Source organism: Chitinophagales bacterium (assembly GCA_020635995.1).
Lineage (GTDB): Bacteria > Bacteroidota > Bacteroidia > Chitinophagales > UBA8649 > JAFMKE01.
In genome coordinates, this window is record JACJYS010000003.1 from 155,001 (window position 1) to 212,671 (window position 57,671).

A 57,671-nucleotide genomic window follows, 5' to 3' on the forward strand; every position below is an offset into this window, starting at 1 on the left:
TAAGAATGAATCCATAATGAAAGAATTACCATTTAATTCTATTGCCAAATCAAAATCTTTAAAGCATCTTTATATGATTTCATAAAAATACATTTCATAAATGCTCTATAAGCTATATATTGACTATCATTGCCACTGCATTATCTAAAATATGGTAAACCTATTTCATACTTTCTTAGTTTAAATAAGGGCATTGCTTTTGCTGCCAAAAGTATGCGTTATATGGTTGAATTGTTAATGCACTATCTAAATAGCATTGACGTTTCATAGATAATAAATCAGAGTTATCTATGCTATCTAAATAAATAGACAGCTTGACTGAATCTTCATGCGTTAAAATACTATTATAATCATTCGAGAGCTATTTTGAGAATTAGAGCACGAGAATAATATAACAGCTAAACCAAAACAGAAAATTTAAACATTGTTTATTTTTATACAAAGTATTTTATTGTAATTGTCAAATCTACTCAAATTTTATTTGACCATTTATTATATCATTCACTTGTTTTATGTATTTCTTACTCACCAACTTCTATTATACCTTTCACCTTTTATTCAAAAGTATGAATAAGGAACTACTCCAACGAATAGCTCTTTTCTTTTTGTCGGTTAGTAGTGATAGATATATTTATCGTTCCGCCATAAACCTAATTATTTACTATTTAAGAGGTGCAGTAATTCATCTATCAATTGGTCATCTTCAACTTGAAAATGTGTTTTGATAAAAAACTTGCATTATACCTTATCTTCTGTGCACAAAAACTCTTTAAGTAAAACTAAGCCATTTTTCTCATACAACTTTCCGCTATCAAAGCTCCTATTCCATATGAAGTTGATGTAGAAAAGTAGATTCAATGTATAATTTTTTATCCCGAAAAAAGCAAATCTTCAGCTCCATTAATACTATTTTTATTTAATTCTACATCTTTCTTAATTGATTTATACACTATTATAGGATTTATCACTACTTCCACAAAATAGGTTGCTATACCTTCAACTGCCAATATAGTTGATTTTTTCACAACGATACTTATCCAAAAATAATGAACAAACTCATGTTTATATATCTCTTTAGAATTTCCGGAATATATAATATTCCTATAGTTTTACCACCCACTTTATTCAATCCACCACTTGTAGAATAGTACATCTGTGGAAGATAATCATATCCTAAAATTTTAAAAAACCTCAACTGGTTCTCACATGATATATACAAAAATTGCCATCCAATTTTGTTTCAAACACACGCTCCATATCTTCAATAAATTGATATTGTTCTTAGCTTGTCTTTTATTAAAATCATCGTTTCTTTTTATTGCATACGTTATGTTTTTATAAGGAATCCTCCTCCAATTTTGTAAATAATATAAAGTAGCTTTATCAAAAAAAACTTCATCGTTTTTCATATTATAAGTGCCTATGACATTATAAATAGAAACCACAGAATTATTAACACTATCAGAATTCATAGTGATTGAAAACTTCAATTCATATACCTTCAATTCTTCATTTTCTGACTTCAATGACACTAAATTTAGCACCGTAACTGGAAAATAATCCGGATATTGGAAAGCCCACTTTATTTCTTCATCAAAACCATCGGCAAAAAAATTAATGGTTTGTTCACTCCATAGTTCACTTACTCCGGTACCTGACTCAAATAGCAAAGTGTCAAAATGAACCAATATACTTCTCTCAACCTCATTTTTTAAAGTAAAATTTTGAGTAGTAAAAACCTGCTGAGGGAAAATAAAACAAACAATTCCCAAAAAAATGATTAACAAATATATTTTCATACATCTAATATAAAAAAATGTGGACAATTTCTGCTTCTCTTTATATATAAATATAGGCACTTTGAGATGAAATGTATTTATAGTTGGGCATTATACCAAGTTAAAGAAAAGTTAACTGATTAAAAACAAAAAAGCCATTCCAATTTTTTGGAATGGCTTTTCTTATTATGAAAACTATATCTTATTTAGAAATAATTCTAAATTCTGTTCTTCTGTTTTGTTGGTGTTGAGCTTCTGTACAGCTAACTCCGTCAGAACATCCGTTTACTAAACGAGTTTCGCCATAACCTTTAGCTACTAATCTACTTTTGCTAATACCTTTAGCTACTAAATAGTCAACTACTGCTTGAGCTCTTCTTTGAGATAAATCTAAGTTTGAAGATGCAGAACCTCTTGAATCTGTATGAGAGTTTAACTCTATAGAGATATTTGGTTTTTCAGTCATTAAAGCGTATAATTTGTTGTCAATTACTCTTTTAGAATCTGCTGTTAAACGAGCACTACCTAATTCATAATAAATTGGAATTAAGTTGAACTCTGTTAATTTACAATCCACTTCTTCCCAAACTGTTACACCACCTTTTTTAACTAATACTTGTTTAGCTACATCTTCGTAAGTAGCTGCCACAGTTTCTTCTGTAGTGTAAGCATCTTTTACTAATACTGTTTTAGTAATAGTAGTATATTCAGCAGGAATTTCAATAGTTTCAGTGTAAGCTTCTTTTGTTATTCTTTCTTTTTTAATTTTTGCCATTTTATTAGGAATAGCAACTGAAGTAGTTGTTGCATCGGTATCTAATTTTTTTGTAGGTATTGTTTTTGTTACCTCAGGGTATTTTACATAACAAATAACTCTACAATCTTCAGGGTTTGGAGAAGCACAATCAGGAGATTTTGCTCCATATTCCCATCCTGCACTTTCTTCTTCTACAACAATAGTTTCAGAGTTAGCACCTAATTTAGCCGGCACTACTGTTAATGTAGTAGCTGCTTGTTTAGATTCGTAATCTTCGTAGTAAGTTTCAAAAACTGCCGGATGATAAACATACTTTTTAGAAGCCGGTTTAATCATTACTCTTTCTTCTACTGTTTTGTATTCAGCAGGAACTACTTTTAACACTTTGTATGCCGGTGTTTTTAGTATTTTTACTGTTTCAGTTCTAAATTCGTCAGGAGTAGTACATTTAACGTAACATTTTCCTGTTTCAGGGTTTGTAGGCAAATCTTGAGCTAATAAGCTAGATACTGCCATGAACGCTGGGGCTAATAGAATAAATAATTTTTTCATTTGATTTATTGTTTTTTTTAGTTAAAAAATTTAAAACACCTTTAACAAACACTATGCCAAACAAGACAAAACAATGCAGAAGTGCAAATTATACACACTAAAGGTGTATAACTTCTCCATAAGCATCGGCTGTTGCCTCCATTATAGCTTCGCTTATTGTAGGGTGTGGATGTATTGATTTTAAAATTTCGTGTCCCGTTGTTTCCAATTTTCTGGCTACAACTATTTCTGCTATCATTTCTGTAACATTGTAGCCTATCATGTGTGCTCCTAACAATTCTCCATACTTTGCATCGTATATCACTTTTACAAAACCCCCTTTTGCTCCTGCGGCACTGGCTTTCCCCGATGCCGAAAATGGGAATTTACCTACTTTTATTTCATAACCGGCTTCCTTAGCGGCATCTTCGGTATATCCTACTGAGGCTATTTCCGGTACGCAATAGGTACAAGAAGGGATATTATTGTAGTCTATAGGACTTACATGCTCTCCTGCTATTTTTTCTACACATAAAATACCCTCTGCACTAGCTACATGAGCCAAGGCTGCTCCCGGCACTATATCGCCTATGGCATAATAGCCATCTACATTGGTTTTGTAATATTCATCTACTTGTACTAAACCTCTATCTGTTTTAATACCTACTTCTTCTAATCCTATATTCTCGGTATTTGGTGTAACACCCACAGCACTCAGCACAATATCACATCCTATAATGGTTTCTTTATCGCTATTATTATCTTTTACGGTTACTTTACAGCCTTCTCCGCTGGTATCTACAAATTCTACTGCCGATTTTGTAATAATATTAATTCCTTTCTTTTTTAATACTTTAGCCAATTCTTTAGAAACATCTTTATCTTCTCTTGGTACTATACTATCCATATATTCTACCACGGTAACTTCTGTTCCTATAGCATTATAAAAATAAGCAAACTCAATACCTATAGCTCCAGAACCTACTATCAGCATTTTTTTAGGAGCATCTTTTAAAGATAAAGCTTCTCTATATCCTATTACTTTTTTGCCGTCTTGCTCTAATCCTTTAAGCACCCGACTTCTACCGCCTGTGGCAATAATAATATGATTAGCTTCTAAAGTTTTTGTTCCTTCTTCTGTGCTAACTTCTATTTTTTTACCCGGTTTTACTTTTCCGTAGCCCATTATTACGTCAATTTTATTTTTTCGCATTAAAAATTGAACGCCTTTACTCATTCCTTCGGCTACATTTCTGCTTCTTTTTACTATTTTATCAAAATCAGTGCTGGCATCGCTTACATTTATACCATAGTCTTCTGCATGATTAATATACTCAAAAACTTGTGCACTTTTAAGCAAAGCTTTAGTAGGAATACAACCCCAATTTAAACAAACACCGCCCATTGATTCTTTTTCTACAATGGCAGTTTTAAAGCCTAATTGCGAAGCTCTAATAGCCGCTACATATCCACCCGGACCACTTCCTAAAACAATAATATCGTATTTCATTTCTTATAGTTTGTTTTGATGGCACAAAGGTAAGTATTAATAATTAGCTGTAAAAAAGAAAGTTTACTAAACCATCAACGCATCCAAACTCTCTCCACTTATTACTATTACGCCCGATTTAGGTATTGCATCTCCTCCGTCTGGCCAGTGGCTGGTAAGTTCATCTATACTTTTTGATTTTTCGCCAGGGTGTTGTACACTTAAAAATAAATATTTGCCACTTGGATGAAAAAATGGCCCTGTAAACTCAGCATCATGCGGAGCTGTAGCTACTCGCAATATTTGCCCTGCTTTTTCTCCCGTTCTTGGAATTAAAAACAAACCATTACTTAGCATAAATTCATATTCTCCTTTCCCGATAGATGAGCCACTTACATCTGTTGTAAACCAAAAATTGCCTTTAGGGTCAAATGCCATATTATCGGGGCAGGAAAAACCATGCTCTTTTCCTCCCACTTGAAAAACTTCGCTTTTAAATGTTGTTCCTGTTTTATCTGCACTATCTTCTATTATTTTTACTATAGAACCATGATAATCTCCTTTAGGAATATTGTTAGTTAATGCTACTAAAACATCGCCTGTTACCGGGTCTATTTCTATATCTTCCGGGCGGTTTAGTTTTGAACCACCAACTAAATAAGCCGCTTCTCTCAATCGCACTAAAACTTCTGTTTGGTTTTTAAAATGCTGTTGTAATACTTCATTTTCATTATAATTTAGAGTAAGCCATTTTCCTTCTTCTAAATTGGCTACATACAAAGTGCCGTCTTTTAAATCATTGGCTTTATTGGATACATATTTATACAAACATCTATCGTTAGAATCATCTCCAGAATATACTACTACTCTACCGTCTTCTAATTGATGAACTGTAGCACACTCATGAGCACATTTTCCCATGGCTACTATCTTTTGATTTTCGCCCGTTTTAGGATTGCACTCCACTACCCACCCAAAATGAGCCGTTGGATAATCATAAAATTTATCCCAATGATAATCACTTGGCGTTTTATCTACTATTGTTCCGTTTTCATCGTATATATCTTCGCCATAAAACATATCTGTGTTTTCTTCGCAAGTTAAAATAGTACCCCACGGAGTAATACCTCCGGCACAATTTCCCATAGTACCAATAGCACTATTAGTGTCGCCCACTTTTTCATCCCACAAAAAGGGAATTTCAGTATTTCCGTTTACTCTAATATTGTACTCGCTGTCTTGCACTACACTCCACAAGCCATTTTGACTAAGTTTAATATGAACAAAACTTCCGCCTACTACATATCTTTCTTTATCCACCTGCTCTTTTGTTTTTTCTTCGTACGGAGCATAAGTTCCCATAAGTACAGGATCTAAATATTCATGATTATTCCATAAAATTCCTTCAGAAGCATCTTCATTTAAAGGTATAAAAGCTATATAATCGCTATGTGTACCAAAAAAATCTTTTGCACTTATTTTATCGCCAAAAGTTATTAATACTTCATCTTTAAATCCCTGTGCTAAAGTAACGGCATCATTGCTGTTAGGCACAACACTTTCAAAGAGGATTTTGGCAGCGTATTCTGCTGTTTCAGTAGCTTCAGTTGGTTCTGTTTTGCAGGCTTTAAGCAGGGGTGCTAAAGCTATACTTGACACACCTAATACACTTCCTTTGCCTAAAAATTCTATAAAAGTTCTTCTTGAGTAGTTCATTTTATTATGCTTTACAAGCAAATTTACTCATTGTTTATTAAAGATTTTGTATTAAGTGTATTATCTTAAAGTTATAAACCCTAATTTATGTATAAACATTCCATACCAATTTTATTGCTTTTAATAAGTACTTCTTCTTGCTCAAAAAAATGTAAGTACTGCGAAATTGACCATGTAACGCACTATAATTATAAAAGTGATATTGATTCGGCTTTTATAGAAAAAGAGTACTGCGGCAAGGAGTTAGATGAAGTAGAAGGTGCTAATAATTCGGTAAGATTATACTATAAAGGCGATTCTTTAACTACAGTTTATATTTATTCAGAATGTAGATAAGCTTAAAACACGGGTGTATCTATAAAAATACGCACATTTCCGTCTTTATCCTTAGATGTTTCTTTTAATTTTTGATATAATTCCGGTCGGTCATAAATTACAAAATAGTTAAACGGATCGTTTATAATACTCTTTTTTATATCAGTATAAGGGTCGCCATCATAGTAATTGTACAATCCCATTTTAACTTTATGTTCTTTCAAATATTTTTGAGCTATACCTCTATACATTTTTTCTACCCACGCAGGCTCGCCTATTGTTTGCCAAAAATATAATAGCTGTTCTGTAATTTTCAATTTTGCTAAAAGCTTAAATATCCCCTTAGGATTATCAAATAGAAAAGCAAAATAATCGCCCCAATTTACCGCTACACAGGCTGCTTTCATATTTCCTTCCTTGTCGGTTAGCATATACGCTCCCGTACTTTTAGAATAGTCTATTACCCTTCTATATTGATGATAAAACTCTTCAAAAGTGGGATATTGATTAAACATATAATTTCCTCTATGTTCTTTACTTTTATAATAAAGTTCTTCTATTCTTGCTTTATCGTGGGTTATATCAATAAGTTGTTTTCTGTATTTTTCTCTTCCGTAAAGTAATGATAAATGAGAATTGCTGGTCATAGAAAGTATATCCCATTTTTTATCGTAAAATTCGGCAAGTTTAATTAAAGAGTTATTGATACTTTTATTTTCTTTGCCCATAGTGGCATATACAAAATGTACATCATTTTGGTTAACTAAGTCTAACAAAATACCAAAAACAGTAGAGAAAACGCCTGTTCTTCTGTATAATTTTTTGCCATTTTTTTCAGCTTCGCTAATTCTTAGCATATTGTAATAATAAGAATTATGGCGTTCTGTTCCATTCACTCCGTCTGTAAACTGAAATTGATTGGCATGAATATATCCTGCTAATTTATATGCTTTTCTGCCTTGTGCATCTACGTCATCTTGCATAACATCTAATGCTACTACTACAATAGCTTTATCGTTTATGGATTCTAAAGAATTAGGCACATCATGAAAATAGGCTTGAAAATTCATTTTGCCTACATTGCCCTTCTCATCTTGATGTTTTTCCGGTACAGCAATTACATCTCTACATTCTTCAAAAAAATCATCTATATTTCCTTGCAATCCAAAAAGATTGAAAATTTTATCGGCATGGTGTAAATAAGCTATAGGGAAAGCAAACATGGCTAATTCTCCATCAAACCGGTCTAAACATTCAAACTCTATAGTTTTGTAGTATAAATCATCTTTGCCTTCTATTTTTAGGTATTTGTCTGATTTATGTTCGTCTTTTGCGAAAAAATAATGGTAGGTTCTACTTTTCATAAGGAGCAAATCTACACTTTTTTATAAAAAAAAGCTACCTTAAAAAAGATAGCTTTCTTTACACACACATCACAAAAAGTTTAAAAATCGTCAAATGGTTCAACGGTTTTTTTAGTATTTGGTTGGCTATCGCCCAATTTATACCATGTCCATTCCGCTAAAAATCTATCTTCTATAATGTTTAAGTCTTTAGCCGCAGCTTTAGAAATTTTAATAGAAATATTATTATCTGCATCTTTAGCAGAAATAGGTCCTACTACTTTTAAATATATCACTTTATTGTTCATTAAATTTCTCACTTTAGCTATTTGCCCCGAAGGAACATTATTTGCCATCATTAAATAAACATTACTGTTATTATTTTCCAAATAATTACCTATTCCTTTATCTTTCATTAAAGTGTTATTTCCTTTTCCGTAGCTTTCAAAAAGTTGTTTGTAAAGCGAAGCATCTTCACTGTTTAATACTTCATTTTCAAAACTTGGTTTAGCTACTTCTTTTTCTTTAACCACTTCTTTAACTTCTTTTATCGGTTTCTCTGGTTTTTTATCGCCATTAACTGTATTTTTTATTTCTTCTACAGCTATTTCTTTTTCCACTTTATCTGTCAGCGGTTTAATTCTCAATGTTTGACCTATACTAATATTAGCATTTTCTAAATTGTTTAATTGTATTAAATCATTAACTGTAACACCATATTCTTTAGAAATAGAATACAAAGTTTCCTTAGTTTTTACCGTATGTACTTGAAAACGGTTAATTTCTTGTTTTACCGGAACATTTTTTACGGGTATATTTAAAACTTGCTCAGGCTTTATTATTAAATCGTCTGCAATGGCAGGATTATTTTTTCTTAATTCGTCCACACTAATATTATACTTCTTAGAAATAAAATATAAAGTCTGCCCAGGCTCTACGGTGTGTTTTATTGAATTTTCAGTTGTTTGGGCTATTGAGGTTATTCCTAAAAAACTCAAAACAATTAAATAAACTAACTTTGCTCTCATAATTTCAATTTTACGTAATTTTGGTAAATATATTCCAATATTGTACCAAATGGCAAAAAACAACTGTTTGAAATATCCACTTTACATAACATTAACGTTCATTTTTGTATGCATAAGTATAATTAATGCTCAAAATAACAGCGATAATAAGAAAGTGTACATCTATAAAATACACGATGAAATAGCTCCCGGAGCTACACGAGTAACAGAACAAGCTGTAGCCGAAGCTGAAAAAATGAATGCCGATTTTATTATACTTGACCTAAATACTTTTGGTGGTTTAGTAGATGATGCCGATAAAATAAGAACGGCACTTTTAGAAACGGATATACCTACCATGGTTTTTATAAGAAACAATGCTGCAAGTGCCGGAGCATTAATTTCTATAGCTTGCGATAGCATTTTTATGAAAACAGGAAGTAGCATAGGTGCTGCTGCCGTAGTAAAACAAGACGGTTCTTATGCAGAAGAAAAATACCAAAGCTATATGCGTAGCAAAATGCGAGCAACCGCAGAAGCTACCAACAGAAACCCCGATATAGCAGAAGGAATGGTAAACCCAAAAGTAGTTATAAAAGGACTAAGCAATGATGATGAAATAATAACTTTAAGTGTAGATGAAGCTTTAGAATACGGATATTGTAATGCTAAAGCCGAAAGTATAGATGAAGTGCTAAAAATAACAGGCTTAGAAAATGCTACACGCATTGAACAAAAAATTTCTTTTACCGAAAAATTAATACAGTTTTTGGTAAAACCCTATGTGGCAGGAGTATTGTTAATGATTTTAGTAGCCGGTATTTATTTTGAATTACAATCTCCCGGAATAGGTTTTCCTTTAGCGGCTTCAGTTATTGCTGCCATTTTATATTTTGCTCCTTATTATTTAGAAGGTTTAGCCGCCAACTGGGAAATAGCATTATTTATAGTAGGTGTTATTTTGCTAATAGCCGAAATATTTTTTATTCCGGGCTTTGGCGTAGCTGGCGTTAGTGGATTATTTGCCATTATTGTTAGTTTATCATTAGCTTTAATAAACAATATTAACGGTTTTGATTTTTCTTTTGTACCTTTTGATAAAATGGCAGGAGCTTTTTTAATGGTAACAGCCATAATGACTTTTGGCGTTTTACTGCTTCTTTTTGCCAGTGGCAATTTGGCTAACACAAAAGCTTTTAAACGCTTAGCTTTAGATACTATTGAAAATAAAAACGAAGGTTTTATTATTAGTGCTTCAAAAGAAAAAGAACTAATAGGAAAAGAGGGAGTGGTAACAATGGACTTGCGACCAGCAGGAAAAATAGAGATAGAAAATGAAATATATGATGCTCAAAGTGATGCTGAATATATAGAAAAAGGCAAAAAAGTGTTGGTTAAAAAACAACAAGGAGCATATTTAATGGTAATAGAAAAACGAAGCTAAATGAAAATATTAGCAATTATCCCTGCAAGAATGGCATCTACGCGTTTTCCTAATAAGCCACTGGTAAATATAGGAGGCAAAACCATGATAAGAAGAGTATATGAACAAGCTGAAAAAAGCACCTTACTCTCAAAAATTATAGTGGCTACCGATAGTAATGAAATAGAAAAAGAAGTGAAATCTTTTGGTGGCAATGTAATAATGACTGCTACAAATCATCAAAATGGCACTTCACGCTGTGCCGAAGTGGTAGAAAAACTTAACGAAACTTTTGATGTGGTTATAAACATACAAGGCGATGAGCCGTTTTTTGAACCTGAAAGCCTTAATAGTTTAGTGGCGTGTTTTAAAAACTCAGAAGTTGAAGTGGCTACTTTATGCAAAAAAATAGAACATAAAGAGGATTTAGCAAATCCAAGTGTTATTAAAGTAGTGAAATCTCAACAAAACAGAGCTTTATATTTTTCAAGAACTGCCATTCCTTTTGTAAGAGAAGAAAACAATGACACCGTTTTTTACAAACACATAGGTATTTATGCGTACAAACCTAATTTGCTTTTAAAATTAGTGCAATTAGAAGAAACACCTTTAGAAAAAGCAGAGAAATTAGAGCAGCTACGCTGGCTTGAAAACGATTGTGATATTTACTTAGGCGAAACCACTCACGATAGCAATTCGGTAGATACACCCGAAGATTTAACAGCCCTTAAAAAACAGTTTAATATAATAGATTAATGAATTTAAAACCATGGATTGAAGCTGCAAGACTGCGAACTTTGCCTTTAGCACTATCAAGTATTATAATGGGTACAGCCACGGCTATACATTTTGGATATTTTAGCTGGGCGGTTTTTCTATTAGCAGTTTTAACTACCGTTTTTTTGCAAGTGTTATCTAATTTTGCCAATGATTATGGTGATGCCGTTTCGGGAAAAGATAATGCAGAAAGAATAGGACCGCAACGAGCTGTTGCCAGCGGAGCAATTAATGCTGAAAGCATGAAAAAAGCAGTAATACTTTTTGCCGGTTTATCCTTTTTATCTGGTTTGGCTTTATTATTTGTTGCCTTCCAAAATTGGTTAATGATTTTGGTGTTTGTCCTTTTAGGTTTAGCCGCTATAGCTGCTGCCATAAAATATACCGTGGGCAAAAATCCTTATGGCTATAATGGCTTAGGCGATATATTTGTTTTCATTTTTTTTGGTTTAGTAGGCGTTTTAGGAAGTTACTTTTTATACGGCAAAAGTTTTGAAGTTATGGCTATATTGCCTGCCAGCACCATTGGTTTGTTGTCTGTAGCGGTGCTTAATCTTAACAATATGAGGGATATTGTAAACGATGAAAAAACGGGAAAACACACGCTTGCCGTTAAATTAGGATTAAAAAAAGCAAAGCAGTATGAATATCTTGTTATTGTTTTTGCCTTTTTGTTTTTAATAGCCTTTGCTTTGTTGCAAAATTTTGAGTTAAAGCAATATTTATTCTTAGTTATAGCACCATTTTTTGCTCAAATGATAAAGAAGTTTTTATCCATATTTGAACCACAAAAGTTTGATGCGTATTTAAAAAATGTTGCCTTAGGCACTTTTGTGCTCAGTATTTTATTTTTAGTAGGAATAATTTTAGTGTAAATGCTTACCGCAAGTTTTGAAAAATATGTTTTGCAGTTTAAAAGTCCAAGTGGGACATCAAGAGGCATTTTACGTACAAAAGATACTTATTTTATTACCTTAAATAATGGCAAAAACACAGCCATAGGCGAAGCGGCTTTGTTTAGAGGTTTAAGTGCCGATGATGTGCCAAATTATGAAGAAAAATTAGCAACAGTTTGCAATGAAATAGCTTTTTATAAAGACAATTATCATGAAACTTTAAAGCAATTTCCGAGTATAGTTTTTGGATTAGAACAAGCTTTTTTAAAACTAAAAAACAAAGCTGATTTTTGTTTTGATAATGATTTTACTGTAGGCAAAAAAGGTATTCCTATTAATGGTTTAATATGGATGGGTACGGAAACGTTTATGCAAAAACAGATTGAAGATAAACTAAAGCAAGGTTTCCATTGTATAAAAATGAAAATAGGAGCTATAGGTTTTGATAAAGAAATAGCTTTATTAAAAAATTTAAGAGAGAAATTTTCAGCCAAAAAATTAGAACTTAGAGTAGATGCTAATGGAGCTTTTGCTCCTAATGAAGCTATGGAAAAACTACAAGAATTGGCTCAGTTACAGCTTCATTCTATAGAGCAGCCGATAAAGCAAGGTCAACAAAATGAAATGGAAAAACTGTGTGCCAGTACACCGCTGCCTATTGCTTTAGATGAAGAACTGATAGGCATTTTTGAGCTAAAAGAAAAACAAGCTCTGCTGGACAAAATAAAACCACAGTACATTATTTTAAAACCTGCATTGGTGGGTGGCTTTATAAGCTGTGATGAATGGATAAAATTAGCAGAAGAACGCAATATTGGCTGGTGGATAACTTCTGCATTAGAAAGCAATATAGGTTTAGATGCCATTGCACAATACACGGCAAGTAAAAGCACTTCTATGTACCAAGGTTTGGGAACAGGGCAGTTGTTTACTAATAATACTCCAAGTACACTTAGTATTATAGATGCAAGATTGTGGAGATTAATCTAATAAAAAAGACAAATCTCTATACATAGCGGTTAAAGGTTTGTTATGCAGAATGATAAAGTCAGCTTGCTCGTAAAAAACTTTTCTTTCGTTGTATTTAGTTATTACAAATTGGTCTAATTCCGCTTGTTCTAAGTTTTTAAGAAGTGGGCGTTCGTCTTTATTTTGGCGTAGCCTGCCTATCAATATTTCTAACGGAACTAAAAGATACGCAACGGCACCTACGCTTTTCATAAAATTAATATTATCATTATAGCATGCTGTGCCACCGCCCGTAGCTACTACAGCATTTGAAAAATCCTCTTCTCTCAATATTTTAGCTTCCAATTCTCTAAAATAGTTTTCGCCTTTTTCTTCAAATATTTCATTTATAGTTTTTCCTTCTCTTTGTTCAATAAGTGCATCTAAATCAATAAAGTTCATATTAAAACGCTGGGCTATTTTCTTCCCTAAAGAAGTTTTGCCCGAGCCCATAAACCCTACTAAAAATAATATTCTATTCACAAGTTATTCTTTAAAAAGGTAAAAATAATGAAAACATATCTTTCCTTATTGTTTAGTTTTAAGGGATTCCCAAATAATTTCTCCGTTTTACTGCGAAATTTTTGAGAATGACGATTTTGATTTTGTTTATTCGTTCAAAACTATTCTTGGATCTAATTTGGTGTACAATACATCTACAATAATATTTACCAAAACAAAAAATGAGGCAATTAACAAAACAGCTCCCATTATTACAGGAAAATCAAACATGGTAAGGGCATAAACGGTTTCGTAGCCTAAGCCTTTAAAATCAAAAATGTACTCAACAAAAAAAGCTCCTGCCAATAATGCCGCAAACCAACCTGTAATGGACGTTACCACAGGATTTAGTGCATTTCTTAAAGCGTGTTTTACTATAACCACACTATTTTTTAATCCTTTAGATTTTGCTGTGCGTATATAATCTTCTCTAAGCACGTCAAGCATACTGTTTCTTGTAAGCTGCAAAATTATAGCCACAGGACGAATACCTAAAGCTATTGTTGGTAAAATCAAATTTTTCCAGTTTATAAAATGTTCGCCATAGTCATTAATATCAAACAAGGACCCTGTTATATTTAAGTGGGTATAATTGCCCAAATAATAACCAAAAAATATAGCCAACAATAATGCTGAAAAATAGCTTGGAATAGAAATGCCCAACACAGAAATTGACAATAAAAAATTATCTATCCATTTATTGTGATTTAAAGCGGCTATTAAACCAAAAGCTATTCCAATTAAAGATGCTAAAGTAATGGCAGTAATAGCCAAAATAAGCGTAGGAAGTATTTTTTTAGCAAGAATTTGTAAAACAGGTTTATCGGTTTGATACGACCTACCAAAATATGGCTGTTTCAGTACTAAACTTTTCTCTTTGCCTTTTATAATGTTTATATAATTATAATTGCCACTCAGCAAACTCAGCGGAGCTTTTTTATCTGTATGGCTTTGAATAGAAACAGGAGATAAATCGGATAAATAAAACCAAAAGCGGACAATGGGAGAATGGTTTAACCTCAATTTCTCTTTAGTAGCCTGCAAAGTTGCTTCATCGGTATTTTGCCCTACGCTTAGTTGCTCTGCACTTACCGGAATAACATTAAGTAATAAAAAAATAATAACAATAACACCCAATAAAACTAAAGCTCCGGCAATGCTTCTTTGAAATAAGAACTTTAGCATAAATGTGTTGTTATTGGTTAATTAGCTTTACTAATTCTTCAGTACTTGGCAGGTGATTATGATGCCATTTGCCTTTAACCACACCATTTTTAAGCAATACTAAACCGGGGTTAGCTCGCACTACGGTTTTAATAAAAGTTTCATCTGCCTGATACATAGGGTAGCTAATTTGATACTCGTGTCTAAATTCTTCTGCTTTTTCAAAATCCTCTGCCATAAAAGCATACATCTGTAGTCCTTTCTCGTCTGCTAATTTTGAAATCTCATTAAGTCTTTTCCACGATTTCTTTTTGCTTTTATCTAAACTTTTAGAAAGCACCCAAAAGCTATAATCTTCATTAAGCAATACATCGTCAGTTACTTCAAAATCTTCTGCATCAAAAGCGGCAAAGTTGGATATTTTAGCCGGTACACCTGCTTCTAATACTTTGTTATCTTGTTCATTGGTAAATACCCACGTGCTATCGGCTTTGTATTTTGCGTATTCATCCATAGTAACACGCTTAGTTTCTCCCGTGGCTTTATTTTCAAAAATAAAACCATAATCTAATTTATCGGGTATTTCTATTCGCAATTCATTAATATCATTGCCTATTTTATAGGGTCTAAAATCTACCATTGGCAGTCCCCATAAATAATTGCTAAAGCAAAATAATAGGAAAATTATAGCTGTTCCGGAAATTTTTATCCAACCGAAAAATTTGCCAAAAAACGGCTGAATATTTTTGCTTAATAGAAACAACGCTGCCAATACAAACAATAAAAAAACATCTTTTATAAAAGTAACTTTAGGTTCTAATTTTAAGAAATCGCCAAAACAACCACAGTCGGTTACTTTCATTTGTAGTTTGTCATACTCTACAAATACAGGTATTTGCTCGCCTGCGGCTTTTAGTGTAGCTCTTGTAGCAGAATCGTAAAAATCCGGATTAATATACCCTGTTAAATAAGTGAAACCTGTAAGCACGGTAAAGAAAACCATCATGGCGGCAGTTAGCCCAAGTGTCCATTTCTTTTTAAAACCAATAATTAAAGCAACGCCTAAAACTATTTCAAGCACTATCATAACTACGGCTAAGAAAGTACTCATGTTGGCTAACCAATCAAAACTAAACCCTGCAAACTGGGTAAAAGCATTAAAATAGTCTTTCATTTTGTATGAAGTACCAAGGGGGTCTATTGCTTTAACCACACCAGAGAAAATGAACAAACAGCCTAATGAGTTAACTAAAATTTCAGTAATCCAGCTTTTAGGTTTTAAGAAAAAAGATTTAAAGTAAGACATAACAATGCCTGCTACTAAAGAACCACCAAAAACTTTTAAAACGGGTAAATAAATTTCCATAATGTTTATTTTGCTAACAAATATATTGATAAAATAGACACCCTAAAAATAGCAAGATAAATTAACAGCAAATTAACTAAAATGAATAGTAGTTGGAGTTGAACGTTTTGAATAAACGCAGGTAGTGGTTTCTTACATAAAAATAAATATAAAAAATTAAATTATAAAATCACGACAGAAATAAACCTTTCTCCGCTATTGCATTTATTTGTTGTTAGCTATAGATTTTAATATTTAATAATCTTCAAGTTTTCAATGCAATTATTTGGAAAAGAAATAATGTAAGTGCCACTAGCCAAATTGCTTATATCAATTTCATTTTCTATATAGTCGCTTATAACTAATCTACCCAAACCATCATACAAATTATATTTTAATTTTGAAGTTACAGTTCTGTTAACAAATAAAATATCAGTTGTTGGATTAGGATACAGAGTCAAATTATCGTTTTCGTTTAAAACCGTAAATTCTCTTTGTTCTTTACACTGATTATTTACAACTTCTAAACTATATGACCCAAATTCACTTATTACTATTTGTTCTCCGTTAAAAACATTGTTATTTAACTTAAGAACATTATTAGAATGATATGGAATATCTATATCAATCGTAATTGGTAAGTCATCTTTGCCACATAATAGAATAGATTGAATTTTGTTTATAGTGTCAAGTTTATACAAATAAAACGAATCTCTAACTGAGCATTGCTCGTCAAAATATTCAATAGAATAATCTCCAGAGTTTTTGAAGGTTTTGATTTTATTAGTATCATTGTCAAACCATTTAAATGAATAAGGGTAATCTGATAGATTAATATTTAAAGTGTCACTACTACAAATTACCAATGAATCATTTTGGAAACTAAAACTGTTTATTTGGCATTTATCAATAGTAACTAAATCAATATAAATAAGTGCTCCTGGTCTACAGGCATTACAATTTTGAATTTGAATTTTCTCAGTATTGTTATCTGATTTAAAGTTACCAATGATTAAATCTTTCTCATTTCCACTAGCTTCATAATAAAATTCTACTTTCTTCCATCCATCTATATGGTCTAAATTCTCACCATCATACATTTTGTATGGAAAAGAATAAAAATTATATGGTTTAGGATTGTTGGGGTCAAACGGATTATTAAGTAGTTGATCTTCTAGCTCATAAGGGCTAAAACCTATTCCAAAATCATTTGAGATAAAATTTTCTGTAGCAGAAATTTTAACATAAAAAGATATTTTATATAATGAGCCATTTTCTAAATTATTTTGCAAACGAGTATATATAAATTCTCTCCATTCTTCTATCTCATTGTCAAACAACCTTATTGCTGCCAAATAATCTCCAGAGAATGGTTTAACAGGCTCCAATTCAAAGTTACTTAATGCATTACTGACAATTGTTCCTAAATAAAGAGAACTTCCTAAGCACTCATTCTCTTTAAATAACTGACAAGTTCCAAATCCTCCCCAAGTATTTGAAAGAGTATGTAGTCCATAATCACAATCTTCTCCTGTTTTATTATTTTCAAAATCACCATCCAATATTAAATTTTGAGAAAAAATTAAAAATGGCAAATAAAATGAAAGCATTAAAATTATCAATCTCATTTTTCTTTCTTTAATTTATGCACAACTATTAGCTAAAAAGTCGTTTTAATGCTTTTTAGCGTTTGTTTCTACCTTTTATCGGTAAACAAGTAGCTAAGTTAGCGAATTCTCATTAGAATGTAAATTATTTTTACCATATATTATTAACAAGATGTAAACCTGCAAAAAACAAAATCTTTTTCGCATGGTCTATAGGGGTGACGTACCATTTTTATGTAAAGTTTAGAACCTTCAAAAGGTTCTGAACTTTGTGTTTTTTTTACCTCTTATAAACCTGAGTTCGGTTAATATTTATGGAACAGAACGCTTGATGGTAGTGAGATACAACTAAAAATACTGCACACATAGCGGGCTATATGCCATAGGCAGACAAGTTCTGAAAGTATTTTTAGGAAGTAGATTGCTACCATGAAGCGTTAATGAATAAAAAAATAGCATAAAAAGACTTTTTTTTATGCTATTGCTCATTGCTAAAATAAAAAATGCTTCGTTGTGAAATCTTGATTTATCCCGATAAATCTTCACTTCCACGCCTTGCCTTTTTCATTTTATTCAATGCCTGTTCGTATAAATATTAATCTAACTCAGGTTTTAAGCTAAAAGTGGAATCGGCAGGGATGCCGACCACAAGGGGAAAAATCTGTTTCGCTTAGTAAATACCTCTCACATTTTTAATGAAACACCACTAAAACGCCTGTAAATAAAGCATTTATAAGCATGTACCCCTTTTTGTACCCCCTTCATTTTTAGTTAATTACATCATGCTAATTAAGTTTGCGTCTGCTTGATTGATTAATAACCTTTAAAATAAATAAACATGAAAAAAACAATACTTAGCACCCTTATTTTAGCAATAGCAAGTTTAACAAGCTTTGCTCAAATTGTAAACATCCCCGATGCCAATTTTAAAGCCTATTTGGTAGGTAACTCAAGTATCAATACAAACAGTGATACAGAAATACAAGTAAGTGAAGCTACTGCTTATACAGGTGCAATTGATTGTAATTCTCTAAGTATTTCAGACTTAACCGGAATAGAATCTTTTATTAATATAAGTGAACTATACTGCGTTGGCAACAATTTATCTACTCTAAATGTTAGCCAAAACGTTAACTTAACTATGTTATATTGTAATAGTAATAATTTAACTTCCCTTGATTTAAGTCAGAATACTTCTTTAACTGAGCTAAGTATTGCATTCAACAGCTTTACCGCAGTTGATATAAGTAATAACACACTTTTATCTAAATTTTATTGTAGCCATAACAATCTTTCAGGTCTTGATGTGAGTCAAAATATAAATTTAACAGAACTTGGATGTGAGTATAACGCTATAAACACACTTGATCTGAGTCAAAATACAAATTTAATACAGCTAACGTGCCACTACAACAGTATTATTAGTTTAGATGTAAGCCAAAATACAAATTTGGGTAATCTAACATGCCATCACAATAACATAAGTTCCTTAGATGTAAGTCAGAATACGGCTTTATATACACTGCGTTGCCAAAATAACGATTTAACTATGCTAAAAAGTATAAACACTTCCACATTAGTAAATTTAAATGCTACTGTCAATCCCAATCTAACTTGTGTTGAAGTGGATGATGTTGCCGCAGCAAATGCTAATTTAAACTACGTTATTGATGCCACAGCAAGTTACAGCACCAACTGTGTAATATTGGTAAGCTCAATAACTGTACAAGGTCAAGGTGGAGCAAGCACTATTACTACCAATGGCGGTACACTACAAATGGAAGCTACAGTATTGCCTACAAATGCTACCGATGCCACTTATACTTGGAGTATAACTAATGGAACAGGCTCGGCTTCTATAGATGCTAATGGTTTACTTACTGCTTTAACTAACGGAACGGTAACTGTAACAGCTACTGCAAATGACGGTTCGGGAGTTACGGGCGATGCAGTTATTACTATTTCTAACCAAATTGTATTGGTAAATTCCATTTCTGTACAAGGTCAAGGTGGAGCAAGCACTATTACTACCAATGGCGGTACACTACAAATGGAAGCTACCGTTTTGCCCGCTAATGCCTCTGATGATACTTACACTTGGAGTGTAGCTAACGGAACAGGCTCTGCCACAATAGATGCTAATGGTTTATTAACTGCTTTAACTAACGGTACGGTAACGGTAACAGCTACTGCAAATGACGGTTCGGGAGTAAGCGGAACTAAAGACATTACTATTAGCAACCAAGGAACAGCTATTAAAGATATAGCTTTTAAAGGATTAAGCCTATATCCTAATCCTACAAATGACGTAGTAAACCTAAAAGTGGATGAAAAATTAACTTCATTACTATTGTATGATTTAACAGGAAAAACAGTTAAAACTTTTAGTGCAAATAACACGCAATTAAACGTATCAGACATTCAACAAGGCATTTATTTCTTAGAGCTTAAAAATGAAGAAAAACGCTCTGTAGTTAAACTAATAATAGACTAAACAATTACTAACCAAAATAACCTGACTTGAATGCAACCTGTCAGTTATACTATCAGTTTAGACTATTTTAAACTACCAATTTGTATAAAATTAAGCAATACAAACACAATTTTAAAAACTAAGAGTCCGTTTTTTGATTATGAAAATTAGCAAAACCTTTTTAATACTACTCACGTTTCTCCTTATTGTATTATTTGAAAGCAAGGTTAAGGCATGTAGTATGTATAAAATTACAGCAGATGGCAAAACAATGGTTGGTTGCAATGAAGATGCCTGGAGAACTACTTCTAAAATTTGGTTTGAAAATGCAAAAAATAAAAATGAATTTGGTGCTGCTTTTACCGGGTCAAGACAAGTATCTAACAGTAGAACTGCTCCACAATCGGGAATGAATGAAATGGGGCTCACGTTTTCGCGTTTAGGTGCATATTACCCTAAACAAGATAATCCATTTTTAAGTAGAAATAAAATTACAGATGAAGTAAATTACTTAACAGATATACTGCATAAATGTGCAACAGTTGAAGAAGTGAAAGACTACATTGACCAATACGACCATAGTTTTTTTTACGACCATGTTTTTATATATATTGATAGCACAGGAAAATATATAGTTGTTGAGCCGTACAAGATTATAGAAGGTAATGATGAAAATTATGTGTTATCTAATTTTTGTCCTTCCATAACAGATAATAAACAAGCAAGAAAATTTAATAGATATAAAAATGGAGAAGATTTTCTAAATACCCATCAAGTAGTTCCTACATTAGATTATTGCACAGCCCTTTCAGACACCATGCACGTGTGTAGAAGTAGAAATGGAGACGGTACGCTACTTACTTCTATTTGGGATTTAAAAGACGGATTAGTCAATCTATATTTTTATCACAATTACCAATCCACTATTCAATACAATTTAGCCGAAGAATTAGCAAAAGGCAATCATACTTTAAGTATTCCGGAATTATTTCCAACAAACAAAGAATTTGAAAGGCTACAAAATTATAAGACTCCACTAACTACTCCTCTGCTTAGAGTTTCGCTTGTAATATTGGGTGGTTTTTTAACTTTTTTTGCTTTGCTCATAGGTGTTCACATCATCAAAAATAAAAATAAGGATATTTCTACAAAGGCTTTAATCTTTTTATCTGCAATGAATTTATTATTAACGGCTTATCTGTTTGTTTTAGCTACCAATTTGTACATCTACTATTTTGATGCTCCATACAAACATTACAGTTCAAATTTAATTAGTGCTTCATCATACACTCCCTTTTTGCTACTCTTAATTATTGTTCCCGTTATTTTATATACAATAAAACAGTTAAAATCAGCCAAAACAAAAAGATGGATAAAAGCCCTATTAATTTCTAACAATCTAATATATATAATGCTTATTGTCAGCTTTGCTTATTGGGGATTATACAGTTTTTGGAATTATACCGTTTAGGAATATATAATATTCTAATATCGGATTCGCATTGAAAAAGAGGGATAGCCACTCAAGGAAATGAGATTGCTACAAAAATTACTCCTCCGTCATAATTTTTTCGCAATAACGTACGGAAGTTGATTGTATTCGTGCCACGACTTGAAGTCATGGCACGAGTATAACCAATGCACGTCTTTGCGAGTGAGGCACGAGCGAAGCAATCTAAACCTGAGTTCGGTTAATGGATACCCCGCTTACAAACTTAAGGTGCACTTTTAACTGATCTTAATCAAAAATAAATTGGTAAATAATTTAATACAAATATCCGAAATGAACGGAATTATAGAAATATAAACAGATAGTTATTAATAATTAAATTAACAGTAGTTTAACATATCTCTAATATTTTCTTATTTTAGCACCTCTTTAATAAAACACCTTATGAAAAAACTAATTACTTTAATTTTTACTCTAAGTATTTTTACCCTAAATTTTGCACAAGAACACGTAGGTTTAGACAGCAAAATAGATGAACTTTTTGGAATAGCTACGGGGTGGTTTGTCAAATTTATTTTTTGGCAAATTCCTATTAGCGAAGGTGTAGGTTTAAACTGGGTTTTAATTCCATTAATAGTGGGAGCTTTATTTTTTACTTTATACTTTGGGTTTCCCAATATCAGATTTCTTCCTTTGGCTATAAAAACCATTAGAGGAGATTTTGAACATGTAGAAACAGACCCTAATCAGCCCAATATTTCTGAAAGAGACAACCCTGATACGATAAGAATAGAAGGAACACATGGCGAAGTAACTCATTTTCAAGCCTTAACGGCAGCTTTGAGTGCCACGGTAGGCTTAGGAAACATTGCAGGAGTGGCGGTAGCCGTGGTGGTAGGTGGAGCCGGAGCCACTTTTTGGATGATAATTGCCGGATTGCTGGGTATGTCTTCAAAATTTGTGGAGTGTACTTTAGGGGTAAAATATAGAGAACGCAACCACCATACAGGCACTATTTATGGCGGACCTATGTATTATTTAAGCAAAGGAATGTCGGATAAAGGCTTTAAAAGTTTTGGTAAAGTTTTAGCAGTTGCTTTTGCCATTTTGTGTATAGGTGGTTCGTTTGGTGGGGGCAATATGTTTCAAGCTAATCAAGCTTTTGAAATATTTAGAAACGTAACAGGCGGACATGAAAGTTTTATAGCCGGTAAAGGGTGGATTTTTGGTATAGCTATGGCATTACTTGTAGGAGCTGTTATTATTGGAGGTATTAGAAGAATAGCCCAAGTTACAGAAAAAATAGTTCCTTTTATGGCGGTAATTTATGTAGGTGCAGCCTTAGTTATTATTTTTATGAATATTAAATTAGTTCCAGAAGCTGTGAGTGCCATAGTAACAAAAGCTTTCTCTCCTACAGCCATTACAGGTGGTTTTTTAGGCGTATTAATTCAAGGATTTAGAAGAGCAGCATTCTCAAACGAAGCAGGTGTAGGAAGTGCGGCTATTGCCCACTCTGCTGTAAAAACAAAATTTCCCGCCAGCGAAGGATTAGTAGCTTTGCTTGAGCCATTTATTGATACCGTAGTAATTTGTACTATTACCGCTTTAGTAATTGTAATAGGAAATTTAGAAGGATTTTATCAGTTTGGCGGTTCAGACGGTGGCACTTTAATAGCAGGAACAGAAAAAGTTTTATCGGGTGTAGAATTAACCAACTATGTTTTTGAAACCAATATTCCAAATTTCCAGTACATTCTTACGGGTGCCGTAGTTTTATTTGCGTTTAGCACCATGATTAGCTGGTCGTACTACGGACTACAGTCGTGGACATATTTGTTTGGTAAAACAAAAAATACCGAATTGACTTATAAAATTCTTTTTTGCGTATTTGTAGTTATAGGTGCCGCTGCAAAAATGGGAAATGTATTGGATTTTTCCGATGCTATGATTTTTGGAATGATGGTACCCAATATGATTGGATTGTTATTTTTATATCCTAAAGTGAAAGAAGAATTGGAACTTTATATTAAAAAAATAAAAGAAAAACGTGTTTAAATTCTTTAAAGAATATTTTAATTTAAGTAATAATGAGCAGCGAGGCGTTATAGCTTTACTGCTCATTATTATTTTAGTGTTTATTGCACCTAAATTATTCACACTTTTCAAACCTGCCGAAGAAATACCTGCTGATAACACCAAAATTTTAGCACAGTTTAATACTCCGCAAGACAGTACAGAAATAGATGCTTTTAATGAAGAAATAGAATCATCTGCCTCATCTCAAAAGCTCTTTCCTTTTAACCCAAATACTGTTAGTAAAAATCAATTAATAGAACTTGGTTTTACAGAAAAAACAGCTTCTACCCTGCTTAATTATAGAAACAAAGGCGGAAAATTTTATAAAAAAGAAGACTTAAAAAAGGTGTATGGCGTTTCGGATAATTTATATAATGACCTTAAAGATTATATTGTTTTAGACAATAAAAAAGTAGAAAAAATCACCGCTGCAACAGAGCATAAAAACGAAACCACAGCAGAAAAAACCAAGGAAAAAGAAACTTTAGAAAGTAGCAATGAAAAAATATACGTAAACATAAATACTGCCGATTCTACAGAATTAAGGAAAATAAAAGGTATAGGAGCTGTTTTTGCCGGCAGAATAATAAAATACAGAGATTTGCTGGGTGGATTTAATAATAAAGAGCAACTTTTAGAAGTTTATGGAATGAAGCCGGAAATGTATGAAAACATTGCTCCACAGGTTTATACCAATGGCAAAATAAAAACAATAAATATTAATAAAGCAGATTGGAAAACATTGAAAAACCATCCTTATCTTAGTACCGAAAAAGCAAGTATTATTAGCAAATATGTTAAAACCCACGGAGCTGTAAAAAACATTAATGAAATAATAAATACTTCTATTTTTTCGCAAAGTGAAATAGATAAAATAACACCTTATTTAAGTATAGAATAATGACCTTAGAAAAAAAATTAAAAAGCATAATCAGAGATGTTCCCAATTTCCCAAAAGAAGGAATAGTTTTTAAAGATTTAACTACCGTTTTATTAAATCCCGAGCTAACAAATGAAGTGGTAGATGCTTTAGCCAATGCTATAGAAGAAAAACCCGATGCTATTACGGCAATTGAAAGCCGAGGTTTTTGGTTTGGTACATTGATAGCTCAAAAGCTGGGTGTGCCGTTTATTCCTTTAAGAAAAAAAGGAAAGTTGCCTGCCGAAACTGAAAGAATAGAATATAATTTGGAATATGGCTCAGCAGTAATTGAAATACACAAAGGACATATACAAAAAGGCTGGAAAGTGATGATACACGATGACTTGTTAGCCACGGGCGGAACCGCCATAGCTGCTGCCAAGCTTATAGAAAAAGAAGGAGGCATAGTGCACTCCTTCAATTTCCTAGTAAACCTTAGTTTTTTGGGTGCATCTGCTGTTATTAACAAAGAATACCCAAAAGTACCTGTTAGTAGTATAGTTACGTTTTAGTTTACTATTGTACTACTACATTAAAAGTAACTTCAATATCTGAAGCTCCTCCTGCATTAGTAATATCTCCTGCCGAAACACCGGAAGCACCTTTGTCTGGTTGATGTCTAAGTGTTACCGTTAAAGTACCATTGCTTGCTACTCCTGTTGTAGCTGTATTAGATAAACCTATTGGTTTCCCATTTTCATCTGCATCATTATAGCTAAAATTTAAGTTTAAACCACTGCTTTTTTCAAAGAAAAACTGGTGGTCTACAGCTTCTTCCTGTATCTCCGCAGTAATATTATCGGCTGGCGATTCACTTTCATTTAAAACGCTAAGTGCTACGGTGTAAGATGCATTAGCTGCTAAATTATCTGCTGTAATTACAGGTGCATCTCCCCCATCTCCATCTAAATCTTGAAACAATAATGTACTAACTGCTCCACTTTGCGTATTAGTAAAATCAACTTTCAGTGTTGTTATTAGTTCTTCATCATTGTGTTCATGTGGGTCTTTTTCGCACGAAGCCAATAAGACTAAAAAAACGGTTGCTGTAATAAAAAATTTTTTCATGTTATTTATATTTATTTGGTTAAAAATCAATTTTAGTTCTAAGTACCAGTTGTGTACCTATTTCATCGGCATAATATCTCCAGCGGTTTAAATAATTTCTGTATGATGTATTTAAAATATTATCGGCTTCAAGTTGCCACATTAATGAGGTTTTTTTCATTCTTATTTTACCTCCTACAGCTGCGTTTAATAAGGTATATCCTTTAGGAGCATCTACAAAATCAAACTGTGGTGTTCTAATTTGCTGCCAAACATTTTTAACGCCCACCTCTACTTGCATTTCATGTTTTTTTATAGGAAAACTATACTGCAAAGCATTTTCTAAATAATCGGCAGGCATAAAGGATAAGTTGTTATCGTTATCTAAATTTTTGCCTCTAACAATAGCACTTTTCAATTTCCACACTAAATTTTGATAAACATGAGTTTGCATACCTATATCAAAACCCCATATTTGAGCTCTTGAAGCTTTAAAATTATAGACGGGAAAAGCTCCTCTTATGGTTAATTCTACATTTTGCTGCAATACCAAATCTATATAATTAAAGAAATATTGATAATATGGACTTAATTCTATACTAACTCTATTGGGTTTTGAATAAGTAAAACTTGTAGAAAAAGATAAAAGTTGCTCATTTTGTATAGTGCTATCTCCTCTTTCTATTGCTGCTGCTCCGTGGTGCAATCCATTGCTATATAGTTCGTTAATTTCTGGAGAACGCTTAACATAAGCTAAGTTTAACCGCCATTGTGTATTTTTAAAAACAGAATAATTAAAGCCTACATTTGTAGAAATATTATTAAAAGTATGTTTAGGATTTTTTACTACTTTATTATCGTAATATTTAGCAGATAAAAACTCTAATTCATATCTTAACCCTAAATCAAAAGTAATTTTATTAAGCTCATAACTATTAATAAAGTATGGTGCTATTTTGTTTCTTAAATAATTAGGTATAAGAGGCTTAACATTCAATTCAGGACTATTAAAATTGGAAGTATTTTCGTATTGCATACCAATATTATATTTCCATTTTTTTATTTCATTTTCATAATCGGCAGAAAAATTATTGCTCATCATATTTAAAAACAAAGAAGGTTTTTCTGAGCTTCTACGCACGTCATATTCTTTCCTTTTGTTGTATTGAAAATTGTAGGTTAAAGTCAACTCCCCTTTTTCAAGAAACTGTTTATGAGATAAATTAAGCGTATGGTGCATTACATTTTGATACGGTTTATTAATTTTATAGCTGAAATTGGGCTGTGTAGCAAAAGGCTCGTTTCTATGAAATGCTTCTTGCAAATCTGTAGTGTTGCCTATATGCGAACCGGCTAAAATCCCTGTGTTTAAGTAATAAAATTTATAGCTTAATTCCGTTATAAATTTACTTTTAGTAATACCTAACTGTACCGATGTCCCTCCCGATTCCATACCTGTGTTGGTTAAATAATAGTTGGGCGTTTTAGTATCGCCAGCCCTTGTATAGCTCCCTTGAACTCGCCACTTAAAAATATCCGATTTTTTTATTCCTCCTTCTAAAGTAAGGCTGTTAGACAGTTTTAAACCATTTAAAAATCCGGCAAAATTATAATTGCCATGCACGTGCTTATCTGTAGGTAGGTGCTTATCATTTAAAAGTATAGCTCCTGCCATTGCTCTGGTAGAATATTTTAAAGCCGAAGCTCCTTTAATTATGGTAATATCATTAACAGAAAAAGGATCAATTTCCGGAGCGTGTTCTATCCCCCAATTTTGCCCTTTTACGGCAAAACCATTGTTTATAATATCTATTCTATTGCCAAACAAACCATGAATCATAGGTTTGCTTATTCCGTTTCCTGTTTCTACATTATTTACGCCAGTTACACCTTCTATTACTTTTCCTAATGATTCGCCCGATTTTCTATCTATTAATTCCTTTTTCAACTGAACATTTGAAGTACTGTTGGCAGCATTTGAATTTCTCTTTTTAGATACGGTTATTGTTTCAAGCAGTTCTGCATGATGCTCCATTTTTATGGTAATAAATGTATCTTTTTTTATGGTTGTGTAAAATTGCAACTGCTCGCATCCCAAATGATTAACCGTAATATGGTACGAACCTTCGCATACGTTTTCTAACTGAAAAAACCCATTTTCATCAGAATAAGTAAAATTATTTCCTTCGCCCAAAACTATAGATGCAAATTCAAGATTTTCATTGTCATGATTATCTATAACCTTGCCTTTTACAACTATATTACAGTTTTGGCTTACTAAAGAAAATGGCAATATTACTAAAATGAAAAGGTATTTCACTTTGCAAATGTAATAATTAATGCAACAATGTTGCATTAAAGAGTGTTTATTTTTTCAAAAAGTTCTGAATATTGCGGTTTAAGTTCTGCACACGCTGTTTTCTTTGATAAATTGAAGCGGTGGCGGCACGCTGTTTACAGTCTGCAATAGCACACATTTCACAGTTTTCATTAACTTTTTTAATTTTTATGTCTTTATCCTGTGCAAAAGCAATTTTTGGGTTGAAAATTTTATCTATATAAATTCCTACGCTAACACTGGTGCTAAATCCACTAACAGGGTACATAGGACGAGCCACCGAAATAATAAAATACTTATCTCTGCTATCGTAATAATCTGATATTTGAGCATCAATTACTACGGTATCTACATCGTTTGTTTTTTCCATTTTAGCTTCTAATTCTTTAATAGATTGTACGCTAACCCACCTTCTGCAATAGTGTAGCTCTTTGCTTATAGCATGCGGATTGTGCAGTCTGCCCAAATGCAATTCTTTTGTTATATTAAAACTATCTCTTTCTTTTGGCTTAGAAAGACGGAGGAAAAACAAGGATTTTAGATTGAAAAAAGTAGGTAAAATATTCGTCAAACGGTGCATATACATTTCGGCAGAAACACCTAAACTATCTATCATTTTTTCAAATAATGCAGCATCCCATTTAGTTTTGCTAAAAAAAACTTTTAAATCTTCAACCATTTTTTCTTCTGGTAATAACAAAGCTGTAGCAAAATATGAAGCTTGAAAATTATTAAATATTTCAGAAAAACCTGCACCGTTAAAAAAAGTAGTAACTAAAGGTCGTGGCTTCAATTTCATAAAATTAAAAGCAATTTCTCTTCCCAATACAAACAATAATTGATGCTCGTTTAAATCTTTATTCAAATAGAGAGTATTTCCTTTACATACCGAACGAACATTTTGAATATCGTTGGGCAAAATGTCAAATTTATAATTATACTCCTCAATCAACAAAGATTTCAAGACAGAACTTTCAATTTTTATATTCAATGATAAATGGTGAGTACTTCTAAAATTGTTTGCTTGATGCTCAATTTCTTTAAAATAATTATCTTCTAACTCTTGATAAGATCGCAATACAGAAAAATAAAAATACTCCGTTTCCATATCATGATTACGAGCTATTTCAATAATTGTATTTAAAAAGGCACTTATTTTTGTTGGTGAATTGGATAAAACATCTATAATGTTATTCAAATCTAAACCCAATAAATCTAAGGGGAGCTCGGAAAGTATATTTGTTTTTAACAGCAATTCAAAAGAAGCATATTCTTTAGGAAGTTTTAATGAGGTAAGTTCTTCTTCCTTAATTTTTAAAGCATCTGCCAATGCCAAAAGTTTATCTTTTTTGGGGTATTTTCTACCTTTTTCTATTTCGTTTAAATAAGAATTAGATAAGCCCGACTCTTTAGCTAACTCTTGAGCTGTTAAATTGAGTTTTTTTCTAAAGCTTTTAATCTTTAAACCAAGTATTATCTTTTTATTTTCTGAGCTAAGCAGGGTATTTTCGTTTTGATAAAACAAAAATAATGAATAAATGCAAAATGCAAGCCTATAAATTTTCTGCTTGAAATAATAGGCAACATTATTAAGCTACTTTATTAGTATAGTATAAGGCTAATATTCTTCTTCGTCAAAAAAGAAATCGTCTTTTGTTGGATAATCGGGCCAAATATCTTCTATTCCTTCATAAACTTCATCATCATCTTCTAATTCCTGTAGATTTTCAATAACTTCTACTGGCGAACCGGAACGTATTGCAAAATCAATTAAGTCATCTTTTGTAGATGGCCAAGGTGCATCTTCTAAGTATGTTGCTAATTCTAATGTCCAAAACATATTTTTCTTATTAATTTTAAGGCGTGCAAAGGTAATATAATTTGAACGTTTTTCCTAATTATTTATTCTTTTTAGGAAGCCATTCAATTTCATTTACACTCAATTTGCTTGCCAAAAATCTTGAAAGAACAAAAATGTAATCTGAAAGTCTATTTAAGTATTTCACTATCAATGGATTAACATTTTCTACACTACTTAAATCCACCACTATTCTTTCGGCTCTCCTACACACTGTTCTTGCTATATGGCATGAAGAAACATATTGATGTCCACCCGGTAAAATAAATTTTGTTAGTGGTTTTAGCGATTCATTCATTAAATCTATCTGTTTTTCTAAGACTTCAATGTCTTTTTCATTCACATTTTCAAAAAACTTATTTTCCTTATCTGCCGGAGTAGCCAAAAAAGCTCCTATTACAAATAAATTCTCTTGAATTTTTAGCAGTATATCGTGCTGTATCTCACCACAAACATCTTTAACTAAACCTATATGAGCATTTAGTTCATCTACCGTTCCGTAAGCATCTATTTTAATATTAGCTTTTGACATCCGTTTGCCTCCATATAAAGAAGTTTCGCCTAAATCGCCCGTTTTTGTATATATTTTCATAGAGAATTTGTTTTAAACAAAATTACTGATTGTTTTGAGGATAAACAAAATTTAGCTTAACGGGAGTTTTATTTCTCATTCTTTATTTCTCGCAAAGATGCAAAGTCGCAAAGAAAGATTATGAAATAGATAAATAGCTGGTTACTGATTTGTTTGTTTAAAATTAGAATTATCAATCGTTTTAGGTATGGGATTCCTGCTTTCACAGGAATGTTCTGTGTTTAAAAACAAGTATTTGGTTGAAAATTTTCATTATAATTTCTTTCATATTTTCCAATAGCAAATGCCTGTTTTATTAGTTTGTTAGCTATAGCTATTTTTATTACTCTCTCCGGCTTTCCTTTTTCTTTTAATCTCTTATACATTTCTATACAGCTTTTGTTGCACTTCTTGGCTGACCAACTACACAAATATAGTAGTTTCCTTATCTGTGCTTTTCCCATTTTGCAAATATGACCTTTACCTCTTACACTCGTTCCACTTTCATACTTTCTTGGACTAAAACCTACATATGCTATTAACTGCTTACTTGTCTCAAAATTCTTGAAATTATTAGTTATTACCGTCAACATTATTGCTGTCTTTCTTCCTATACCCGGTATGCTCTCCAATCTTGCTAAAGTTTCGCTATACTCTTGTTCTGACAGCTCATTCATCTTTTCTTCTAATCGTTGTTTTCTTTTCTCTAATGTTCTTATTTGTTGCTTTAATTCATGCTTTACTTCTTTGCAAATTATACCACTTGACTGAAATGCTTCTAACTGATTCTTAGTCTGTCTTATTTGCTTTTCTAATAATTCTAATGAAGTATGTATTTGCCTAAGGTGTATTATTGTTTCATCTTGTGGCTTCCATAAACTTGGCTTTTGTTCTTTTCCATATTCTGCTATCGTTTGAGCATCTTTTTTGTCTGTTTTGGCTCGTAATAGCTTCATTTGGCTATATCTTCTTATTACTAATGGATTTACTACGCTTACCTTAACTCCTAACTTATGTATATACATTGCTAATTGTAAATAATATGGACCACTGGCTTCCATCACAACACGACTATCTTCATCCATATAAGATGCTAATTCTTTAAATCCTTTAAGATTGTTTTTACAAACCTTATGATGCCATTTATTTTTTTCTTCAAATGCTACATCAAATGTTTGTTTACTAATGTCTATTCCTATAACTTTACACATAGATATTTAATTTGTGAAAAGTAATTACTACAATTTCCTATCTATCCTTAATGCAAGCTTTATGCTTCATGTTCTGTTCAGGTTTTTGTAGTAAGGGGTAAAGGGACTAACATTCCGTACGGTCTTTATGACAAATGACGAATTACAATCTTTCTCTTTACCCTTACTTTTCTTGTTAATAATTATTCAAATTTAATTCTTATCACAAACATAGGATGACGTTTTTGGGTAGTTTGGATTATAAATCTATCACGTTCGTCATCCTGATGAAATCGAGTGAAAGAAGAATAAAATAGTTTGCTTCGTTCGTGCCTCTCTCGCAAAGACGCACGCTTTGAACTCGTCTTTTAAAAACACTAAAAAACAAAGAAGCACTACGTAATGTAGTGCTTCTCTATATTCTTTACTATTCAAAAAATTATTTCTTTCTTGAGTATTTTTTGTTGAATTTATCTATTCTACCCGCAGTATCTACAAACTTCATTTTACCTGTAAAGAAAGGATGCGAAGTATTAGAAATTTCTAATTTTACTAAAGGATACTCATTACCATCTTCCCAAGTAATAGTTTCTTTAGATGGAGCACAAGAACGTGTTATAAAAGCTTCATCATTAGAAATGTCTTTAAACACAACTAATCTATAATTTTCCGGATGAATTCCTTGTTTCATATCTTTTAATTTTTAAAGGACTGCAAAGGTAGTAATAATTAATTTAACTGACAAACTTGTATGCAAAATTTTATTTAAAAGAGATTATGCCATGGTTTATTGTTTAGTCATTCGTAATTAATCATTAAAAGAATAGGAGATTGCCGCAAAAATTACTCCTCCGTCATAATTTTTTCGCAATGATGTACAGGAGGAAACATCTCTCTTCTATAGACACCCACCCTAACAGGATGAGTTATAATTCTTTTCCGCTAAACCTTTCCTTATACGGCTTAAACTTTCCGGAGTAATACCAAGGTATGAAGCTACCATAGTTTGCGGTACACGCAGCAGTATATCTGGATAAGTTTTTATAAAATCTAAGTAGCGTTCTTCGGCAGTAGCACTTTGTAGTTGCGTTATTCTCTTTTGCAGGCTTGCTATATGCTTGTGCAAAAGTTGATTATTAAAACGCATAAAATTATTGTCCGAAGCAGAAAGTTTGTCCATTAGCTTTTCTTCTATTAAAAACACTTCCGTATCTTCTAAAGCCTGTATAAAATAGGATGAGGGCTGCTTGAGATATACGCTTTCTCTATCTGCCAAAAACCATTTTTCAGGAGCAAATTGTATAATGTGTTCTTTCCCCTTATTATCTATGGAATATTGGCGAAGCAGTCCCTTTTCTACAAAGAAAGAAAATTGACTTTTCTCTCCTTCTTTTAGCAAAAACGAACCACTTTTATACAGTTTAATAGCACATTTAGATAATAATTCTTGCAATTTTTGATTATCTATATCAATGTTTGCAGATAAATATGATTGTAGTGTAAAGTGATTCATAATTGTGTAAAAATAAAAATTCCGAGCTTGATTAAAAACCCGGAATTTTAAATTTATTTCTTTAAATCCTATTAAAAATTAGGACAAAATCTTTCGTACTGTATTCTACCCGGCTCTTGATTATTATGAATATATACTACACTTATTTCAAAAGCTCCCACCGACTGACTTGCTCCTCTAAATGTAGAAGTGTTAAAATCATAACTTGCTCCTATTCTGGTATTATAAGTTTCTACGCCTACTGTAAAAATAACAGCATCGTTAGTCCATTTATCTACTCCGCCCACTAAACGTGTCCATGCTCCGGCAAAACCTTTAAACTCATCGCTAAAAGCATATTCAAAACCTGTACCTAAGTTAAGTTGCTGTGCTTGTGTTTGCATCATATACAACACGGTAGGCAATACTTTAAAATACTTTCCTACTTTTATAGATGCCCCACCATGAGCCGTATAACGCATATCTAATTTATTCTTTTTATCGCCTAAAAAAGATTCTCCCGGTCTTGTTATGTGGTTAGCTGCAAAACCTAAGTAGTAGCTAAACTTATCTGTAGCTCTTGATGAAAACAATGCTCCGGCATTCAAATCAAAATATCCAAAACTTGGAGAGTTAAAACTTGCTTCTCCATTATCAAAAAATGGATTAAATGAGTTTAGACTTCTATCAAACTGCGTTTCAAATAATAAATCGTACTGAAATATTCTTTTGTGCACATAGCCTCCTTGAAAACCCAAGGATAGTCGGCTTCTACCAAAGCGGTCAACCGATTGATGATAAGCAATAGATGCCATAGCTGCATAAGTAGCTAATGAACCATTCCCTGCTTCATCTGCATAAAACACAGCACCTACACCTAAACCATTCTCTCGTAATTTTCTTTTAAACAAAGGCATATCAAAAGAAGCAGAATAAGTATTATACGGAGCTTTTGCATTGGCAGAAGGAACAGGGAACCATTGTCCTCTATAATTGGCTGCTACTCTAAAATCTCCATTAATTAAACCTGTAAGTGCCGGATTTAAAGTTAATGGCGAAGCATAATACTGCGAAAAATGTATGTCTTGTGCATTTATTGCAAATACGCTAATTAAAAAAAATGCTATTAAAAGTATATTTTTTTTCATGCTGTCAGTTTTTCAATTGTACGCTAATCTAATATTATTTCTTGAATATACGCAAAATTTTTGGTAAATGATTTGTTTTTATTCTAAAATATTTTGCCGGCTTTGCTCCAAAAGAGGCATAAAACCTTGCTATTCCTGCTATCATAGAGCCTTCAAAATCTAAATATTTTTTTTGCCCTGCATTATATTGTATAATATGATTTAACAAAACTGCCATAGCATTTTTCTCTAATCCCTCTTTACTGCTTGATGGCAACAAGTTTATAATCCGCTGAGGATGATTTATTAAAAAATTAACCGCCAACAGTTCTCCTTCTTTATTTTTTACACCTAAAATAACACCCATTTGATATGATAACGCTTTATAAACAATTCTAAGTATGGTGTAGTAGTGTTTTTCTTTAAAACCTTTAATTTTATTTGCTGTGTGTTTTTTATAAAAATCTGCTAACTGTTCAGGTTTTACATCTGTAGCCACAAATAAACCTTCTTCTTGTGCCTTTTTTAATTTCCTCTTTAAGTTTTTTGAAAAATTTTGCTCTAAAGTTTCATAGTTATAATGTAGTTCTAATAAATAATTGTCTCTTTCTTCTCCTTTTACTGATGTAGGCGAGTAATTACTTTCGTTAAAATTTATATCTATGTACTTATATTCTTTAGGAATGGCATTATAAAACTCATCAATATTCTGCTGATTTAAAGGCATGGTAGAAAATATACCTAACTGCTGCGTAAAGAAAGGTTGATACAAATACTCAATACCCATTTTTTTACCTATAACCAAAGGCATTACTATTTTATAATTATCATAAACTATGCCTTTCCATTCTTCGCAAACATTATCTAAATACCAAGTGTAGGCATACGGCATGGCACTTATAGCAAAATGTACACAGCCATTCCATCTTTTTTCGTCAATATCTTCTCTATCTAAAATTTTTAAATCCATATATTTGCTTCAAATTTAAACCAAAACATTCTGAATATGAAAAAACAAATAATTAATACAAAAAGTGCCCCTGCTCCTATTGGTCCGTACAACCAAGCTACTAAAGCTAATGGTATGCTTTTTATAAGTGGGCAAATACCTGCCGACCCAAAAACTGGAGAATTAGTTACAAGTTCTATAGAAGATGAAACGCACATGGTAATGAAAAACCTAAAAGCCATACTAAATGAAGCTGGATTAACTTTTGATAATGTGCTTAAAACTTCTATTTTTATTTCCGACATGAATAATTTTAGTAAAATAAATGAAGTTTACGGTTCTTACTTTAGTGGCGAATATCCTGCAAGAGAAACTGTGCAAGTGGCTCGCCTGCCTAAAGATGTTAATGTAGAAATTTCTGCCATTGCCACATTTTAATTATGAAATATAGTAAAGCAATATTATTTATTACCATAATTATAATTATTGCTTTCTATGCCTGCTATCCATTGTCTATAGGCTCACTAAAATGGAGAATAAAGTGGGATAAAAACATGATAAAAGGCAAAAAAGCTTTTTTAAAAGAAACTACAACTCCCAATTCTCAAAAGCCTAATATTGTTTTAATTATAGCCGATGATTTAGGCAAATATGAAGTATCGGCTTATGAAGGTGTAGATTATATAAACACACCTAATATTGATGCCATAGGCAATGAGGGCGTTGTTTTTGAAGAAGCGTATGTTACTGCTCCCACTTGTGCTCCCTCCAGAGCGGGAATTATGACAGGTAGAGTACAAAACCGCTACGGCTACGAAACCCAAATAATGGAATACTACCCTTCTAACTTTATAGAGTATTTAACAGGCAAATTTTTAACCAATACAGGCGATTTTGTATTGCGAACGAAACCCGTTTACCCAAGGGAATGGGAAATTTTAAAACAAGGTGTGCCACCTTCTGAAATAAATTTAGCCGAAATACTAAAAAAGAATGGTTATACAACAGGCGTAACAGGAAAATGGCACTTAGGCGAATCGCAAAAACACATACCTTTAAAAAGAGGTTTTGATTATCAATATGGTTTTTACGGTGCTTTTTCTTGGTACACACCTCAAGAAGTTACTAATGGCGTAGTAAATTTTTATCATGATAATTATAGTGCTAAATATCAATGGCGTTCAGGTAGAAATGAAGGCGGAGCTATTAGAGAACAAGGCAAAATAATTAAAGAAAAAGAGTACCTCACTTTTGCTATAAAAGACAGAGCCTTAAATTTTATAGACGAAAATAAAGACAAACCTTTCTTTTTATACTGCTCATTTTCTGCTCCGCACGAACCTTTTCAAGCTCCGGTAGATTATTATGCAAAATATATGCACATAAAAGACGAAAACAAAAGGGTGTATTACGCTATGATAAGTGCTTTAGATGATGCCGTAGGCGAAATTCATCAAAAATTAAAAGACGAAGGACTTGAAGAAAACACCATTATATATTTTATAAGCGATAATGGCGGAGCCACATACACGGGAGCTACTACCAACGGGCCTTTAAAAGGTGGCAAACTTACTCAATTTGAAGGTGGCATTAATGTTCCTTTTATGATGAAATGGAAAAATCATATTCCGCAAGGTTTAAGATACACTTATCCTGTTTCCTCTACCGATATTTTTACAACTACTATTTTAAATATAGGCGGGCAACTGCCTACCGATAGAGAATATGACGGAGTAAATTTACTACCTTATTTAACTAATGAAATAGATACGCAGCCACACCAGTTACTTTTTTGGCGAGCCGACCATATTTGGGCATTGCGTGATGGAGATTATAAAATGATACTAAGTACAAAAGACGGCTGGGCTGAACTGTATAATTTAAAAACCGATAAATCGGAAAAATACAATTTAAGAGAACAAATGCCCGATCTTTTTATTACATTGTACAACAAACACAAAGAGTGGCAAAACAATTATTTACCTAAAAAACCAATGTGGCCCAGAATAATGGATCATAAATTTATTATAGATGGCAAAGAATATCTTTTCCCGGCATAATGAAAACTGTATTATTTTATATTATCCTGTTTGTTGGGTTGATAAATGTAACCCAAGCACAAAAACCTAAAATGCACTTAAAAGTTCGTTTTGGTGGTCAGATAAATAATTATGTAGAAAAAAGAGATTCTATAAAAACCGATAATTATGGCGGGTTTCAAGGTGGTTTTAGCTTTAGATTAATTCACAAAAAAAGAATGTTTGAAGTAGGTTTTGATTTTGTAAGAAATTATGTTGATTTTACTTTAGCCAAACCAAATCCCAATAATTATCAACTGCAATTAAACTCTTTTGAAATACCCTTAACATCGGGATTTTTAACGTACAAAAACCGATATTTTAGGCATTTCTTATATGGAGGTTTTGTTACCAAATTTCATGTTAAATCGCTATATTATACAAAAGGCTCTAATCAGCCTCAAGTGCTAAAACCCAAACAAAGCACACTAAGAAATCCTCATTTTTCTTTTAGGTTCGGTACTCAGTTTGATATATATATGTTTAACTTTGATGTAAACTACAGCATAGGATTAAATAATGCTACTAAAAACACATTTAGGGTTCAGTCACACAACTTAAATTTTATAGTGGGCGTACTATTTTAGTTATGAACAAGTTTTTCTTTCTATTATTAATTATTATGTTTTCTTGTAAAAGTAAATCTACAGAAAAGTATAGTAATTGGAACGATTTTAATGAAGTTCAAATGCAAAGTGTTAATTCAATAACTAACCATGAAACGCCCGATATTTCTGATATGGTTTTAATAAAATCGGACTCTTTTATAATGGGAAATGATTTTGGATATAAAAACGAAGCTCCTGCACATAAAGTTATTTTAGACGCTTTTTATATAGATAAAATGGAAGTAAGCAATGCCGATTTTGCTAAATTTATAAAAGCTACTAATTATAAAACCACTGCCCAAAAAAACTACACCATAGGAGAAGCTTTTTTTGAAGCAGGCTCATTTGTTTTTCAAGAAAAAGAAAACAATTGGTGGCATTTTGTAAAAAATATTAGTTGGAAAAATTATTCTGACGGCACATTGCCCGTAGTTCATGTAAGTTGGTATGACGCTACTGCATATTGCCAATGGAAAAATAAACGGCTACCTACAGAAGCCGAATGGGAACACACGGCTAAACAATTATATTCAAATACTATTATAAGTCAAAACAGAGCAAACACTTGGCAGGGAAATTTTCCTTTAAGAAATGATACAAGCGATGGATTTTATAATGCCGCTCCTGTAAATTTGTTTAAATCTGACACTTTAGATATATATAATTTGTACGGCAACGTTTGGGAATGGTGTGCTGATAATTATACAGAGGACTACTACTCTACTGCTCCCTTAAAAAATCCTATAAATACAAGTAATTATTATGCTGAAAAAACTATGCGAGGCGGTTCATTTTTGTGCAATGACTCCTACTGCTCCGGCTATAGACCCACTGCACGTATGTTTGCCACACCTAATTCTACCTTTGAACATGTAGGTTTTAGATGTGCTTGCAATGCTGAATAAGAGCAATAAATTTACTCCACCCAATCTACCATAAACATATTGGTATCTCTTGTGCCTCCATTGTTTCTATTAGAAGAAAACACCAAATGCTTGCCATCTGGAGAAAACATAGGAAAAGCATCAAACATACCATCGTAAGTTATTTGCTCTAAGCCTGTACCGTCTATATTTATCATGTATAAATTAAAAGGTATGGTTGTAGTTTTATGGTTGCTTGAAAACAATATTTTCTCTCCACTTGGATGAAAAAACGGTGCCCAGTTAGCTCCACCTAAATCGGTTACTTTCACTTTATCCGTTCCGTCTATATTAGCTACGTATATTTCCATATCGCTGGGTTCTACTAAATCTTTAGCCAACAAATCGGTATAGTGTTTTATTTCTTCTTCTGTTTTTGGTCTTGAACTACGCCACACTAATTTTTTACCGTCTGGCGAGAAAAAAGCTCCACCGTCATAACCTAATTCATCGGTTATTTGAATTTCTTCTCTGGTATCTAAATCTAAAACATACAATTCTAAATCGCCACTTTTAGTAGATGTATAAACTATTTTATTTTCCGTAGGCGAAACTGTTGCTTCTGCATCATAATAGTCATTATCTGTCAATTGTTCTAGTATATTTCCCTCTCTATCTGCTATAAAAAGTTCAAACTCAGTATATAATGGCCATACATATCCATTACTTTTATCCGGCTCTGGCGGACAGTTTTCATGTTTTAAATGTGTAGATGCATAAATAATGGTAGTGTCGCCACGCAAGAAATAAGAACACGTAGTTCTTCCTTTTCCTGTGCTTACCATGTTAAATTCAAAATCTTGTCCTTCGGCAGGTATATCTCCTATAAAAATCTGATCGCACATAATACTATCTTTAGGATATTTTCTTTGAAAAACTAAAGATTTTCCGTCAAAACTCCAGTATGCTTCGGCATTATCGCCACCGTAAGTAAGCTGACGTATATTTTTAAAATGTGTTTCTTGTGCATATTGCAATGAATCTTTTTTAGTACTTGCTCCCGATTTTCCATCATGCTGGTGTGTGGCTTCATTGCCCCCCGAATTTTTACAAGACATTAATAATAAAACCGATACAAATAAAATTGATAAATACTTCATTAACTATAATAATTTAAAATTTGGGCAAAGGTACAATATTATCCTATTACTCTATCCAATTTTCCTCTGTCTAATATTACTAATTCAGAGGAATGGGTTTCTATAATACCTTCTTCTTTAAAATTTGACAACATTCTAATTACGCTTTCTTTAGCTGTACCTACTAATGAAGCTAAATCCTCCCGGGAAAAATTTATATGAAATGGATATTTATTTTCTTTATTATATACATGGCAAAGCCAAATTAAGCAGTCGGCAGTTCTTTTTCTTACAGAATTATACGCCATATATAGCAGTCTTTCTTTTCTAATATTAACACTAAAATTTAATTTAGAATATATATACATAGCTATATCTCTATCGGTTATTATAGCTTGCAGAAAGTTTTTTCGGGAAATCATAACGCACATACCATCATCAATAAATTTTGCATTTTCTACATAAGTATTAGAGCCAAATAAATCTATCAACCCCACAAGGTCGCCAGGACCATACAAACCTGTTATTAACTCTTTGCCTTGCTCATTTATCATATAAGTTTTAACCATTCCTTTTTTAAGCCAATAAAAAGCATTAGGAATACCGCCTGTATGGTACAAACTTTCTTTAGCACTAAAAATTTGTATATCTTCTTGATTATACAAACTTTTCATTTTTATTTTGGCATTATTATAATTGAAAAGGGTGTCAATATTACCAATATTTTCTTGCATTTTTTTAGGATTGAAAAACTTAAATTTTCTCAATCTCGTTTCTATAGACTCTAAAAGTTGCACATCTTTAAAAGGTATAGACAAATAATCATCGGCTCCCAAGTTCATTGCTGTCCTAAAATTTTCATTACAACTTTTAGGACTCATAAAAATTACGGGTATTTTCCTTAAATTTTCATCTTTACTAATTATTTTTAGCACACCATAACCGTCTAATTCGGGTAAAATTTCGCTACATAGTATAATATTAGGTTCTTCTTTTATGGCAAGTTCTATACCCACTTTACCATTCATAGCCCTATAAACATTGTATCCTGCCAGAATTAAAATCTCACTTAAATTCTTTAAAACAGACTCTTCGTTTTCAATTATTAAAACTTTATTTAACATAGAGCACTAAATTATTGATTCTCACGAAATAAAAAAAATGCTTTGAAAAGCCATAGATTCTTCTTTTTGTCATATCATTGTCAAAATTTTGACAAATATCATATTAATTAATGATTTTCATCATTAGGATATGAATAAGTTAGTTGGTAAATTTGCACTGTTAAAAAATATTAAAAATGGATAAAGAACAATTAAAAAAACAAGACGATGACTTAAAAGACTTTAAGCCCAAAGGAGCCATGGCATTTTTCGTACTGCTACTCATGCTTTTAACAGGCTTATGGTTGTTTGTTTATTTCGTAACCTTAACAAGAATTCAATAAATATGGACAAATCAGAAAAAACCGCATTGACATTAGGTTTAATTTTTATAACCTTTTTATTTTTCTTAGTGCTTATTTTGTCAAAAGCACTTGGGCAGGATGTACCGGAGTGTATTACCCCCGAAACTATTTTTGAATCAGGAGAACTAGTAACTATAGAAGAAGGCAAGCATTATCAGCTTAAATCTGTAGGTAGAATGTGGACTTTTGAGCCAGCCGAAGTAGTAATACCTGTGGGAAGTGAATTAGAAATTTTCCTTACGGCAAAAGACGTAGTACACGGATTTTATTTAAGAGGTACTAATGTTAATATGATGGCCGTACCGGGCACTATTAACTACAAAACCATGAAATTCACTAAGCCTGGTATTTACCCTATTTACTGCCACGAGTACTGTGGCTCAGGGCATCAATTTATGAAAGGTGTAATTAAAGTAACTCAATAAAAACTAAAACATTAATGGAAGCATTTAAAATAAATAAAAGTTCAAAAATTATTTTATTAATTGAAATAATTTTCCCAATTGTCCTATTAATTTTGGGTATTTACAACGGTTTATTACAAACCTTATACCGCTCAGGAATTATACACGGAAACTCATTTTTAGGTATAGAATATTATCAAGGATTGACATTGCACGGAGTTATTAATGCTGTAGTGTTAACTACATTTTTTGCCGTTGCTTTTGGCAATGCCTTAATGATGTTTTATTTGAGAAAACAATTAAATAAATTTACCAATATACTTTCAGTAGTATTAATGGTAGGTGGTACTTTAATGGCAGCCTTAGCTATGCTATCGGGCAAAGCAAGCGTACTTTACACATTTTACGCACCTTTAATGGCTCATCCTGCATTTTACTTAGGCTTAGCATTAGCAGTAGTAGGTTCATGGGTGGCATTTTTTGGCTGGATACCGCTTTACACTTCTTGGCGTAAAGAAAACCCAGATAAAAAAACGCCTTTAGCGGTATGGGGTATGTTGTCAAATTTCATTATTTGGTTTTTTGCATCTGCATCTGTAGCTGTTGAAATATTATTTTTCTTATTACCATGGTCTTTAGGTTGGATAGAAGGCATAAATGTAGAACTTACAAGAACATTATTTTGGTTCTTTGGACACCCATTAGTATATTTCTGGTTATTGCCTGCATATATTATGTATTATACTATTTTACCTCAAGTAGCCGGTGGCAAACTTTATTCTGACAAAGCTGGTAGATTGGTTTTTGCCTTATTCATTATCTTATCTATTCCTATTGGTACTCACCACCAATTTATGGAACCGGGTATTGAAAAAGGTTACAAACTAATACACTCTATTTTAACATTTGGTGTAGCTATACCAAGTTTATTAACTGCATTTACTGTTGCTGCTTCTTTAGAGTATGCTGGTAGAAAAAATGGAGCTAAAGGCTTATTAGACTGGATGTTTAAACTACCTTATTTTGACAAAAATAAATATCTATTTGCTTATGGAATTATAGGTTTATTAATCTTTATAAGAGGTGGAGCTGGCGGAATTGTTAATGCTTCTTATAGCTTAAATGCTACCGTGCACAACACAGGTTGGATACCAGGGCACTTTCACTTAACTGTAGGTGGTCCCGTATTCTTAGCTATTTTAGGTTTATCTTTATATATGATAACCAAAATATTAGGTAAAGAAGTAAAATACAAAACTTTAAACCTTATGGTGCCTTACTTTTGGTTTGTTGGTTTAATGATTTTCTCTACAGGACTAAAAATGGGCGGATTAGAATATGGCGAACCAAGAAGAACTAATATGGGATTATCATACTTAAACATGGGTGGAGATAGTTTTGAACCTTTCTGGTTGTTTACTACACTTACAACAGTAATGGGCGGTATAATAATGACTATAGCTGCAATATTTTATTTCATAACTTTCTTTGGTACATTATTTAGCAAGTCAGTAAATGAAGGTGGTGTGGTTGAGTTCCCTGTAGCTGAAGCTTATCATGATGAGCCTAATATTAAACCAGTTAATAAATTATTGCCTTGGGCTATTGCAGCATTATTAATAATAGCAGCGGCTTATTATGGACCTATTAAAAATACGCTTGATAATACTTTAACAAAATCTCCTACTTACTTACCTTCTTCTCCTGTGCCTCATACGCATTAGAGAAGAAAAATAAGTTGATTTTGAACAAAAAAGTTTTATAGTGGATTTAAAAGAAGATTATAGTATAATATTAAAAATAATAATGGCAGCTGTTGCCGGAGTGTTATTATACTTCATCTTTATAAAAGTAAGTTCAATAAATCTCCCTATTCTAAGTGAGAAAGTTAAATTAGAAAACGGAGAAACTGAATATAAAAAGATTTCTGAAGTTGTTGGGTATGACCAACTCGGCAATGAGTTTAATACCCAACAACTAAAAGGAAAAGTTCATGTAGCTAATTTTTTCTTTGCTTCATGTCCTGTGGTTTGTCCAAAAATGACTGAAGAAACAAAAGAAGTGTGGAAAGCGTTTGAAAATCAAAAAGAACACATTAACTTTGTTTCCTATTCAATAGATCCAAAAAGAGATACTATTGAAAGATTGTATAACTTTGCAGAAAGATTTGGACTGGAAAATACCAATTGGTATTTTGTAAATGTAGGAAAAGAGAATGTATATATGTTGGCAAGAAGTGATTATAAAATTACCGCCATACAAGCAAATGAAGGAAAAAGTGATTACATTCACAGCCAACTTTTAGCATTAGTAGATAAAGATTTACTAATAAGAGGATATTATGATAGTACAGACCCTAAAGAAATAAAACAATTAATAAAAGACATAAAAAAAATAATCAAATGAAAACAAAAGTATTAAGCTTATTTATAGTAATATTCTTATTTTCCCTAACAAAAGCTCAAGATATTGAAGCTGGACAAAAAACCTTTAAAACAATTTGTACCGCTTGCCATACCATTGGCAAAGGAAAATTAGTAGGTCCCGACTTAAAAGGTGTTACAGATAGATTAGACCATGAGTGGATAAAATCTTTCGTAAAAAATTCTACTGCGATGGTAGAAGCAGGAGATGAAGAAGCGGTAAAAATATTTAACGAGTTCAATCAAATACCTATGCCTCCAAATCCTACATTCTCAGATGATGATTTGAATAATTTAGTGGCATACTTAGCAGACGCAAGTGTAGAAAAAGCACCAGAACCAGCTCCAACTACTACGGAAACAAAAACAGGCGTTGTTCCTCAAAACACACCGGTAGTTGTTACCACACCTGCCGATAGTGTTATAGACAATCCATTAATTAGAATGGTTTTTTGGGGTAGTGTTTTTATTATCATAACTGTTTTACTATCTTTGACCGCAGTATTTGTAAAATTAAGTAATAGTAACAATTAATATTAACATGAATCCAAATTTAGACGTTTATCAGATAGCCACAAGATACACCTTAGCATTCCTTATATCCGGAGTAGGTGCATTTATAACAAATTACGATGGCTTTCTTTATATTTTAGGCTTTGTCTTTATAGCATTAGGAATGGCTTACTTACTATCTGCTATTTTAGGAATGTGTCCTTTTAAAGGAGAAAACAAAGAAAAATTAGAAGCTGCTGCTAACGATTTTAAAGACGATTGGAGTAATACTGACGATCCTTCTTGGCATTAAAAAACAACTATATAGACTTTGTTTTTACTAAAAACAATGTAAATCTATATATATACCGATTAGACAAACTACAGCCTTACATTCAAGGCAATAAATATTTTAAATTAAAGTACAATTTAATAAAAGCTAAAGAAAAGCATCTCCCGATAGTAACTATAGGAGGTGCTTTTAGCAATCATATACATGCCACTGCTTTAGCCTGCCAACAAAATAATATTCTCTGCTACGGAATAATTAGAGGAGGTAATTTTAAAGTGCAAAGCCCTACCCTCTCTTTTGTTGAAAAAATGGGAATGAAACTTATTTTTATACCGAGAGAAGATTATAAAACACTAAGAAATATAAATACTCAAAAATCCTTTAATGAAATTGCCCATAATTTTGCAGAACTCCCTAAAAATTATTTTTTTGTTCCCGAAGGTGGCACCAACGAATTGGGACTAAAAGGTGCATCTGAAATTTTAAATAATATAGAGCCTTCTTTTGATTATTTCTTTTGCCCGGTGGGTTCGGGAGGCACTATAAGTGGCATTATAAATAGTTTAAAAGGAAATAAAAAAGTAATAGGCATAGCCTGTGCAAAAGATAAAAGTTTGACCGAAAAAATAAAGCTACTCACAAATAATTTACAAAACTGGGAAATCAATTACAACTATACTTTTAAAGGATTTGGGAAATGGAACGTAGAGCTTATAAGCTTTATCAATCAATTTTATAAAGATTACAACATAGCACTTGAACCAATTTATACCGGCAAAATGATGTATGCTTTAAACAAAATGATAAATAATAACAGTTTTCAAAAACCTTGTAATATTTTAGCTATACACACCGGAGGTCTTCAAGGCTTAGAAGGCTTCAATTTAATGAATAATGGCATTATAAAAATTCCGCCTTATTCTTTTGATGACTCATCAATATAAGAAGTTGGGTTAAATGGCTCGTCTGAATTTGGGATAGTACCATCTCCTATTCCTCCTCCCGAACTTTCAAATTCCTCTTGCTTACCAAAACCTATTGTGCCTATCATCATTATTAACATTGAACCCAAAATAACAATTAAAAGTACTTTTTCATTGATAATAGTACTTTTTAAGTTTATTATTTCGCCCGTTTTATTATTTATAACGGTTTCAGTTCTAAGCTGTAAAAAAAGGAGAATAGTTATTAGCCCTCTGGGCGATATAAATGTAAGTTCTCCTATATTTTTTCTATCAGAAACAAGGATATAAATAAACCGTATAACCAATAATATGGCTAAAATTATGCCTCCGTACATATAGTTATAGCCATCTACAAAACTATCTAAAGTAATAGAAAAACCAAAAAAGAGAAAAAAGAAAGTACGTACTAAAAAAGTAGATTCGGCAGTAAGCAAATGAAACTCGTGCAAACCTTCACGCTTTGCTATCCCCATAGAAATATACCTTTTTATGTAGTCGGGTAGCAGTACTTCTGCATTAGATAAAAACAAACCAAAAATAAATATAATAACTAAGGATGGCATGTGTAACCTTTTTCCTATAGCATACACCAGTATTAAAAGTGCCAAAATCAAAAAGAATTTCACCTTATGCGTTATCCGTTCAAACAACTCAAACAACAACCATGTAACTAAAACTGACACTAACACAATGACCACTATTTCTACCAGTAAAATGGCAATAGGTTTTATTCCCACAAGGTCGCTACCTACTTGAAACTGACGCATAGCATAATTAAAAACCATAATACCTATAATATCAGAAAAAGTAGATTCATACACCACAAACTCTTTATTTAAAGGAGATAAAGCACTGGCACTAGGAATAGCCACTGCACTACTTATAACCGCTAATGGAATAGAATTCATTAAAGCCATGGCTTTGGGCATACCTAAATATGCATTAAAGAAATAACTCAATGCAGCTATACTGACTAAAAGTATTACCAACGCAGCCACAAAACCTTTAATAATAATGGGGAGTTTATCTCTTCTTACCTCTAATTCTAAAGCACCTTCTAATACAATTAATATTAAACCAATAGTACCCATTACAGGAATTATTTGGTCTAAATACATTACCTGCACACCAAAATAATCGGCTACCGCACGAGCCAAAATACCTGTAGCCATTAATAAAATAACAGAAGGGAACTTTGTTTTTCGGGCTATTTCATCAAAAATATAAGAGAATATAATAAGTAATGAAAATATTACAAGTATATACTTAATATCCATATTTGTGTATTGCTCCCCAAAGTAAAGAGTTTTTATTGAGAAACTATGATTTTATCCCGTACAAATGGAATATTATTTTATTTTTGAATTAAAAAAATGGCATAATCTCTCCTATTATTTCAATGGGGCATGCCCCATTGGAGGCTCTAAAATAACGCCACACATATACCACGGGAAGTTCACCAATCAACAGTGTTTTACACACTTTTTAGTACAATACCTAAAATAATACATTATTAAAATATTTGACATTTTAATATAAAATGACTAACTTCGTTAAGTGTTATCTAAAAAGCATTTCTACTTAGGGCAGATAAGAAAACGAGTTTTTATATAAAAGACGACACTACAAGACAGACAATGAATAAAAAAAGAGTAATAACAATATTGATTTTTCTGTTTTGCGTGCCAATCCCAATTTTCACATTGAGTTTGTTTCCTACGCCTTGTGTTTATGGACTTTGCTTACTAGTTTATTACCCAATTATATTTTTAGTAGGCGGACTAAGTGCTTGGATTTATTACAAGTTCAGCGACAAAATAAAATTAAGCAAGACCGCATTTTTGATAATAATACTCTTGCTTGACTTTGCATTGCTGACATACTTCTATCCGAAAGGCGAGTATTTCCCAACGAATCAAATTAGTGTAGCAAGACAAGTTTCAAGCAACTATGACAATCTAAAACCTGTTGACATTTTCAAAGCAACTGAAAATCTAAATTTTTTGATGATTACAGCACTTTATCACAAATTCAACTTACCAACTGAAACATATAATGTAAGGTATTGCTTCATTGACACAAACGGCAGTTGTGACACAATTTATAAAGAGTTTAATTATTTCATATATGACAACAAAGTTGTGACAAATAATTCAAACTTTCATTACGACTTAGATTTAAAAGAAGGTTCGTTTTCGTATACGGACACAGTTGAAAATCAACATTTCACTTTCAAAGTTGGCTACCCTGACTTTGGAAAATATAGAAAAGACTTTACAAGCACTTCCTATAACCTATCAGACAAAGGAGAAAGAGTTACAGGACTTGTGAAAGACATAGGAGATTTAAGAGTTATAGTTGACGAAACACGACCTAAATTTGAATATGGCTTCACGACACTTTTTGAAAAATATTTAAGTTTGATAAAATGAACGAAAGCACAGACTACAGAAAAGAAAGCCGACCGCATAACAGCACTGGCGGTTCAGTAGTTAAATCCCACTTGATAGTGAAGTGCTTAGAAATCCCCACCTTCGCAAAGCGGTAAAACGTTCAACGCCCCCATATTCAGTTCCTTTCCTTATCTAAAATAGCAAATAATACAGCACAATAATTAAGTAAACTACCTACCAATACAAAAATATGCCACACTGCATGGTAGTAATACACTTCGCCATCATGATAAAAAAAATACGTGCCGGCAGTATAACTTAAGCCACCGAGCAATATAAACCAAAGCACCTTAGGTTTTATTCGCCTTAATGCCGGACGTATCATAATAATACCTACCCAGCCCATTATTATGTATATAATTAATGTAATAAACACAGGCAACTGGTCAACAATAAGCTTAGAAGTAATACCTACAACAGTTATAAACCATAATATAACCATAATGGCTTTGCCTAGTTTATTTCTAAAATAAATTAATAAAAAAGGAGAATAAGTACCGGAAATAAGCAGATAAATAGATAATAAATCAAAGTAATTAAGTACATCTTTACTTACTTTTTCGGGTATGGCATGAAAAATTGTAGATGAAAAATAAACCGCTAACAAACCAAAAGAAAAAAGCATAGCTCCCCATATTTTTTGAGGCACTTTAGTATTTACAGCCAATGCTATAAGCAAAGGAACTAACACTAAAAAAATAATGACTCCTACACCATGCGTCAACGCATTTAGCAATTCTGCCGCATGAGGATACTCTGAGAACTTCATTTTATTTTTTCTTTACAATTTTTAAATCTAAGTTATTAAATGCATTTGGTTTTGCTCCAAAAATATTTTCATGCGTTAATCTAATCAGTTCGTCATAATACAAGAAAACAACCGGAGCTTCTTCTATTATAATACTATCCATTTTGGTATATAAATTCATTTGTTCTTGCACGTCAAAACTTTTTTTGGCCTGCTCATAATACAAATCAAAAGTATCATTTTTAAATCTTGTATAATTAGGTGGAGCTCCATTTTTGCTATAAAATAAACTCAAATAATTTTCTGCATCGGGGTAATCGGCTATCCAACTTCCTCTAAAAAAATCAACTTCGCCACTTACCATCCACTCTCTCAATAACGAAGGTTGCACCACTTCTATTTTTATTTTCACACCCGCCTTTTCAGCCTGATTAGCAATATACAAACCTATGTCTTTGTATGTTTCATTGGTGTTTAATACAATTTCATCTCCATTATAATCTATTTCTTTTAACAACTGCTTTGCTTTTTCTATGTCGTAGTTGTAGCCGTTTAAATAGTTGCCCGTATTAGGTGGCAAATTTTTAGGAATAAAACCGTTTACCGCAGGAAAACCTATACCATTTCTAAAATATTGTATCATTTCTTCTTTACTAAAACAGTAATTTAAAGCTTGCCTAAATTTCTTTTGGTTTAGCCATTTATTGTTGGTTTCAAGATTTATGCCTAAATATTCTGTATTTAAAAAAGGTGCTTTATACAATTTTATATTGTTTTGCCATTTTTTTTGAAGCGTAGCTTCTTCAGTAAAAATTTCTTTAACAAAACTTTTATCTACTCCCGAAAGCATGTCCAAATTCCCTTTCATAAAATTTAGATACTCCATTTTTTTACTTTCATTAAAAGTAACTTTAAAACCATCTAAATACGGAAGTAAAACACCTTTGCTGTCTTGCTCAAAATAATTGTTGTTTTTTAAAGCCACTAAAGCAATTCCTTCTTCCCATATTTTAAATTTGAAAGCACCTGTGCCCACAGGATGTGCTCTAAAATCTCTACCATAAAAATCTATAATTTCTTTAGGAACTACAAAACAGTAAGGCATGGTTAAAATACCCAAAATAGGAGCAAACGGCTCTTTTAAATTAAGTTGAAAAACAGTATCGTTTAAAGCCTTAAAAGGCTCATTACCAGCAACTTTTCCATTAAATATCCATGCTCCCGGTGATGCCGTTTGTTTATCTATAATTCTATTAAAACTATAAACAAAATCTTGTGCGTTAACTACTCTTTTTTTATTTTCAAACAACTCATTTTCATGAAAATAAACATCATCTCTTAAAATAAAAGTAATAGTTAAAGCATCTTCACTAAAATTCCATTTTTTGGCTATACAGGGAACAATATTCATATTGCTATCCAACTGTACTAAACCATTAAAAAGCTGCGAAACTGCCCAAATATTAGCTTGATTTTTAGCAAAAGCGGGATCTAAAGAGGTAATGCCGGAAGCTTGGTTGTATTTAAAAATCTTCAATTCACTTTGTTTAGGCTTGCTACACGCTAAAAAAGCTAAGAAAATGAAGCTATAAATCCACCAATATTTTTGCATACCAACAAATTTACAGATTATTAATTATGGAAGTAATAAAATAATAGCGAAACTAAGAGAAAGAATAAATTTTAAAACTAATAAACCATTATTTTACGCCATAGTATGATATACATTTTGCACATCATCGTCTTCTTCTAAGCGTTCTAATAGTTTTTCTACATCGGCTTGCTGTTCTTCATTAAGCTCTGTGGTGTTTAAAGGTATGCGTTCGTATCCCGATTCTAAAATTTCTATACCCAAAGCATCTAAGCCTTTTTGTATATTGCCAAACTGAGCAAAATCGCCATAAATCATTATGTGGTCATCTTCTACAAAAAGCTCTTCAATACCATAATCTATCATTTCAAGTTCTAATTCTTCGGCATCATGAGTGCCTTTATCTATTTTAAAATGACATTTACGCTCAAATAAAAACTCTACCGAGCCAGAAGTGCCCAAACTACCATTACATTTATTAAAATAGCTTCTAACATTGGCTACTGTTCTCGTATTATTATCGGTAGCAGTCTCTACAAAAATGGCTATTCCGTGCGGAGCATAGCCTTCATAATTTATTTCGTCATAGCTGGCTTGGTCTTTAGAAGAAGCTTTTTTAATAGCACGTTCTACATTATCTTTAGGCATATTGGCTGCCTTAGCATTTTGAACCGCCATACGCAAGCGAGTGTTATTTACTGGATCCGGACCGCCCTCTTTTACCGCCATAGCTATTTCTTTACCTATTTTAGTAAAAGTTTTGCTCATAGCCGCCCATCTTTTAAACTTACGTGCTTTTCTAAATTCAAATGCTCTTCCCATTTTTTTAAATTTTGTGCGAAATTAGCAAAAAGGATTTGGATTTTAAACATTTAAAATTTTAAACAAAATCTGTTAAAAAGCATCAAAAGCAATGAAGAGCTACATTATAGTAATTACGCTTTATTAAAATAGTAGTAACTTTGCTTGCATGAAAAAATTACATATTGTTGCACTTATTTTGGTAGCAGTAGCTATTGCAGGAATCGTAATTTCTGCCAGCAATTATACTACTTATGAGGGTTTTACAAAATCTAAAGAAAACCCTGGTAAAGTATATAAAATAGTAGGTTATTTAGCACCTAATGCAGAAATGATTTACGAACCCGAAATAGACCCTAATAAATTTACTTTTCACATGATAGATAAAGACAGCATACAAAGTACTGTTGTATATAAAGCTCCAAAACCACAAGATTTTGAAAGAAGTGAACAAATAGTGGTAACAGGAAAAGTAGAAGGAGATGTGTTTATAGCAGATGAAATGCTAATGAAATGCCCATCTAAATATGTAGAAGATGAGGTTAAAGTAAAAAGTGCTGAAGAAGCTTTATAAATAATTTATGATAGATTTTTTAGCCAATAGATTTAATTACGGTTTTTATTTAGGTGAAACCCTTTGGATAGGTAATTTAGGACACTTTTTTATAGTGCTAAGTTTTGTGCTTTCAGGCTTAGCTGCATTTTCTTTTTTTAAAGCAGAACAAACTAAAGATAAAGGACTTAGTAAAGTTTGGAATAAAATTGCCCGAAATTCATACTACATTCACGGCATCTCTATTTTTGCAATATTTGCTTTGTTATTCTATATGATTTTTAATCATCATTTTGAATACCATTACGCATGGAGTCATTCTTCTAAAGATTTGCCTGTTTATTATATTATTTCTTCGTTTTGGGAAGGTCAAGAAGGGAGTTTTTTGCTTTGGCAGTTTTGGCACGTAATTTTGGGTTTTATTTTAATAAAAATAGCTAAAGATTATGAAAACCGAGTAATGACCGTAATGGCTTTTACTCAAATGCTATTAGGTACTATGGTTTTAGGTGTTCATATTTTTGGTATTAAAATAGGAATGAATCCTTTTGTGCTACTAAGAGATGTAATGAGCCAAGCTCCTATTTTTGCTAAAGCCGATTATCTTTCTTTTATAGAAGATGGAAACGGCTTAAACTTATTGCTTCAAAACTATTGGATGGTCATTCATCCGCCTGTTTTATTTTTAGGTTTTGCTCTTACCGTAGTTCCTTTTGCTTATGCTATAGCCAGCCTTTGGAAAGCCGATTATACCTCTTGGCTACGTCCGGCATTAGCATGGTCTTTGGCTACTATTGCCTTTTTAGGATTAGGTATATTTATGGGAGGAGCTTGGGCTTATGAAAGCTTAAGTTTTGGAGGTTTTTGGGCGTGGGACCCTGTAGAAAATGCTTCTTTAGTACCTTGGCTTCTTATAGTGGCAGGCACGCATACTTTAGTGGCATATAAATATACTAAACGTGGCTTGGGCATTAGTTATTTGCTACTTATTCTTACTTTTATTTTTATTCTTTACAGCACTTTCCTTACCAGAAGTGGTGTTTTAGGCGATACTTCTGTTCATAGTTTTACCGATTTGGGAATGACAGGTCAGCTACTTATTTATATGGCATTATTAAGTATTCCGGCTATTATTTTGTTAATATACCGTATGAGTAAAATACCTAAAGAAAAAGGCGAAGAAGCTTTTTTAAGTAGGGAATTTTGGATATTTATAGGCTCTTTAATTTTTATAATTAGTGCAGCTCAAATTACTTGGGATACATCTTTACCAGTTGTAAATAAAATTTTTGGCTCCAACTTAGCTTTAGATAATGAAGTGGTGGCTCATTATAATAAAGTTCAAATAATTATAGGAATTTTGTTAGCCATAGGAGCGGCTTTTGTACAGTTTTTGTCATATAAAACAGGTAGGTTGTCCAAATATTTTAAATATTTAGGTTTAACAGTCGGATTGGCTCTTGTTACGGCAATATTTTTAGGCTTTTATTTCAATTTTCCTTTTATTATTGAATATAGTTTAGGAGAAAGCAAAATACCTTTTATTTCTACTTATTGGATGTTGCTTTTTACCGGATTTTTTGCACTTTATTCAAATATAGCCTATATACTTTTAGTAGTTAAAAATAAATTTTGGCAATGGAGTGGTTCTATTTCGCATATTGGTTTTGCTTTGTTTATTTTGGGCACTTTAATTTCGCAAGGCAAACAACTGCCTATTTCTATTAATGCTATGGGTATAAATTATGGCGAAGGATTTGAAGGAGAAGAAAACCAAACTAATATTCTTTTGCCGGAAGGAGATACTTTAGTAATGGGAAAATATTGGGTAAGTTATGAAGGAAGAAAAACGGACATTCATAATGATAAAAAAGAGCTTTTTAATGTAAGCTACTATACAAAAAATACGGACGGAAGTTATACCAAAGATTTTGAGCTACACCCCGATGCTCAAATAAATGCCGGCATGGGCTTGGTTTCTAACCCCGATACAAAACGCTTTTTAACTCACGATATTTTTACGCACGTAACTTCTATACCTGAAAAACCAAAAGATCCTACTGCTGAAGTAACAGAAATGCACATAGGCGATACTGTTTTTACGAGTAAACACTATGTGATTTTAGAAAAATTTATTTCAAACCCTGTAGGTGGTTCTCTTACTTTTAATGACACACTTATGGGCTTGGGTGCTTTACTTTCTGTTAATGGTTTTGATGGTTTTAGCAAAGAATTAATGCCATTATACGCTATCAATATAAATAATAGTACGGTTATAAATCCTATTTTAACTGACTACAAAACAAATTTAGAATTTCAACTTTTAAAATTTAATCCACAAACAGAATCAGTAGAATTGGCTTATAAAGACAAAGAGGGTAGCGAAGATTTTATTATAATGAAAGCTATTGTATTTCCTTATATTAATGTATTGTGGATAGGTGGTATAATAATGCTTTTGGGTGCTTTAATGAGTGCTTTTAAAAGATATTTTAATAAGTAAGAATATAGGTTATTATACCAATAATTTATGCTCTAAGGTAGCATTTTGTGACGCTTAAGTAATTTGAATTACAGTTTGTAGTCTTTTACTTTTGTCTTGATACAAAAGTAACAAAAAATCAAGACTGTAATCAAAAATACTAAAATGCTATAAAACAGACGAGGACAAATTAATGTATGCTCAATTTTAGTTTTCTCATAGTGGTCCTACTTGTAGGAGCATACTAATTTGTCTGTTTACTGTTTTATAATTTCATTTATTTTGGATGTCTGTTTTACATCATTTCTTAACGTATTTTTGATTAAGGTCGGGTAAAAGTGCACCTTAAGTTTGCAAGTGGGGTACCCATTAACCGAAAACTCCGTAAAAAATTAAACTGTTTGAAGAACGGAGTGATGAGTTTTTGATTTTTAGGAGTTGAGGTTATAATGGGTCGCTGAAAACTTAGTGCGATTCTTTTGTAACTTTTCTTCTAAAGAAAAGTTAATGTAAAATATCTTTACGGATAGTCATAAGAATTAGTTAAGGAGCTAATTGACCAATTCAAATTCCTAAGAAAGTTTCAAAATTTTCTTTGTTTATAACGGCAGTTTTATGCTGTGGATATGCAGAAAGAAATGAAGCAGGAAATCTATTTTTATGTTCTTTCCATTTTATTTCATAAGCATTTAATATACCTTTTGTTTCTTCTATATAATCTATTTCTGCTTGATCGTGAGTTCTCCAAAAATAAGTATTAGGATATTCCTTATTGTAATGGTTAAATTTCATTCGCTCGCTTATTATATAATTTTCCCATAATGCACCTTTATCCATTCTTAAATCTAAAGGAGAATAATTGCTAATCAATACATTTCTAATACCATTATCATAAAAATAGTATTTCTTGCCCTTTTTAATTTCATTGCGTAAATTTCTACTAAAAGCAGGAAGCTTAAATACTATAAATGTCTTTTCAAAAATATCTAAATATTTCTCTACGGTGGCACTATCTATATTCCCCACTGTTTTAGACAATTCATGATAATTAACTTCGCTCCCCACTTGAAACGCCAATGCCGTAAGTAACTTTTCTATGTGGCTGGCTTTACGTATTCCTTCTAATTTCATTATATCTTTATACAAATAGCTTCCGGCTATCTCTAAAAGTACCTCTTTTTCATCGCCCACATTATTTACCACCTCCGGATAAGAACCATAAATCAACCTAACATCTAACAATCTTTTAGCCTCTAATATATTTCTATCATCTACTATTTCTTTATAGCTTATAGGATATAAATAATAAATGCGTTTTCTGCCTGTTAATGGCTCACTTGTTTTATCCAGCAAATCAAAAGATGAAGATCCCGTTGCAATTATCTGAATTTCAGGTTTGGTATCGTAAAGTAATTTTAGTTTTTTGCCAATATCTTTAATTTCTTGAGCTTCATCTATTATAACCAGCTCGGTTTTTGCTCCTATTACTTGCAGTAATCTTGTACTTGTATCTGCTGTAGCAAACTCTCTTAGTACATCAGCCTCATCTGCATTAAACCAAACCGTTTTTTTATCTATTTCATCTACTAATTGTTTTAATAAGGTAGTTTTCCCCACTTGCCTGGCTCCAAGTAGTAAAATAACTTTGCCTTTAAAACATTGCTCTTTAATACGCTTTAATAATTGTCTTCTCATATTATTCTTAAAAATAAGGATAAAAATACTATAAAATCATACAAATTCAAAATTTTAGGCGTAATTTTTAGATTGTATTCCGAAAATTAGGCTTATTTTTATGATTGTATTCTGAAAATTAGGCGTAATTGCTCTTTTTCCGATTAAAGTATAGTTTTAATTTCTTAAAAATAAAAAAGCTGAATATTTACTTAAATTTGCAAAATCATGCTACGAAATATTAAAATAGGAATAATAGGCTCGGGAAATGTAGCTTATCATTTTGCTACAGCTTTTAGTCGGCTACCCGTTATTAACCTTAAAGCTATATACTCAAGAAACGAGAAAACAGGTAGCGAACTTGCAAAAGAAACCAACATTGAGTACTACAATAATCTTAACGAGTTTGCCGAACAAGTAGATTTAATAATTATATGTGCGTCTGATGATTCAATAAGCAAAATAGCTGAAAACATTAAACTTAAAAATCAAATTTTAGCTCACACTTCTGGTGTAGTAAGTATAGATGTTTTAAAGGTGGCTACTGAAAATTATGGCAGTTTTTATCCGCTACAAACTTTTACTAAACAACGCCAAGTAAACCTAAACGAAGTACCTTTTTTAATAGACGCTTCTAACCAAAAGACAAAAACTACTTTGCTGGAATTAGCTTGTGTATTATCAAATTATGTGGTAGAAGTAAAAGATGAAGACCGCAGAAAACTGCATGTAGCTGCGGTAATAGTTAATAATTTTAGTAATCATTTGTTTGCATTAGCAAAAGAATATACCGATAATTTAGGCGTAGATTTTAATTTGCTTAAACCACTCATACAAGAAACTGCCTTAAAAGCTTTAGAGCAAAATCCTAAAGATATTCAAACAGGGCCAGCGAAACGAAATGACGAAAAAACAATAGAAAAGCATTTATCTATGATAGATGATAAAAACTTAAAGGAACTGTACCAATGGTTTACTAAAAGTATTGAGGATTATTATAAAGAAGAAAATAACTCTACTAAAAAATAATACGCTACCCTCCCTTTCGTTTTACTTTGTATCCTTCTTTTTCTAAATAAGCTATTATTTTATCTCTAAAATTACCTTGTATTAATATTACTTCGTCTTTAATACTACCACCTACTCCGCAATATTTCTTAAGTTGACTCCCTAATTCTTTCAAATCATCTTCGTGTCCTAAAAAACCTTCTACTAAAGTTACTTCTTTGCCTTTTCGCTTTTTTCTATCTATACTTACGTATAATAACTGCTGATTGGGTGCTAAGGCTTCCTCTAAATCTTCCTCCTGCTCCTCTGGTTGATAATCCGGATTTGTAGAAAACACTACTCCTTTTAAATCATCTAATGTCAGTTTCTTTTTTGCCATAAATACTGCGTTTTAATATTTCTCTAATTTTAAAGGTACTATTACTTTTAAAGATAAGGGATTCACTTTTATTTCATAATTTTGGCTACAAATAAAT

55 protein-coding genes (1 of these 55 only partly in view) are annotated in these 57,671 nt (G+C 32.1%); 25 read left to right on the forward strand and 30 right to left on the reverse strand.

Features of this window, described 5'->3' with window-relative positions:
* Window positions 1–869: 869 nt before the first annotated feature.
* The 5 genes from H6578_06485 to H6578_06505 form a co-directional block, all read right to left on the reverse strand.
* Window positions 870–1,025, reverse strand: coding sequence for a hypothetical protein (locus tag H6578_06485; protein ID MCB9226790.1), 156 nt, complete (start codon window positions 1,023–1,025; stop codon window positions 870–872).
* A 177-nt stretch (window positions 1,026–1,202) separates the two neighbouring features.
* Entirely contained in the window at window positions 1,203–1,799 is a 597-nt protein-coding gene (locus tag H6578_06490; GenBank protein MCB9226791.1) for a hypothetical protein, read from the reverse strand.
* Window positions 1,800–1,980: 181 nt separating this feature from the next.
* The gene (locus H6578_06495) at window positions 1,981–3,087 is read right to left on the reverse strand and encodes an OmpA family protein (GenBank protein MCB9226792.1); all 1,107 of its coding nucleotides are present in this window, start codon (window positions 3,085–3,087) and stop codon (window positions 1,981–1,983) included.
* A 97-nt stretch (window positions 3,088–3,184) separates the two neighbouring features.
* Window positions 3,185–4,576 (reverse strand): dihydrolipoyl dehydrogenase, encoded by a 1,392-nt coding sequence (gene lpdA, locus H6578_06500; GenBank protein ID MCB9226793.1) that lies wholly within the window; start codon window positions 4,574–4,576, stop codon window positions 3,185–3,187.
* Window positions 4,577–4,642: 66 nt separating this feature from the next.
* On the reverse strand, window positions 4,643–6,271 hold the full coding sequence (locus H6578_06505) for a DUF839 domain-containing protein (protein ID MCB9226794.1): 1,629 nt from the start codon (window positions 6,269–6,271) through the stop codon (window positions 4,643–4,645).
* 87 nt (window positions 6,272–6,358) lie between these two features.
* Here H6578_06505 and H6578_06510 point away from each other — a divergent pair, with 87 nt between their 5' ends.
* The gene (locus tag H6578_06510) at window positions 6,359–6,607 is read left to right on the forward strand and encodes a hypothetical protein (GenBank protein ID MCB9226795.1); all 249 of its coding nucleotides are present in this window, start codon (window positions 6,359–6,361) and stop codon (window positions 6,605–6,607) included.
* Between the two features lie 2 nt (window positions 6,608–6,609).
* On the opposite strand, the gene H6578_06515 is transcribed toward H6578_06510, so the two are convergent.
* Entirely contained in the window at window positions 6,610–7,950 is a 1,341-nt protein-coding gene (locus H6578_06515; GenBank protein ID MCB9226796.1) for a hypothetical protein, read from the reverse strand.
* Window positions 7,951–8,030: 80 nt separating this feature from the next.
* Window positions 8,031–8,957, reverse strand: a complete 927-nt coding sequence (locus tag H6578_06520; protein MCB9226797.1) for a LysM peptidoglycan-binding domain-containing protein — start codon at window positions 8,955–8,957, stop codon at window positions 8,031–8,033.
* Between the two features lie 49 nt (window positions 8,958–9,006).
* Here H6578_06520 and H6578_06525 point away from each other — a divergent pair, with 49 nt between their 5' ends.
* The 4 genes from H6578_06525 to H6578_06540 are packed head-to-tail and all read left to right on the forward strand — an operon-like array spanning window position 9,007 to window position 13,022.
* Window positions 9,007–10,380, forward strand: a complete 1,374-nt coding sequence (locus H6578_06525) for a nodulation protein NfeD (protein ID MCB9226798.1) — start codon at window positions 9,007–9,009, stop codon at window positions 10,378–10,380.
* Complete coding sequence (gene kdsB / locus H6578_06530; GenBank protein MCB9226799.1) at window positions 10,381–11,115, forward strand: 3-deoxy-manno-octulosonate cytidylyltransferase; 735 nt, start codon at window positions 10,381–10,383, stop codon at window positions 11,113–11,115.
* Window positions 11,115–12,011: a 1,4-dihydroxy-2-naphthoate polyprenyltransferase gene (locus tag H6578_06535; protein ID MCB9226800.1), complete on the forward strand. Its 897-nt coding sequence runs from the start codon at window positions 11,115–11,117 to the stop codon at window positions 12,009–12,011. The genes kdsB and H6578_06535 overlap by 1 nt, the downstream gene beginning before the upstream one ends.
* Complete coding sequence (locus H6578_06540; GenBank protein MCB9226801.1) at window positions 12,012–13,022, forward strand: o-succinylbenzoate synthase; 1,011 nt, start codon at window positions 12,012–12,014, stop codon at window positions 13,020–13,022.
* Here H6578_06540 and H6578_06545 read toward each other — a convergent pair.
* From H6578_06545 to H6578_06560, 4 genes are all read right to left on the reverse strand, one after another.
* Window positions 13,014–13,523 carry a shikimate kinase gene (locus H6578_06545; GenBank protein MCB9226802.1) on the reverse strand — a complete coding sequence of 170 codons (510 nt, stop codon included), beginning with the start codon at window positions 13,521–13,523 and terminating at the stop codon, window positions 13,014–13,016. The two genes, H6578_06540 and H6578_06545, sit on opposite strands and share 9 nt — an antisense overlap.
* A 126-nt stretch (window positions 13,524–13,649) precedes the next feature.
* Complete coding sequence (locus H6578_06550; protein MCB9226803.1) at window positions 13,650–14,726, reverse strand: ABC transporter permease; 1,077 nt, start codon at window positions 14,724–14,726, stop codon at window positions 13,650–13,652.
* A gap of 10 nt (window positions 14,727–14,736) precedes the next feature.
* The gene (locus H6578_06555; protein MCB9226804.1) at window positions 14,737–16,071 is read right to left on the reverse strand and encodes a DoxX family protein; all 1,335 of its coding nucleotides are present in this window, start codon (window positions 16,069–16,071) and stop codon (window positions 14,737–14,739) included.
* 227 nt (window positions 16,072–16,298) lie between these two features.
* Window positions 16,299–17,678, reverse strand: coding sequence for a T9SS type A sorting domain-containing protein (locus H6578_06560; GenBank protein ID MCB9226805.1), 1,380 nt, complete (start codon window positions 17,676–17,678; stop codon window positions 16,299–16,301).
* A gap of 817 nt (window positions 17,679–18,495) precedes the next feature.
* Here H6578_06560 and H6578_06565 point away from each other — a divergent pair.
* From H6578_06565 to H6578_06585, 5 genes are all read left to right on the forward strand, one after another.
* Window positions 18,496–20,151, forward strand: coding sequence for an Ig-like domain-containing protein (locus H6578_06565; protein MCB9226806.1), 1,656 nt, complete (start codon window positions 18,496–18,498; stop codon window positions 20,149–20,151).
* Window positions 20,152–20,371: 220 nt separating this feature from the next.
* Complete coding sequence (locus H6578_06570) at window positions 20,372–21,601, forward strand: hypothetical protein (protein MCB9226807.1); 1,230 nt, start codon at window positions 20,372–20,374, stop codon at window positions 21,599–21,601.
* 423 nt (window positions 21,602–22,024) lie between these two features.
* Window positions 22,025–23,638, forward strand: coding sequence for an alanine:cation symporter family protein (locus tag H6578_06575; protein ID MCB9226808.1), 1,614 nt, complete (start codon window positions 22,025–22,027; stop codon window positions 23,636–23,638).
* Window positions 23,631–24,560, forward strand: coding sequence for a helix-hairpin-helix domain-containing protein (locus H6578_06580; GenBank protein MCB9226809.1), 930 nt, complete (start codon window positions 23,631–23,633; stop codon window positions 24,558–24,560). Before H6578_06575 ends, H6578_06580 begins: the two co-directional genes overlap by 8 nt.
* Entirely contained in the window at window positions 24,560–25,093 is a 534-nt protein-coding gene (locus H6578_06585) for an adenine phosphoribosyltransferase (GenBank protein ID MCB9226810.1), read from the forward strand. Before H6578_06580 ends, H6578_06585 begins: the two co-directional genes overlap by 1 nt.
* Before the next feature lie 4 nt (window positions 25,094–25,097).
* On the opposite strand, the gene H6578_06590 is transcribed toward H6578_06585, so the two are convergent.
* From H6578_06590 to H6578_06635, 10 genes are all read right to left on the reverse strand, one after another.
* On the reverse strand, window positions 25,098–25,649 hold the full coding sequence (locus tag H6578_06590) for a type 1 periplasmic binding fold superfamily protein (protein MCB9226811.1): 552 nt from the start codon (window positions 25,647–25,649) through the stop codon (window positions 25,098–25,100).
* 19 nt (window positions 25,650–25,668) lie between these two features.
* Window positions 25,669–27,948: a TonB-dependent receptor gene (locus H6578_06595; protein ID MCB9226812.1), complete on the reverse strand. Its 2,280-nt coding sequence runs from the start codon at window positions 27,946–27,948 to the stop codon at window positions 25,669–25,671.
* 46 nt (window positions 27,949–27,994) lie between these two features.
* Window positions 27,995–29,491: a helix-turn-helix domain-containing protein gene (locus H6578_06600; GenBank protein ID MCB9226813.1), complete on the reverse strand. Its 1,497-nt coding sequence runs from the start codon at window positions 29,489–29,491 to the stop codon at window positions 27,995–27,997.
* 93 nt (window positions 29,492–29,584) lie between these two features.
* Entirely contained in the window at window positions 29,585–29,806 is a 222-nt protein-coding gene (locus H6578_06605) for a DUF2795 domain-containing protein (protein ID MCB9226814.1), read from the reverse strand.
* A gap of 58 nt (window positions 29,807–29,864) precedes the next feature.
* Window positions 29,865–30,416 carry a cob(I)yrinic acid a,c-diamide adenosyltransferase gene (locus H6578_06610; GenBank protein ID MCB9226815.1) on the reverse strand — a complete coding sequence of 184 codons (552 nt, stop codon included), beginning with the start codon at window positions 30,414–30,416 and terminating at the stop codon, window positions 29,865–29,867.
* Between the two features lie 221 nt (window positions 30,417–30,637).
* Window positions 30,638–31,606: an IS110 family transposase gene (locus H6578_06615; protein MCB9226816.1), complete on the reverse strand. Its 969-nt coding sequence runs from the start codon at window positions 31,604–31,606 to the stop codon at window positions 30,638–30,640.
* 418 nt (window positions 31,607–32,024) lie between these two features.
* Window positions 32,025–32,276 (reverse strand): type B 50S ribosomal protein L31, encoded by a 252-nt coding sequence (locus H6578_06620; GenBank protein ID MCB9226817.1) that lies wholly within the window; start codon window positions 32,274–32,276, stop codon window positions 32,025–32,027.
* Window positions 32,277–32,498: 222 nt separating this feature from the next.
* Window positions 32,499–33,098, reverse strand: coding sequence for a Crp/Fnr family transcriptional regulator (locus H6578_06625; protein ID MCB9226818.1), 600 nt, complete (start codon window positions 33,096–33,098; stop codon window positions 32,499–32,501).
* Between the two features lie 71 nt (window positions 33,099–33,169).
* The gene (locus H6578_06630; GenBank protein ID MCB9226819.1) at window positions 33,170–34,225 is read right to left on the reverse strand and encodes a PorP/SprF family type IX secretion system membrane protein; all 1,056 of its coding nucleotides are present in this window, start codon (window positions 34,223–34,225) and stop codon (window positions 33,170–33,172) included.
* Window positions 34,226–34,259: 34 nt separating this feature from the next.
* Window positions 34,260–35,174 carry a GNAT family N-acetyltransferase gene (locus H6578_06635; protein ID MCB9226820.1) on the reverse strand — a complete coding sequence of 305 codons (915 nt, stop codon included), beginning with the start codon at window positions 35,172–35,174 and terminating at the stop codon, window positions 34,260–34,262.
* A gap of 36 nt (window positions 35,175–35,210) precedes the next feature.
* Between H6578_06635 and H6578_06640 the strand changes: the two genes are divergently transcribed.
* From H6578_06640 to H6578_06655, 4 genes are read left to right on the forward strand one after another with little or no spacing between them, the layout of a single operon-like run.
* The gene (locus H6578_06640) at window positions 35,211–35,591 is read left to right on the forward strand and encodes a RidA family protein (protein ID MCB9226821.1); all 381 of its coding nucleotides are present in this window, start codon (window positions 35,211–35,213) and stop codon (window positions 35,589–35,591) included.
* A gap of 2 nt (window positions 35,592–35,593) precedes the next feature.
* Window positions 35,594–37,213 carry a sulfatase-like hydrolase/transferase gene (locus H6578_06645; protein MCB9226822.1) on the forward strand — a complete coding sequence of 540 codons (1,620 nt, stop codon included), beginning with the start codon at window positions 35,594–35,596 and terminating at the stop codon, window positions 37,211–37,213.
* A complete protein-coding gene (locus H6578_06650; protein ID MCB9226823.1) occupies window positions 37,213–37,818 on the forward strand; it encodes a hypothetical protein in 606 nt (201 codons plus the stop codon). The genes H6578_06645 and H6578_06650 overlap by 1 nt, the downstream gene beginning before the upstream one ends.
* 2 nt (window positions 37,819–37,820) lie before the next feature.
* On the forward strand, window positions 37,821–38,744 hold the full coding sequence (locus H6578_06655) for a formylglycine-generating enzyme family protein (protein MCB9226824.1): 924 nt from the start codon (window positions 37,821–37,823) through the stop codon (window positions 38,742–38,744).
* 11 nt (window positions 38,745–38,755) lie between these two features.
* Here H6578_06655 and H6578_06660 read toward each other — a convergent pair whose 3' ends face one another.
* Together H6578_06660 and H6578_06665 are read right to left on the reverse strand one after the other, a co-directional pair.
* A complete protein-coding gene (locus tag H6578_06660) occupies window positions 38,756–39,862 on the reverse strand; it encodes a PD40 domain-containing protein (protein ID MCB9226825.1) in 1,107 nt (368 codons plus the stop codon).
* Between the two features lie 38 nt (window positions 39,863–39,900).
* Entirely contained in the window at window positions 39,901–40,965 is a 1,065-nt protein-coding gene (locus tag H6578_06665; GenBank protein ID MCB9226826.1) for a response regulator, read from the reverse strand.
* Between the two features lie 176 nt (window positions 40,966–41,141).
* On the opposite strand from H6578_06665, the gene H6578_06670 reads away from it, so the two are divergent.
* The 7 genes from H6578_06670 to H6578_06700 are packed head-to-tail and all read left to right on the forward strand — an operon-like array spanning window position 41,142 to window position 45,864.
* On the forward strand, window positions 41,142–41,288 hold the full coding sequence (locus H6578_06670) for a hypothetical protein (protein ID MCB9226827.1): 147 nt from the start codon (window positions 41,142–41,144) through the stop codon (window positions 41,286–41,288).
* Between the two features lie 2 nt (window positions 41,289–41,290).
* Window positions 41,291–41,734: a cytochrome C oxidase subunit II gene (locus H6578_06675; GenBank protein ID MCB9226828.1), complete on the forward strand. Its 444-nt coding sequence runs from the start codon at window positions 41,291–41,293 to the stop codon at window positions 41,732–41,734.
* Between the two features lie 14 nt (window positions 41,735–41,748).
* Window positions 41,749–43,437, forward strand: coding sequence for a cbb3-type cytochrome c oxidase subunit I (locus H6578_06680; protein MCB9226829.1), 1,689 nt, complete (start codon window positions 41,749–41,751; stop codon window positions 43,435–43,437).
* Between the two features lie 40 nt (window positions 43,438–43,477).
* Entirely contained in the window at window positions 43,478–44,119 is a 642-nt protein-coding gene (locus tag H6578_06685; GenBank protein ID MCB9226830.1) for an SCO family protein, read from the forward strand.
* A complete protein-coding gene (locus H6578_06690) occupies window positions 44,116–44,670 on the forward strand; it encodes a cytochrome c (protein ID MCB9226831.1) in 555 nt (184 codons plus the stop codon). Before H6578_06685 ends, H6578_06690 begins: the two co-directional genes overlap by 4 nt.
* 7 nt (window positions 44,671–44,677) lie before the next feature.
* Window positions 44,678–44,941, forward strand: a complete 264-nt coding sequence (locus H6578_06695; protein MCB9226832.1) for a hypothetical protein — start codon at window positions 44,678–44,680, stop codon at window positions 44,939–44,941.
* Window positions 44,932–45,864: a pyridoxal-phosphate dependent enzyme gene (locus tag H6578_06700; GenBank protein ID MCB9226833.1), complete on the forward strand. Its 933-nt coding sequence runs from the start codon at window positions 44,932–44,934 to the stop codon at window positions 45,862–45,864. The genes H6578_06695 and H6578_06700 overlap by 10 nt, the downstream gene beginning before the upstream one ends.
* Here the strand turns inward: H6578_06700 and H6578_06705 are convergent.
* A complete protein-coding gene (locus tag H6578_06705; protein MCB9226834.1) occupies window positions 45,837–47,162 on the reverse strand; it encodes a sodium:proton antiporter in 1,326 nt (441 codons plus the stop codon). The genes H6578_06700 and H6578_06705 overlap by 28 nt on opposite strands.
* A 360-nt stretch (window positions 47,163–47,522) precedes the next feature.
* Between H6578_06705 and H6578_06710 the strand changes: the two genes are divergently transcribed.
* Complete coding sequence (locus H6578_06710) at window positions 47,523–48,317, forward strand: hypothetical protein (GenBank protein ID MCB9226835.1); 795 nt, start codon at window positions 47,523–47,525, stop codon at window positions 48,315–48,317.
* 136 nt (window positions 48,318–48,453) lie between these two features.
* Here H6578_06710 and H6578_06715 read toward each other — a convergent pair whose 3' ends face one another.
* The 3 genes from H6578_06715 to H6578_06725 all read right to left on the reverse strand — a co-directional run bounded on the left by H6578_06715 (window position 48,454) and on the right by H6578_06725 (window position 51,499).
* A complete protein-coding gene (locus H6578_06715) occupies window positions 48,454–49,107 on the reverse strand; it encodes a hemolysin III family protein (protein ID MCB9226836.1) in 654 nt (217 codons plus the stop codon).
* 1 nt (window position 49,108) lies between these two features.
* Window positions 49,109–50,698, reverse strand: coding sequence for an ABC transporter substrate-binding protein (locus tag H6578_06720; GenBank protein MCB9226837.1), 1,590 nt, complete (start codon window positions 50,696–50,698; stop codon window positions 49,109–49,111).
* A 93-nt stretch (window positions 50,699–50,791) separates the two neighbouring features.
* Window positions 50,792–51,499 carry a YebC/PmpR family DNA-binding transcriptional regulator gene (locus H6578_06725; GenBank protein MCB9226838.1) on the reverse strand — a complete coding sequence of 236 codons (708 nt, stop codon included), beginning with the start codon at window positions 51,497–51,499 and terminating at the stop codon, window positions 50,792–50,794.
* 148 nt (window positions 51,500–51,647) lie between these two features.
* Between H6578_06725 and H6578_06730 the strand changes: the two genes are divergently transcribed.
* Both H6578_06730 and ccsA read left to right on the forward strand, forming a co-directional pair.
* Window positions 51,648–52,052: a cytochrome c maturation protein CcmE gene (locus tag H6578_06730; protein ID MCB9226839.1), complete on the forward strand. Its 405-nt coding sequence runs from the start codon at window positions 51,648–51,650 to the stop codon at window positions 52,050–52,052.
* Between the two features lie 7 nt (window positions 52,053–52,059).
* Complete coding sequence (gene ccsA, locus H6578_06735) at window positions 52,060–54,534, forward strand: cytochrome c biogenesis protein CcsA (GenBank protein MCB9226840.1); 2,475 nt, start codon at window positions 52,060–52,062, stop codon at window positions 54,532–54,534.
* A gap of 543 nt (window positions 54,535–55,077) precedes the next feature.
* Here ccsA and H6578_06740 read toward each other — a convergent pair.
* Complete coding sequence (locus tag H6578_06740; GenBank protein ID MCB9226841.1) at window positions 55,078–56,208, reverse strand: ATP-binding protein; 1,131 nt, start codon at window positions 56,206–56,208, stop codon at window positions 55,078–55,080.
* A 207-nt stretch (window positions 56,209–56,415) separates the two neighbouring features.
* On the opposite strand from H6578_06740, the gene H6578_06745 reads away from it, so the two are divergent.
* Window positions 56,416–57,216 carry a DUF2520 domain-containing protein gene (locus H6578_06745; GenBank protein MCB9226842.1) on the forward strand — a complete coding sequence of 267 codons (801 nt, stop codon included), beginning with the start codon at window positions 56,416–56,418 and terminating at the stop codon, window positions 57,214–57,216.
* A gap of 4 nt (window positions 57,217–57,220) precedes the next feature.
* Here H6578_06745 and H6578_06750 read toward each other — a convergent pair whose 3' ends face one another.
* On the reverse strand, window positions 57,221–57,574 hold the full coding sequence (locus H6578_06750; protein MCB9226843.1) for a translation initiation factor: 354 nt from the start codon (window positions 57,572–57,574) through the stop codon (window positions 57,221–57,223).
* A gap of 12 nt (window positions 57,575–57,586) precedes the next feature.
* Window positions 57,587–57,671, reverse strand: the final stretch of a protein-coding gene (locus tag H6578_06755) for a hypothetical protein (protein MCB9226844.1). The gene runs 818 nt beyond the window's last position; 85 of the gene's 903 nt are visible here — the last part of the coding sequence; its start codon lies off the right edge, out of view; it ends in the stop codon at window positions 57,587–57,589.

Coding starts and splice junctions, on each gene's coding strand:
- H6578_06490 (MCB9226791.1), bottom strand. CDS start 1,799: ATGAAAATATATTTGTTAATCATTTTTTTGGGAATTGTTTGTTTTATT.
- H6578_06495 (MCB9226792.1), bottom strand. CDS start 3,087: ATGAAAAAATTATTTATTCTATTAGCCCCAGCGTTCATGGCAGTATCT.
- lpdA (MCB9226793.1), bottom strand. CDS start 4,576: ATGAAATACGATATTATTGTTTTAGGAAGTGGTCCGGGTGGATATGTA.
- H6578_06505 (MCB9226794.1), bottom strand. CDS start 6,271: ATGAACTACTCAAGAAGAACTTTTATAGAATTTTTAGGCAAAGGAAGT.
- H6578_06510 (MCB9226795.1), top strand. CDS start 6,359: ATGTATAAACATTCCATACCAATTTTATTGCTTTTAATAAGTACTTCT.
- H6578_06515 (MCB9226796.1), bottom strand. CDS start 7,950: ATGAAAAGTAGAACCTACCATTATTTTTTCGCAAAAGACGAACATAAA.
- H6578_06520 (MCB9226797.1), bottom strand. CDS start 8,957: ATGAGAGCAAAGTTAGTTTATTTAATTGTTTTGAGTTTTTTAGGAATA.
- H6578_06525 (MCB9226798.1), top strand. CDS start 9,007: ATGGCAAAAAACAACTGTTTGAAATATCCACTTTACATAACATTAACG.
- kdsB (MCB9226799.1), top strand. CDS start 10,381: ATGAAAATATTAGCAATTATCCCTGCAAGAATGGCATCTACGCGTTTT.
- H6578_06535 (MCB9226800.1), top strand. CDS start 11,115: ATGAATTTAAAACCATGGATTGAAGCTGCAAGACTGCGAACTTTGCCT.
- H6578_06540 (MCB9226801.1), top strand. CDS start 12,012: ATGCTTACCGCAAGTTTTGAAAAATATGTTTTGCAGTTTAAAAGTCCA.
- H6578_06550 (MCB9226803.1), bottom strand. CDS start 14,726: ATGCTAAAGTTCTTATTTCAAAGAAGCATTGCCGGAGCTTTAGTTTTA.
- H6578_06555 (MCB9226804.1), bottom strand. CDS start 16,071: ATGGAAATTTATTTACCCGTTTTAAAAGTTTTTGGTGGTTCTTTAGTA.
- H6578_06560 (MCB9226805.1), bottom strand. CDS start 17,678: ATGAGATTGATAATTTTAATGCTTTCATTTTATTTGCCATTTTTAATT.
- H6578_06565 (MCB9226806.1), top strand. CDS start 18,496: ATGAAAAAAACAATACTTAGCACCCTTATTTTAGCAATAGCAAGTTTA.
- H6578_06570 (MCB9226807.1), top strand. CDS start 20,372: ATGTATAAAATTACAGCAGATGGCAAAACAATGGTTGGTTGCAATGAA.
- H6578_06575 (MCB9226808.1), top strand. CDS start 22,025: ATGAAAAAACTAATTACTTTAATTTTTACTCTAAGTATTTTTACCCTA.
- H6578_06585 (MCB9226810.1), top strand. CDS start 24,560: ATGACCTTAGAAAAAAAATTAAAAAGCATAATCAGAGATGTTCCCAAT.
- H6578_06590 (MCB9226811.1), bottom strand. CDS start 25,649: ATGAAAAAATTTTTTATTACAGCAACCGTTTTTTTAGTCTTATTGGCT.
- H6578_06605 (MCB9226814.1), bottom strand. CDS start 29,806: ATGTTTTGGACATTAGAATTAGCAACATACTTAGAAGATGCACCTTGG.
- H6578_06610 (MCB9226815.1), bottom strand. CDS start 30,416: ATGAAAATATATACAAAAACGGGCGATTTAGGCGAAACTTCTTTATAT.
- H6578_06615 (MCB9226816.1), bottom strand. CDS start 31,606: ATGTGTAAAGTTATAGGAATAGACATTAGTAAACAAACATTTGATGTA.
- H6578_06620 (MCB9226817.1), bottom strand. CDS start 32,276: ATGAAACAAGGAATTCATCCGGAAAATTATAGATTAGTTGTGTTTAAA.
- H6578_06625 (MCB9226818.1), bottom strand. CDS start 33,098: ATGAATCACTTTACACTACAATCATATTTATCTGCAAACATTGATATA.
- H6578_06630 (MCB9226819.1), bottom strand. CDS start 34,225: ATGAAAAAAAATATACTTTTAATAGCATTTTTTTTAATTAGCGTATTT.
- H6578_06635 (MCB9226820.1), bottom strand. CDS start 35,174: ATGGATTTAAAAATTTTAGATAGAGAAGATATTGACGAAAAAAGATGG.
- H6578_06640 (MCB9226821.1), top strand. CDS start 35,211: ATGAAAAAACAAATAATTAATACAAAAAGTGCCCCTGCTCCTATTGGT.
- H6578_06645 (MCB9226822.1), top strand. CDS start 35,594: ATGAAATATAGTAAAGCAATATTATTTATTACCATAATTATAATTATT.
- H6578_06650 (MCB9226823.1), top strand. CDS start 37,213: ATGAAAACTGTATTATTTTATATTATCCTGTTTGTTGGGTTGATAAAT.
- H6578_06655 (MCB9226824.1), top strand. CDS start 37,821: ATGAACAAGTTTTTCTTTCTATTATTAATTATTATGTTTTCTTGTAAA.
- H6578_06660 (MCB9226825.1), bottom strand. CDS start 39,862: ATGAAGTATTTATCAATTTTATTTGTATCGGTTTTATTATTAATGTCT.
- H6578_06665 (MCB9226826.1), bottom strand. CDS start 40,965: ATGTTAAATAAAGTTTTAATAATTGAAAACGAAGAGTCTGTTTTAAAG.
- H6578_06670 (MCB9226827.1), top strand. CDS start 41,142: ATGGATAAAGAACAATTAAAAAAACAAGACGATGACTTAAAAGACTTT.
- H6578_06675 (MCB9226828.1), top strand. CDS start 41,291: ATGGACAAATCAGAAAAAACCGCATTGACATTAGGTTTAATTTTTATA.
- H6578_06680 (MCB9226829.1), top strand. CDS start 41,749: ATGGAAGCATTTAAAATAAATAAAAGTTCAAAAATTATTTTATTAATT.
- H6578_06690 (MCB9226831.1), top strand. CDS start 44,116: ATGAAAACAAAAGTATTAAGCTTATTTATAGTAATATTCTTATTTTCC.
- H6578_06695 (MCB9226832.1), top strand. CDS start 44,678: ATGAATCCAAATTTAGACGTTTATCAGATAGCCACAAGATACACCTTA.
- H6578_06705 (MCB9226834.1), bottom strand. CDS start 47,162: ATGGATATTAAGTATATACTTGTAATATTTTCATTACTTATTATATTC.
- H6578_06710 (MCB9226835.1), top strand. CDS start 47,523: ATGAATAAAAAAAGAGTAATAACAATATTGATTTTTCTGTTTTGCGTG.
- H6578_06715 (MCB9226836.1), bottom strand. CDS start 49,107: ATGAAGTTCTCAGAGTATCCTCATGCGGCAGAATTGCTAAATGCGTTG.
- H6578_06720 (MCB9226837.1), bottom strand. CDS start 50,698: ATGCAAAAATATTGGTGGATTTATAGCTTCATTTTCTTAGCTTTTTTA.
- H6578_06725 (MCB9226838.1), bottom strand. CDS start 51,499: ATGGGAAGAGCATTTGAATTTAGAAAAGCACGTAAGTTTAAAAGATGG.
- H6578_06730 (MCB9226839.1), top strand. CDS start 51,648: ATGAAAAAATTACATATTGTTGCACTTATTTTGGTAGCAGTAGCTATT.
- ccsA (MCB9226840.1), top strand. CDS start 52,060: ATGATAGATTTTTTAGCCAATAGATTTAATTACGGTTTTTATTTAGGT.
- H6578_06740 (MCB9226841.1), bottom strand. CDS start 56,208: ATGAGAAGACAATTATTAAAGCGTATTAAAGAGCAATGTTTTAAAGGC.
- H6578_06745 (MCB9226842.1), top strand. CDS start 56,416: ATGCTACGAAATATTAAAATAGGAATAATAGGCTCGGGAAATGTAGCT.
- H6578_06750 (MCB9226843.1), bottom strand. CDS start 57,574: ATGGCAAAAAAGAAACTGACATTAGATGATTTAAAAGGAGTAGTGTTT.